The following is a 56,203-nucleotide window of genomic DNA, read 5'->3' as shown; positions in this document are numbered from 1 at the left end:
GCTCCGCCAGGCGGATCTGGTGGCGGCCGGCGGCTGCCAGCGAGAGGTCCTTGACCTTGTAATCGAACGTCACAGTAATGCTCCTAAGCGTGGTCAGCGGGGCCGTCGTTGGGGGAGGCAGCGGCGCCGTCGTTGGTTGAATCAAGGGCGCCCCCGGCGGGGGCGGTCTGCGGCAGCAGCACCGGGATGCCGTCTTCGATCCGGTAGTGCAGCCGGTCTCCGGCGGCGGTGCGGCCGGTCGAGAGCAGTTCGTCGCCCTCCTGGACCAGTGATGAACCGGTAGCCGGGCAGCGCAAAACCGCCAGCAGTTCGGGGGTCAGATGTGCCATGCGATGGTGTCCTTTGATCTCCAGCAGCTTCGGCTGCGTCCGCTTCCGGCGGCCGGCGGCGCGGGGCTTCGCCGCGGACGGCAGGTTGCCGGCACGGCGCGCTGCCCGTCTCCCAGCGTATCGCCCTAGGGTTGTCCGCGCAGAATGCGCAGGTGCCCGCGCCGGGTGCCCGCGGCGCCCGCGGGCGGTTCCAACGGCTCGCGCTGGCCGCGCGGCCGGGGCGCCTCGTCGGGCACCTCGGGAGTGCGGGCCGCCTCCCGCACGGCGTCGGCCAGGGCCAACAGGTCGTCGGGGTTGGGGACCGGCGCCTGCTCGGGCAGGGCCAGCCGCATGACTTCCCAGCCGCGGGGCACGGTCAGCCGTTCGGCGTGCTCGGCACACAGGTCGTAGCAGTGGGGCTCGGCATAGGTTGCCAGCGGGCCCAGCACGGCGGTGGAATCGGCATACACGTACGTCAAAGTAGCGATGGCCGACCGCTGACAGGCCGAGCGTGAACATTGACGAATGGATCCCACGAGAATGCATCCTACTCCGGGCCTCCCTCCTTCCCGACCACCGGCGCGGGCCGGTGGTCGAAGATTAGGTCACAATCGGGTCGCGCGGACGCGGCCCGCCGGACGCCGCCCGCCGGACGTCGCCCGCTGCCGGGTGCTCCGGAGCGACGCTGCCGGGGCCGGGTCGCGTTGACGCCGCGGGACGCTTCGGCGCACCGCCGCGGGGCCCGGGTGCCTTATTCCGGTCCCCGGGCTTAAAGTCGGTATATGGAAAACGGACCATCACTGACCCTCTCGCTGGACAGCGACGGCGGTGGCTGGCGCCGTCCGTTTGCCGCACGACGCCGGAACCGCCGCGGCCGCGGGCTGCGCGGCGACCTGCTGCCCGCCAACCTGCCCGGGCATCTGACCAGGTCCGAACAGTTCGAGGCGTGGGTCGCGGAGTCCGCCGAGCGGCTGGCGTACTTCTGGGGGGAGCGGGTCGAAGCAGCCCAATTCGTGGTCGAGGACATTCCGCCCCGACTCGAAGAGTTGCTTGCCCGCGGTCAGGCCGCGCCCCTGGGCAGCTTCACGCCGGCCGCGCCGGGCCGCCCGGCCGTGGTGACCGTCTTCCGGCAGCCGGTCCAGGCGGCCGCCCGGCTGCGGGCCGAACTGCCGGAGCTCATCCACGATGTGGTAGTGGAGCAGACCGCGCAGCTGCTGAACATGGCCCCGGAAGCGGTTGACCCCGGCTACGGCCGGACCCGCCCCTGACCGGCGTTCCGGTCCCGGCGCCGCTTCTTCCCTAGTACCCGATATCGACCGGCACCGCGGTCTGCGCCTGGGTGCCGGCGGGCACCGGCAGGACCGCAACGTCGGGAGCACCGCCGTCGGTCAGGACCTGGGCGCCGTAGACGGCTTCGCCGGACCCGCTGATCAACAGGGCCGCAGCGTCGGCGCCGTCTGCCCGGGGATCAAGGGTCACGGTGGTTCCGGCGGGCACGGTCACCGCCTGCTTCTCCCCCAGTCTGCCCTTCGGATCCACCGGCGTGATTTCCACCCGGGCGTCCCCCGACGGCGCGCTGAAGGCCATGCGGGAGCTGACACCGCCCGGCACGACCGCCAGATGATTGCTGCCGAGGCGGCCGGTCGCGGGTGACCATCCGAAGTCCACCGGTTCGCCCGCCTCGGTTCCCCTGCTGACCCGCGCGGCGGCAGCGATGGACACGTCGGCGCTGATTTCGACGGAATACGTGCCGGCCGGCAACGACTCCAGCGGCACCCTGGTGACGCTCTCGGCCGCCGCGGTGACGACGCCGCCGCCCGGGAGGCTGACCGGGCCGTCGGAACCGAAGACGCGCACTTCCAAGACCGCGTCGGTCACGCCGGGCACCGCCACGTCCAGCGCCGGCGCCGCGTCCTCATAACCGTCCTGGTCCCGGATGGCCCGTGCCGGTTTCTGGTCCTGGACGGTAATTCCCGTGACCACCTGCCGCGTGCCGGCCGGGGCCGACGCCTGCAGCAACTCGACGCCGCCGGGGGTCAGCTGGCGCAGGACGCTTTGCTGGATGAAGCCGGTCACCGGGCCGCCGGAGGACTGTACGCGCACGGCCAGGGATTCCTGGTTTGCGGCCACTCCCGCCAGCACGATGGAGCGTGACTCCCCGGGAGCGACCAGCAGCCCGCGGGTGCCGGCAGCCTGGATCTGCCCCTCGGACGAGACCAGTTCGAGGTCGACCGAGGAGGGTGTCTGGGAACTGTTGTGCAGTTTCAGCACGGACGTGGTTCCCACGGTGGTGGACGCCCCGAGCAACCAGAAGTCATTGTCCGGTGCCATGCAGTTGGAAGCGGCCAGTCCGCGCAGGTCGCCGTCCGAGGCTCGGTAGGTCATCGCCGCGCCGGCCAGCGCGGTGGTCTCCCCCATCGGGGCGGCCCGCAGCACGGTGGGAGCGGACAGGTCCTGTCCGGACACCACGGACGCCACCATCTTGGTCTCGCCGGACGACTTTTCCGTCGGTTCCGCGATGCGCGCGAGCGGAGTGCCCGCGCCCAGTTCCGTCAACTCGCTGCCGGGGACGTTGCCGCCGAGGTCGCTGAGCACCAGGGCCCGCGCCCTGGTCTGCGCCGTAGTGGAGACCGGGCTGAACTGCGGATCGGTGTCTTCGGCGGCGCTGTCCAGCAGCCGCAGGGGCTCCGGGCAGACAGCGGTGTAGTCTCCGGCCGGAACGGCAGCGGACACGGGCGGCCGCTCGGCGGCCGCACCCGGCACGTCCGCCAGGCTGCCGGCGGCTACCGCCGCTCCGGTCAGCAGCAGGAGGCCCGCCCCGGAGACGGCGCCCAGCGTCCGCCGGCCGCGCTTCGGCGTGGCGCCGGCGGTGGAACTGCCGGAGCGTGCGGCAGGCTTGCCCGCGGCGGCATCGCGTGCCCGGTCCCGCCGCGCAGCACGCTTGGCGGCCTTGCGGTCGATCGGCTGCACGGGCTCGGCCGCGCTGTCCCGCTCCGGCTGCACGGGCCCGGCCGCGCTGTCCCGGTCCGGCTGCACGCCATCAGGTGCGGATGCGGCAGCGGCCGTTGGCCCAATCGCCGCCTCTGTCGCCCGCGGCTCCTCGCCGCGGCCACCCTTCTCGGTCATCGTTGCTGTCCTTTTCCGGCCAGGGCAACTGCGCCGCCGTCGGCCGGGTCTTCGAATGCCGCCCTGCGCAGTTCCGCGGGGCCGGCATCCGCCCCGGTGGTCTTGATGTGGTCGATGCGGCGCGGCGCGAACCGCCGCCGGGCCGGGATCGGTATGGCGAGCAGGACGGTCAGTCCGATGGCGAGCACCTGGAGGATGCCGATCCACGGCGACCACGGGCTCGAATAGCCGATCTTTACGGTACCCGCTGCTGCCGGCACTTCAAACGCCTGGGCCCAGCCGTCCTGCGAGGATTCCAGCGGCCGGCCGTTCAGGGTGGCGGTCCAGCCCGGGTCCGTCCGCTCGGCCAGGATCAGCCGACGTCCGGGCTCGCCGGCGGGAATCTCCCCGGCCGCCGCGGTCCAGCCGGACGGCACGGTTTGCAGCAGGTCGCCGTTGGCATCGACCAGGCGCACCCGGGCGGTCAGTTGGCCTGCCGCGGTGCCGTCCTTACCGGTCGCTCCGACCACCCGCCAGAGCCATCCGGAGTCGGTGCGTCCCACGGAGGTCAGTCCGGGCACGGCGTCGATCCGGCCGGCAAGCAGTTCGGCCGCCGTATCGGACTCCTGCAGCACCACGAAGTCCACGCCGAGCCTCACCAGAGACGGCCGCGGATCCACGCCGGTGCCCGCAACGATGACAGCCACGGTGTTCCGCAATTCTGCGTCGGCGTCGTCGTCGGAGCGCACCTGGGCTTCGGTGAGCGGACCGGCCAGGGCCCGCGCCGAGTAAATGGCCGAGAGTTGGTCCAGGGTGGTGCCGCTGCCATGCATCACGGCAGCGGTCACCGCGCCGCCGGTTCCCGCCGTCAACACGAGCGCACGGGCCTGTTCCGGCCCGGTCCCGCTGTCCGCAGAGGTGGCCGGCAGCGTGCGGCCGGCCCCGGGCGTTACCTTCAGCTGCGTACCGAAGTCCGTCAGGGTCCGCGCCTCGCTGGACGGTGTGTAGCCGGTGAACTGGGGCACCAGCCAGTGCGCCAGGCTCGCTGCCGGGCCCAGCGCCATCAGGACGGCGGCGGCCACGGCCACGGTGCGCCGCAGGCCCGAGGACGGGCGCCCGGCTGCGGCAAGGTCGTGCCGCAGCCGGTCCCCGGCGATCAGTGCCGCGCCCAAAAGCAGGAACAGGGCCAGCGAGACAAAGGGACCCGTGAACGGTGTCACCACCGCTCCCGGTGCGACGGCGGTGGCCAGCAGGGATGAACCAAAGGAGGCCGCGAGGGTCAGGAACACGCCGAGCCAGAGCAACCGTGCGCGGCCGGCACCCTTGCCCGTGACCGCCCCGGCCACGGCCAGCGCCAGCACCGGCACGGCGACGACGAGCGCGTAGGCGAGCGCCCACGGACCCTGGGCCAGTTTCTCCAGCATCCCGGCCCCGGCCAGCCCGTCGGCGGGGCCGAAGGCGAGCGGGAAGCCCATCAGCTGCTGCCACAGCGGGGCGGCGTGGAAGGCCAGCGGCAGGCCGGGATCGCCCAGCAGCGCGCGCGGCTGGTCCAGCCCGGCGACGAGCATCGGCAGGGCGAGTGCCAGCGGCGGGATAAGCGCCCACCAGACGGTCTTGGCCCGGCGGCGCAAGGCCAGCATCAGGACGGCGATGAAGACGACGACCACCGGCAGCAGCGCCGGTGCCGACGCCGTGATGCCGGCCAGGCAGAGTCCCGCCGCTGCCGCCGCCGTCCAGGAGGGATTTCCGTTGATCCCGGGCTTGTGCACGGCTTCGTGCGGCAGCAGGGGCCGGTTGGCGTCGGCGCGTTGGACGGCGGAGCCGGTGGCGCGCAGCAGGCCGAGCACGGCCCACGGGATCAGCAGGTGGGCGATCAGCGCGCCCAGGCGGCCCGTGCCCAACGCGACCTGGAACGCGGGAACGCTCGCCCAGAACATCGCGGCCCAGAAGCGCAGGCCGCGCCGCTGTGTGAAGGCCCCGGCAGCGAACCATGCGCCGGCGGCGGCCAACGGCATGGCCAGCAGCACCAGCGTCAGGACGGCGGCGGAACCGTTCCCCAAACCCAGCACGGCCAGGACCGCCAGCACGTAGCCAAAGGGGTCGCCGTGCCCGGGGACGCCGGAGCCAAGCGAGATCCACCAACTCGAAGCGTTGTGCCAGATTTCGGCGACGGTGGCCGAGACCGGCAGCAGTCCGCCGCCCACCAGCGCCGGCGCCCCGAAGAAGTCAAACATGCCCACCGTGGAGACGAGGGCCAGCACGACGGCGGCGGCCACCAGTCCCGTACCCACCCAGGTCCGGGCGGGCGCGGCGAGGGCGGCGAAGTCGTCGGATCCGCCGGTGGGCTGGTCGCTGCCGCCGGCATCCGATCCGGAGCCGTCGCCCACGACGCCGACGGCGAGCTCGGGCCGCAGCGACTCGGCCAGTGACCGCCGGTAGGCCCAGACCTCGCGCCGCGGGACCATCAGCGGGCGCACTATGGCCCGCGAGGTCCTGCGCGTCTTGGCGGCCTGCCGCCGGGACGCGAAAAAGCCCGCGGGTCGGAACAAGGCGGCAAGGGTGGCACCCAGCTGCCGCAGCCCGTGCATGGGGTCCTTGGCGACCACCGAGGCCAGGAAGCTGTACAGCCCGCCGAGCAGGGCCCCGATCCACAGGAACGGCACCTGCCACCAGGCCGCATGCTTGAGCCGGAGGTGGATCTGAGCCTTGCGGGCTGCCCTTGCGGTGCCGTGGTCGCCGGTCCGGGCGGCGTGGCGAACCCTCGCGGTGGGGACAACCACCACGCGGTGGCCGGCCAGCCGGTTCCGCCAGCACAGGTCCACGTCGTCACCGGTCCCGGGCAGGGCCGGATCGAACCCGCCCAGCTGGTCGAAGATGTCGCGGCGCACCAGCATGCCGGCGGAGTTGACGGCAAAGAAGTCGCTGCGGCCGTTGTACTGGCCCTGGTCCATCTCGTCGACGTCGATCATGGTCAGCCGTTCGGCCCAGCGGCTCACGGTCAGACCCACGTCGACCAGCCGGCGCGGGTCGTCCCAGTCCACCTGTTTGCAGCCGGCGATGGTTACCGACGGTGCCGTTTCCACGGCGAGCAGCAGTTCCTCGAGCGCATCAGGCTCCGGGGCGGAATCATCGTGGAGCAGCCACAGCCATTCCTGGGCCGGACCGTCGTCCGGGGCGTGCTTGGGCAGCTCGGCCAGCCCCACCCGGACCGCGGCGCCGAACCCGGCGCGGTGGGAAGCCGCGGCCACCGGGCTGCCGGCGGGCAGTTGCGCGCGCAGCAGGTCAGCGGACCCGTCGGACGATCCGGTGTCCACCCCGACGTGGGCATCGGCGGGTCTCGTCTGCCGGGCCAGGGCTGCCAGGGTTTGGGGCAGGCAGGAAGCGCCGTCGTGGGCTACCACAACGGCGGTGACGCGAACTTGCTGCTGAATCAGAGCGCTCTTTTCCGCAGCCGGCGGCGCTCGCGCTCCGACAGGCCTCCCCAAATGCCGAAACGCTCGTCATTGGCCAGCGCGTACTCCAGGCACTGCGAGCGCACCGTGCACGCGCCGCACACCTTCTTCGCGTCGCGGGTGGATCCGCCCTTCTCGGGGAAGAACGCTTCCGGGTCCGTCTGGGCGCACAGGGCATCGGCCTGCCAGCCGAGTTCTCCCTCGTCCTCATAGCCGGCGCCGAAGCCCGGCAGCCCGATCCACTGCGGTTTCGGCGCCGGGTCGGCCTCGGCCGGTTCCCGGAGCAGGCGCGGAGCAGTCAGCTCCAATACCTCGGCCCCGGGCCCCTCCGCCAACGCTTCGTGCGCGGCGAGGAAGGCGGTGGCCGCGTCCTCGAGTGTCTGCTGGCTGGATTCGCGGAAGCGTTCTGCCGCCGTCGGATCTGCCGGATCCACATACCAGTCTGCCGGTACGCCGCGCGATCCGTGCGATGCCGAAGCCTGCGCTTCGAGCTCCCGCCGGTGCGCACTACGTTCTGCCTGCCCCATCAGCCCTCCCGGAGTTCCTGTACCAGCATGGTGTTAGATTCGTGTGCAGCGCTGGATCTCAGCGCCGGACACAAGCATGCTGTTACACGTTTAATAACTAATTACATGGGTGTAATACGTTCAAGTCAAGCGCCGGCGGGAATCTTAGAGACCCGGCAGCGAAATCCGCGTACGCCACGCGAGGGCCCGCCCCCGTGATGTGCGTCACAAATACCGCGTGCAGGCGTCAGCCGGCCTCCGGCTGGGCCACGAACCCGACCTTAAGGAGCACCGTGAGCACCCCCGCCACGATCACCGACCTGCTGGCCCGAATGCGCCCGGGCTCGTCCCCCTGCCTGGTCTGGTACGGCCCGGAGGGCGAACGCATCGAGCTGTCCGGGCGCGTGCTGGACAACTGGGTGGCCAAGACGGCGAACCTGCTGGCCGAGGAACTGGACGCCGCCGAGGGTACGAGCGTGGGTCTTCTGATGGACCCGCACTGGCGGTCGTTGGTCTGGGCGCTGGCCGCGTGGCAGGCCGGCGCCACCGTCCGGCTGGGCGAGGCCGCCCGGAGCGCCGACGTGGTGGTGGCCGCGGATCCGGCCCTTTTGGTGCGGGAAGGCAGCGGACACCAGGTCCTGGTCGCCCTGGGCGCGCTCCAGTTGCGCTGGCCCGGGGAACTGCCCGACGGCGTCCTCGACTACGCGGCCGAGGTCCGCTCCTACGCGGATGAATACCTGGGAATCGATTCCCTGGCGGCAAACGGTCTGGCACTGGAGGACGACGGCGGAGCGCTGACCTTCGCCCGGCTTTTGGACCGGCCGACAGCGGCCAGGAACCTGCTGGTGCCGGCGCACACCCCCTGGCCGGACGTGCTTCGCGAAGCCCTGGCAACCTGGCAGGGCGGCGGCACGGTCGTGCTGGTGCACCCGGAGGTAGGGGTGACCCAGCGGTTGCTGGACAGCGAACGGGTCACCGTACAACTGTGAACCGGCGATCCGGCCCGGACCCCGCCTAGCCGCGCGCCGTGCCCGATGCCTGGGGGCCGTCGACCTCCGGCGCCGCGTCCGCGGGAGGCTGGTCGGCATCGTCCTCGGGGTGGCGCTCGAAGATCTTGCGGTCCTCGGCAAACTCCGGCTCGGCGTCCAGCTCAACGTTAAACACCAGGAACCGGTAGGCGAAGAAGCGCATCACGGTGGCCAGCACCGTGCCGACGATGCCCGCGAACAGCAGCATGGTCCGGTCCGTCACCTCCAGCGGGTAGCGGGCTATCCAGACGCAGCCTGCGGAGACCACCATGCCGATGACGTTGATGACGATGAACAGCACCAGTTCGCGCAACACGTTCGCCTGGCGGCGATGACGGAACGTCCAATAGCGGTTGGCTACCCAGGAGAACAGTGTTGCCACGGAGGCGGACACGAACCGCGCCTTCACCACGCTGTCGTCCATGGGCCCGTTGATCAGCCACCAGTACACGCCGTTGTCCACGATGAAGGCGATCCCGCCGACCGTGCCGAACTTCGCCACTTCCCGCCAAAAAAGGGAAACAATGGCGCGCAGGCGCTCGGAAATAGTTCGGTTCATGATCGAAGGTGGATCCCTTTCGCTCGGATGCCGGAGCAGAGCCGGCCGACGCACTATTGTATTGCGCCAGTCTGGGCGTTACCTAGGACGTACCCGCCGCGCGAAGTGCAATGCGACTCGTCCGGAACCTGTTCGGTACCCTGACTAGGTGAGTTTTCCAGTGATCGGCGTAGTGGGCGGCGGCCAGCTTGCCCGAATGATGGCACCCTGTGCGGTAGAGCTCGGCTTTGAACTGCGTGTTCTGGCCGAGGCCGCCGATGTTTCCGCGGTCCCCGCCGTGGCTACGGCTCCCGTGGGCGACTACCGCGACCTGGAGGCGCTGCGGGGGTTCGCGAAGGGCCTGGACGTGATGACCTTCGATCACGAGCACGTCCCTACCGAACATCTGCAGGCCCTGATTGCCGAGGGCGTCAACGTGCAGCCGCATCCTGACGCGTTGATCCATGCGCAGGACAAGCTGGTCATGCGCGCGGTGGTGGACAGGCTGGGGCTGCCAAACCCGGTGTGGGCACCCGTCTCGGGCGTCGACGAGCTGGTTGCCTTCGGCGGCAGGATTGGCTGGCCGGTGGTGCTGAAGACGCCGCGGGGAGGCTACGACGGCAAGGGAGTGCGGATCATCCGCGATGCGGATGCTGCCGCCGAGGCGGCCGACTGGTTCACCGGCGGCGCGCTGCTGGTCGAAGAAAAAGTCGATTTCAGCCGGGAGCTCTCCGCGCTGGTAGCCAGGACTCCGTCCGGCGAAGCACGGGCCTGGCCGGTGGTGCACACCATCCAGGTGGACGGCGTCTGCGACGAAGTGATCGCGCCGGCACAGGACCTGCCGGCGGACGTCGCCGAGGCGGCCCAGCAGGCGGCGCTCCGGTTGGCCGACGAGCTGGGCGTCACCGGCGTGATGGCCGCCGAGTTGTTCGCCACCCCGGGACGCGGAGCAGGCTTCGTGATCAACGAACTGGCCATGCGCCCGCACAACACCGGCCACTGGACCCAGGACGGGTCGGTCACCAGCCAGTTCGAGCAGCACCTGCGGGCCATCCTGGATCTGCCGCTGGGCGATACGTCCCTGCTCGGCGGCGCCGTCGTCATGAAGAACTACCTGGGCGGCGCAAATACCGACCTGTTCTCGGCCTATCCGCGCGCGCTGGCCGCCGAACCGTCCGTCAAGCTGCATGGCTACGGCAAGTCTGTCCGTCCCGGCCGGAAGATCGGCCACGTCAATGTGGTGGGCCGCGATGCGTCCCAGGTGGAGGAACTGCGCCGGCGCGCGGACCGCGTCGCGGCGATTGTCCGCGACGGCGTGGACCCCCAGGAAGGCAAACCATGAGCAACAAGCCGATAGTCGGCGTGGTGATGGGCTCGGATTCCGACTGGCCCGTCATGGAGGCCGCCGCCCGGGCGCTGGAGGAATTCGGCGTCCCCTACGAGGCCGACGTCGTCTCCGCGCACCGCATGCCCGAGGACATGATCGGTTATGGCCGCGACGCTCACTCCCGGGGACTGCGGATCATTATCGCCGGCGCCGGCGGTGCCGCGCACCTGCCCGGCATGCTCGCCTCCGTAACCCCGCTGCCGGTGATCGGGGTGCCGGTGCCCCTGAAGTACCTGGACGGCATGGACTCCCTGCTCTCCATCGTGCAGATGCCCGCCGGGGTGCCGGTGGCCACGGTGTCCATCGGCGGAGCCCGCAATGCCGGGCTGCTGGCCGTGCGGATGCTGGCAGCCGGTGGTGACGAATTGGCCGGGCGGCTGCAGCCGGCCCTGCTGGAGTTCGCGTCCGGCCTGCGCCGGTCCGCCTACGACAAGGGAGCCGCGCTGCGTGAACGCGCCGCAGGCTCCGGCGAGGCCTAGGACGGTGAGTCCCCAGCCGCCGAGGAAGCCGTCGGGGTCTTCGGCGCGCGGGGTGACCGATCCGGTCCGCTACCCCCAGCACGCTCCGGCGCCGGTGCGCACCAAGCGCGCCTTCGTCCTGCTGCTGCTGACCCTGCTCGTCCCGGGCAGCGCCCAGATCGTGGCAGGGGACCGCCGGTTGGGCCGGCGCGGCCTGGCCGTGACGCTGCTGGCCTGGGCGGCCGTTGTGGCCGCTGCCGTCATGGCCCTGGTGAACTGGCCGCTGCTGGTGAACCTGGCCACCGACCGCTGGGGTTCGCTGGCCCTCGTTGTGGTGCTGGCGGCACTGGCGCTGTTCTGGGCCTTCCTGTTCCTGAACACGCTGCGCATCATCAGGCCCAACCTGCTGGCCCCGGGCGCCAAGCCGGCGGTGGCGGTGACGCTGGTTGCCCTGATGGTGCTCACCAGCGGCAGCCTGGGCTACGCCGCCTACCTGCTCAACGTGAGCCGCAACGCCTTCAGCTCCATCTTCGAAACCCGGCCCGCGTTCGACCCGGTGGACGGCCGCTACAATTTCCTGCTCATGGGCGGCGACGCCGGTGCCGGGCGGGTGGGGCTGCGCCCGGACAGCATCCAGGTGGTCAGCGTCGACGCGAAGACCGGCCAGACCGTCATGTTCGGCATCCCGCGCAACTTCCAAAACGCCCCGTTCCCGGCGGACTCGCCGATGCACGAGGTGTATCCGGAAGGCTTCAGCTGCGGTGACGAGTGCATCATCAACGCCCTCTACGTCGACGTGGAGCAAAATCACGCCGACCGCTACCCTGATGCCAAGAACCCTGGTGCGGAAGCCATGAAGGACGCCGTGAGCGGGATCCTGGGCATCGAGATCCAGGCGTATGCCCTCGTGGACATGGACGGCTTCGAAGCCCTGGTGGACGCGATGGGCGGCATCACGGTCAACGCCGGCGGCTGGGTGCCTATCTCCAACAGGACCATCCCCGGCACCAACCAGCACTACCCGCCGAAGGGCTGGATCGCCCCGGGCGTCCAGGAGCTCGACGGCTACCACGCCCTCTGGTACGCCCGCTCCCGCGAATTCGCCACCGACTATGACCGCGTCCAGCGCCAGCAGTGCGTGATGTCGGCGATGGTCAAGCAGCTGGACCCGGCAACGGTGCTGACCCGCTTCCAGCAGTTGGCCGAGGCCGGCGAACAGGTCGTCGAGACGGACATTCCCAGTGCGCAGCTGGGCAGCTTCGTCTCGCTGGCGCTGAAGGCCAAAGACCAGAAGGTGAAGCGCCTAACCATCGGACCGCCGGACTTCGGCACCGCCGCGGAGAATTTTGTCACCTACCCCGACTTCTCGGTGATCCATCCCCGCGTTCAGGAGATGTTCACCCAGGAAGAGCAGACTCGGCAGAAAGATCCCAAGGACGACGGCGGCGGCGCCGGTGGCGACCCCGGCTCCGGTGGCGGAGAGACCACCGCCGGTGAGGGCGGGGCCGGCCCCGCGGACGAGGCGGCACCGGATGCGGCCGACGCCCCGGAGGCGCCGGCGGAGCCCCAGGTCACCGCGGAGTATCTCCAGCAGCTGGCCGAGATCGGCGATACCGCCACGCTCGGCGCCCTGGTGGCCAACAACGGCAAGTGCTCGGTCCCCTGATTCCGGCCCGCTGCCACGCAGGTCCGGCGGCGTCCCCCCGTGCGGGGCGCGTGCTGCCGGAATGCTGCAACGGCGCGGGGTCTGAGAGGATCGTGGGAACAAGGACGAGGAAGAGGCTTCACATGTATCGGTTGATGAATGTAGTGCGTCCCTATGCCTGGGGCTCGACGACGGCGATTGCCGAGCTGTTCGGGCGGGAACCGTCCGGCGGGCCGGAAGCCGAACTCTGGATCGGCGCCCACCCCGACTCCCCGTCACGGGTGCAGCTGGCCGGAGGCGAACGGCCGCTCGACGAGTTCATCAAGGAGAACCCCGGCGCCGCCCTGGGCGAGACGGTTCTGGGCCTGTTCGGCGCCACGCTGCCGTTCCTGACCAAGGTCCTGGCCGCCGACTCCGCGTTGTCGCTCCAGGTCCATCCCACGCTCGAGCAGGCCCGCGCAGGGTTCGCCGCGGAGAACGCGGCCGGCATCTCCTTCAACGACCCGCAGCGCAGCTACCGGGACGACAACCACAAGCCGGAGATGATCTTCGCGCTCAGCGACTTCCAGGCGCTGTGCGGTTTCCGTCCCCCGCGCGACGCGGCGCGGCTGCTGGCCGGGCTGAAACCACGGCTGGCAGACGCCGGCGCGGCCCTGGATCTCCTGGACGAGGTGCTGGAACTGTTGGGTGGCGGCGACGAGGAAGCGGCCCTCCGCGGTGCCTTCGTGGCGCTGCTGGACGGCGGGGAGCGCTCCACCCGGCTCGCGGCCGACACGGCCCGCCTGCTGGCGGCCACACCGGCCGGCAGCCTGGGCACCGAATATGCAGCGGTCGCCCGCCTGGGCGAACTGTATCCGGGCGACCCCGGCGCGTTGATCTCGCTGCTGCTGAACCTGGTCGAACTCTCCCCCGGCCAGGCACTGTGCCTGCCCGCCGGAAACATCCACGCCTACCTGCAAGGCCTCGGGGTGGAGGTCATGGCGGCCTCGGACAACGTGCTGCGCGGCGGCCTCACCCCGAAGTTCGTCAACATGCCCGAACTGCTGAAGATTACGAACTTCCGGCCGATCGCCCCGCCCATGGTGGAACCGACCATCACCGATGCCGGCCAGGAACTGTACTGCCCGCCCTTTGCCGAGTTCCAGCTCCAGCGCATCGAACTGGCCGACGGCGGCAGCCCGGTGCCGCTGGCCCAGCACGGTCCCGCGATCGTGCTGGCCGTGTCCGGCAGCGTGCTGCTGGACTCCCCGAAGTCCGACCTGATGCTTGGCCGCGGCGAGGCCGCGTTCATCCCCGACACGGAACAACCGGTGAACGTGCACCCGGCCGGAGACACCGGAACCGGCGCGGTGCTGTTCGCGGTGACCACTTCGGGCGGCACACATGAATTCGATCAACAACGAACGGGAGCAACACTTTGACCGCTTCGATCCTGCAGTCTGCGCCCTGGGCCGACTTTCAACGCAGCCTGGGCAAACAGGTCTTCGAACGCAGCGGTGACGGCTGGAACTTCCTGGCCATCGCGGAAAAGACGCCCCTGGGCCGGTTCCTGTACGTCCCGTACGGCCCGGCCGCGGCAGACAACGCCGCCCTGATCCGCGCGCTGGCCGCCCTGCAGTCCCTGGCCGCGGAACAACGCGCCCATTACGTGCGGATCGAACCGGTCGGCACCGACCTCGGCCAGCGGCCGCAGGCGGCGCTGCAGTCGCTGGGCCTGGTCAAGGCACCGGTGGACGTCCAGCCGAAACTGACCTGGATGCTGGACCTGAGCCAGCCGGAAGAGGATCTGCTGGCCGCCATGCGCAGCACCAGCCGCAACCTGTACCGCAATATCCACAAGAAGGGCGTCACGTTCGATGTCTCCACCGACCCGGCGGACATCGAAATCCTGCTGGGTTTCCTGCACGACGTCTCCGAGCGCGCGGAGTTCAAGGCCCAGTCCGACGATTACCTGCGGAACGCAGCCCGGACCCTGGTCCCGGCCGGCGCGGCCAAACTGTTCATCGCCCGGTTGGACGGGCAGCCGATCGCGGCCGCGCTGTCCTACGACACGGAGGCCACGCGGGTGTATGCGCACGCCGCGGCGGACGACGCCCACCGCAAGCTCAACGCCGGGATTCCGCTGGTGGTGACCATGATGATGGACGCCCGCGCCGCCGGCATCCGCCACTTCGATATGTGGGGCGTCAGTCCCGAGGACGAGCCCGACCACCCGTGGGCCGGTTTCTCCCGGTTCAAGCGCTCCTTCGGCGGCTACGAGGTCAGCTATCCGGGCAGCTGGGACCTGCCCGTCAACCAGCTCATGTACCGGGCCTACCTGCTCTCGCGCACGGCCCGGGAGGCCGTAACCCCCGCCGTGCACAAGGTCCGCGCCGCGGTGCTGCCGGCCGCCCGCAAGGCGCGCACCGCCGTCGTGCCGGCCGTGCACAAGCTGCGCGGCACGCTCCCCCGCTGACCGCCCGCGGATCCGTCCCGGAACGACAAGAGGAAAACCCCGCACCGGCTCGGGCCGGTGCGGGGTTTTCCTTCGCTGCGGGTCGCTAGAGCTTGCGCTCGAAGCGGTCCCACTTGTATTCCTGGTGCTCGCCCTCGACGAAACGGATGGTGCCGGACTTGGAGCGCATCACGATCGACTGCGTGAGGACCTTGTGGTTCTTGTAGCGGACGCCGCGCAGCAGGTCGCCGTCGGTGATGCCGGTGGCCACGAAGAAGCAGTTGTCGCTGGTGACCAGGTCATCGGTGGTCAGCACCCGGTCCAGGTCGTGGCCGGCGTCGATGGCCTTCTGCTTTTCATCGTCGGTGGTGGGCCAGAGCCGGCCCTGGATCACGCCGCCCAAGGACTTGATGGCGCAGGCCGTCACGATGCCCTCCGGGGTGCCGCCGATGCCCATCAGGACGTCGACGTCGGTGCCCTCGCGGGCGGCCGCGATGCCGCCGGCGACGTCGCCGTCCATGATGAACTTGGTGCGTGCGCCGGCGGCGCGGATCTCCTCGACATACGGCTTGTGCCGGTCGCGGTCCAGGATCATCACGTTGATCTGGTTGATCTTCTTGTTCTTGGCCTTCGCGATCAGGTGCAGGTTCTGCTTGATGGGCAGCCGCAGGTCCACCAAATCCGCCGCTTCGGGGCCGGTGACCAGCTTCTCCATGTAGAACACGGCCGAGGGGTCGAACATGGTGCCGCGCTCGGAGACCGCGAGCACGGAGAGCGCGTTGTTGATGCCCAGCGCCGTCAGCCGGGTGCCGTCGATCGGATCCACGGCGACGTCGCACTCGGCGCCGGTGCCGTCGCCGACCTTTTCGCCGTTGAACAGCATCGGGGCCTCGTCCTTTTCGCCCTCACCGATGACGACCACCCCGTTGAAGCTGACGGTGGACAGGAACGCGCGCATGGCGTCCACGGCGGCGCCGTCGGCACCGTTCTTGTCCCCGTAGCCGACCCAGTGGCCGCCGGCGATCGCCGCGGCTTCGGTGACGCGCACCAGTTCCAGCGCCAGGTTTCGGTCCGGCTCGTTGTCGCCGACGCGCATGGATGGCGGAAAGTTGGAAAAGGGGTCAGCCTGGGCTTCGTGGGACACTTCGACCTCATCTTCGAGTAGCTCTTCAGACAGCACCGGCTGCGGTGCCGTGATGGATGCATCTGCGGTGCGGACATCTTCCATTGCTTTCGATCATAGTCGTCGCCGCCCCGGGGGCCAGCGCGCGGACCGGCCGACCCGCCCTTCGTTCCGGCGTCGCGGGCGTGTGCGCGCAGGGGCGGGCATCTGAGATCATGGAACCGTGAGTGAAGCGCGTCCCGAAGAATCGACCGAGTTGCCCGTCAAGCCAGTGCTGACGGCCAAGCAGGCCAACCGCGCGAAGGCTCCGGTGGTCGGCATGCTGATGGCCGTGGGGCTCTCCCTCGCCGTGCTGCTGCCGGTGATGTTCCTGAATCCGGGCAGCAAGCCCGGAGTCTACGAACGTAATATTGACGTCCCGGGGGTCGCCCTGCAGGCGGAGTCCACGGCCGGTTACCTGCCGCTCGCCGTCGACCTCCCGGCGGGCTGGACATCCAACTACGCCCGGTGGAATACCGGGGGAACCGCGCAGGTGGCGGCGTGGGAGGTCGGCTATATCACGCCGGGCGAAGAGTACATCGGACTGATCCAGACCGACAAAGCCAACCCCACCTGGGTCGGCCAGGCAACCGACAACGCGCCGGTCACCGGCGACCGCAAAGCGGGTGCCACCTGGGAACTGCGCGACGCAGGCGCGGGCGAGCGCAGCCTCGTGCTGGAGCACGGCGGATTCACCGTCATCCTGACCGGCACCGCGGAGCTGGACGAATTCGATGTCCTGGCCACCGCGATCGCGGAAGACCTGGACAGCGAGTAATCCCGCCCCGACACGGAAACCGGTGCACGGGCAGGGACGCACGAAGCAGTAAGGTTGCTTCGTGCCCACCTCATTGACTCCCGCCCAGGCCTGGCAAAAACTCATCGACGGCAACGCCCGCTTTGTGGCAGGCACGTCAGTCCACCCGAACCAGGACGCCGCCCGGCGCAGTTCGCTGGTCAACGAGCAGCATCCGTTCGCCATCATCTTCGGCTGTTCCGACTCCCGGCTGGCCGCCGAGATCATTTTCGACCTGGGACTCGGCGATGCCTTCGTGGTCCGCACCGCCGGCCACGTCCTCGGTGACGCGGTGATCGGATCGCTCGAGTACGGCGTGGATGTGCTCAACGTTCCGTTGATTGTCATCCTGGGCCACGACAGCTGCGGCGCGGTGACGGCGGCAAAGAACACGATTGACACCGGCGAAATGCCGCGCGGCGGCCTGCGGGACCTCGTGGAGCGGATCACGCCGTCGGTGCTGGCCGCCCGGCGTGCCGGCCTCGAGGACCTCAACGACATGGTGATCGAAAACGTCCGGCAGTCCTCCGAACGCCTGCTGGACAGTTCGCGGGCCATTTCCGAGGCGGTCGAGGCCGGCCGCACGGCCGTCGTCGGCGTGGCCTACCGGCTCGCGGACGGCCGCGCCGAGCTCGTCGCAGGGCACGGGGCCCTCTAGCCGCGCACCGGGGGCGGGACGCCCCGCCCCGGGGGCCGCAGGCCCGCTCGGCGCCGCCTCAACCAAGCCGCCGCCGTGCCGCAACACAATTCGGAACCGGTGCGCCGCAGGCATAAGCTTGGAGCCATGACTTCTGCTGATTCTGCTGAATACCGCATCGAACACGACACCATGGGCGAGGTCCGCGTTCCGGTCAACGCCCTCTACCGTGCGCAGACCCAGCGCGCCGTCGAGAACTTCCCGATCTCCGGCAAGACGCTGGAGCGCGCCCACATCGAGGCCCTGGCCCGGATCAAGAAGGCTGCGGCCACCGCGAACGCCGAACTGGGCGTGCTGGACGGCGAGCTGGCCAAGGCCATCGCCGCGGCGGCGGACGAAGTAGCCACGGGCAAGTACGACGGCGACTTCCCGATCGACGTTTTCCAGACCGGTTCCGGCACCTCGTCGAACATGAACACGAACGAGGTCCTGGCCGAACTGGCCACCCGTGCGCTGCGCGACGCCGGCAGCGACAAGACGGTTCACCCGAATGACCACGTCAACGCCTCGCAGTCCTCCAACGACGTCTTCCCGACCTCGGTGCACGTGGCCGCCACCTCGGCCTTGATCAACGAGCTGATCCCCGCGCTGGACTACCTGGCCGCGTCCCTGGAGCGCAAGGCCGAGGAGTTCAAGGATGTGGTGAAGTCCGGCCGCACCCACCTGATGGACGCGACGCCGGTCACCCTCGGGCAGGAATTCGGTGGCTACGCCGCCCAGGTGCGCTACGGCATCGAACGCATCGAGGCATCACTGCCGCGCGTGGCCGAGGTTCCGCTGGGCGGCACCGCCGTCGGCACCGGCATCAACACCCCGGCCGGCTTCCCGCAGCGCGTAATCGAACTGCTGGCCGCCGACACCGGCCTGCCGCTGACGGAGGCCCGCAACCACTTCGAGGCCCAGGCCAACCGCGACGGCCTGATCGAGGCCTCCGGGCAGCTGCGCAACATCGCCTACGCGTTCATGAAGATCAACAACGACCTGCGCTGGATGGGTTCGGGCCCGAACACCGGCCTGGGCGAAATCGCCATCCCCGACCTGCAGCCGGGTTCTTCGATCATGCCCGGCAAGGTCAACCCGGTGATCTGTGAGGCGGCGATCATGGTTGCCGCCCAGGTCGTCGGCAACGACACCACCATCGCCCTGTCCTCCACCAACGGCGCCTTTGAGCTGAACGTGGGCATCCCGGTGATGGCCGCCAACCTGCTCGAGTCCATCCGCCTGCTGGCGAACACCTCGCGCGTCATGGCGGACAAGATGATCGACGGGCTGACCGCCAACGTGGAGCGCGCCCGCTTCCTGGCCGAGGCCTCCCCCTCGATCGTGACCCCGCTGAACAAGTTCATCGGCTACGAAAACGCCGCCAAGATCGCCAAGCACTCGGTCCAGGAAGGCCTGACCGTGCGCGAGTCGGTTGTGGCCCTTGGCTTCCTGGAGCGCGGCGAACTGACCGAAGAGCAGCTGGATTCTGCGCTGGACGTGCTCTCGATGACCGTCCCGCCGCAGGCCAAATAGCAGGCCGGTCCATCGCGGATCCTGAAGGGCGCTCTTGCTTCGGCGGGGGCGCCCTTCAGCGTGCACGGCGCCGCCGGCCGCCGCTCACCCGGGCCGGATCGGCGTCAGGACGGGGCCCTGCTGCCTTTTTTGGCCCCGACCGGCTGAAACGATTGCCTGAACCTTGAACCGTCGGCCTCCGGGACTAGGATGAGGCGCACACGTCCCCGTGGACGGCGGGTGAACGGCCCATCCCGGGCCGCCGGCCGGCCCGTCGGGGACCCGGTGGAAGAGTGTCCAGGAGGTCTCCGTGATTGGCGATTCGCAGCCCCCGTCCCTGGCGACGGCCGACTATTCCGTGCCCGGGCAGCCGAAGACCACCGGACGCTTTATCGTCGTCTTTTACGGCCCATCCGACGAGTGTGCCGGTCTCCTGGCCGACGCCGCCGGCCTGTCGAATGTCGCGGACAGCCGCGATTTCGGCACCCGCGGGGTGGACCCGGACGCGGCCTCCGGCGCCGACGCAACGGTCTTCGCAAACCTGGGCATCGCCGTCGTCGCCGCCGGCCCGGACCAAATCAGCTCGCTCCAAGTCAGTACCGCTGCCCGGCACCGTGTCCTTTCGGTCTCGCCGGAACTCATCCACGACGTGCTCGGTCCGGCCGATGACTACGCCGTTGGCTACCGCGACGGCGTGACCGACCTGTCCGGCAGGCTCACCGCGCGACGGCACGAACGCTACGAAGCGGGCCCCGCACCGGCGGGCTTCGCCGACAACAACAATTTCACCTGGGGACAGCAGGCCACCAGGGCCGTCTCGTCGCCCTATTCGGGGCAAGGCGTGCGCGTAGCCGTGCTGGACACCGGGTTCGACGAGACGCATCCGGATTTCGCCGGACGCAGCATCACCAGCGCCTCCTTCATCCCGGGCGAGCCGCCGCAGGACGGACACGGCCACGGCACGCACTGCATCGGGACCGCGTGCGGCCCCAAGTCCCCCGGCACCGGCCCGCGCTACGGCGTGGCCCACGAAGCGGAGATCTTCGCCGGCAAGGTCCTCAGCAACGCCGGTTCGGGGACCGACGCCGGCATCCTTGCCGGGATCGACTGGGCCGTGGGCAACGGCTGTGCCGTCATCTCCATGTCCCTGGGAGCCGACGTCGCACAAATCCACCCGCCCTACACGGCCGCCGGGAGCCGGGCGCTGGAGCAGGGTTCCCTGATCATCGCCGCCGCGGGAAACAATGCCGACCGCCGGAAGGGCGAGTTCGGGTTCGTCGGCGCCCCGGCGAACAGCCCGTTCATCATGGGGGTGGCCGCGCTGGACCAGGCCCTGGAGGTCGCGTTCTTTTCCGCCCGCAGCCTCCCCCTGCGCGGCGGGCAGGTGGACTGCGCCGGTCCCGGGTTCCAGGTGTACTCGTCCTGGCCCATGCCGAAGCGTTACAACACCATCAGCGGCACCAGCATGGCGACGCCCCACGCCGCCGGCGTGGCGGCCCTGTGGTCAGAGGCTACCGGCCGGCGCGGCCTGGAACTGTGGGCCACGCTGGTGCAGGAAGCGGAGCGGCTGCCCGTGCCCTCCGTCGACGTCGGGGCAGGGCTGGTTCTTGCCCCGCAGTGACCCGCTTCCCCCGGGAGGGGCCGCCGGACCTATCATGGGGGTATGCAGATCACCGTGACGGTGCGCCACGACTACCTCTCCGATACCGGGCGGATTGCCGAGCAGTTGGCAGCCGGCGGCATGCGGGTGGAAAACGTGTTGTCATCCCTGGGCATGATTACGGGTTCATTGCCGGAGGGACAGCGTGCCGCTGTTGCCGGAATCGAGGGCGTCGAGTCCGTGGACGAAGACCGGCAGTTCGTCCTGCCCCCTCCCGACTCCGATATCCAATAGGCTCGGCAGACAAATTCCGGGACGCCGCGCGTCGTTGGCCCGCGCTTCGCGGCTACGTCGGCAGCAGCAGCGCCGCCCACGTGCCGGCGATCATGAACGGCCCGAATGGAATGTCGCTGTGCAGCGTTCCGCGCCGCAGCACCACCAGCAACACCCCGTACGCGCCGCCCAGCAGGAAGGCCGCGAACGTGCCCAGCAGCAGGTGTTCAAACCCCAGGTAGCCCAGGTACATCCCCAGCACCCCGGCCAGTTTGACGTCGCCGAATCCCATGCCGGCCGGATAAATAAGCCGGACGGCGAAATAGAAGACCCAGAGCAGTGCGCCGCCGGCCGGCACCCGCCAGAACATGCCGGCTTCGTAGCCTGCGAGGGAGGCCGCGAGCAGCAGCACTCCGGACACCGCGTAGGCCGGGAAAATGATGCGGTTCGGCAGCCGGTGCGTCCTCAGGTCGATCCAGCTGAGCCGGGTTCCGATTACCAGCAGATAGCCGCCGGCGGCCAACAGCATCCAAAACGCGAATGCATGGCCGGGCCACAGCAGCGCCAGTTGCTCGACCATGGACCCAACCTACTGCACTCGCCTGATCCGGAGGAGCCGGCGGCTACACTGTGCATATGAACGGCGGGAGCGTGCTCAAGGCCGGCGACGCCGCCGGCAACGCGGAGACCTTCAGGTGTCTCTGCCGTTCTTCCCCGTGGAAGTGGGAATCGCTGCGGTTCGAGCTCCGGGCCGTCCACCCGGATGCGCCGGAGCCGGACGCTTCCGGCGGCATGCTGCGTGCGTGGACCCGGCGCCCCGGAGCTCTTCGGGTCGAGTCGGCCGACGGCAGGCTGCTGTACAGCACCACCGGCATCAACGACTCCCGGGACGGTTTCTACGTCAGCGCGACACGCAAGTCATGGCTGTTGCCTCCGCATCTGGTCACTCCGGTATTCAACGACATCCATCTGGTGCGCCGCCGGCCCGAGGCCGCCTACGGTGAGCCGGTCTTCGGCAACGGGCGCTGGTCCGCGATGCTGGATCCGGTTGAGCTGGCCGGCAGCGCGCCGGTGGCCTATGAGGCGCCCTTCGCCAACCCCGTGGAGATCCATGAACTGCGGGAGGTCGAGCACCAGGGCCGGAAGGCGCTGGAGGCGGTCGTCTCGCCCAACCAAACGTATGTACCGTACGACGCCGGCCATCCGCTGCTTCCCGAGGGCCGCACCGAGGTGCGGGTCGACTGGCGGACCGGCGTCTGTGTTTCCGCGGTTGCCATGGACGGGCCTCAACAGGGCGGCGGTCATTCGTTGACCATCCTCGGAGTGAACGAATACATGCTCGACGACCTGTTCCTCGAGGTCAGCATGAACCTCACCGACGTGCGGGAGCACATACCCTGGCCGGTGCGCCCGCATCCCGCCTGAGGGCGCGGCGGAGCGCGCCCGGTGGCTCTCCGGTCGTCCGGACGGTGCAGGGCGCGCGGCCGGGCCCTGGCGTTGAGGGGTGGGGCCAGGGCCCGGCGGCGTGCGCCCGGCCGGCCGTGAGGTGCAGCGCCGAAGCCACCGGGGTCACGAGTCCAGAGTCCCCATTCATCCTTGGAAAAAGCCGGTGCCGTCCCGGTCCCCCTCACATTAGGGGTATCGGCACCCCTCAGGCGAGGCTGTCCCGCCGTCGGGGAGTCAGCGCACGATGGTAGTGCACTCATTGGGGGGTGCGTGCTGCGAGGGGGAATCGTGGAGCAATTGAGTGGATGGGCCATGCCCATGGCCGTGCAAATGATCGGAAATTTACGGATCCGTCGCGGCGAAACCGTGTTGACCGCCGACAAACTGGGCGGCCCGAAGCCGCGTCAGGTGCTGGAAATCTTGCTGTTGCACATCGGTTCGCCGATGTCGAAGGACCGGCTGGTGCACCTCTTGTGGGGCGGCCGCGCCCCGGGTGAAGCGCTGGCCACGTTGGAGAGCTATGTCAGCATCCTGCGGCGCAACCTGCAGCCTGGCTGCGCAAAGACGGGGCCGCTGCGCACAGCCAACGGCGGTTACATGATCGACCGGGACATGGTCGACGTCGACCTGCACCGCTTCCAGGCCCTGGTGCGGGCCGCCGAGTTTGCCGAACCGCCGACGGCCTACCCCTTGTTGGCCGAGGCGTTGTCACTCGCGTCGGAGCCGCTGCTGGGCGACGAGCTGACTCCCGATTGGGCGGAAGAGGCCCGTTCGGGCCATGCGGAAACGGTGCAGCACGCCCAACAATTGGCTGCGGAGGCCGCGTTGGCCTTGCATCGGCCCGACGACGCCGTGCTCTGGGCCCAGCGGTGCGTTGCTGCTTCTCCGCTGAATGAAGCGGCGTGGACAGTCCTGATCCGCGGCCTGGAGCTTTGCGGACGGCATGCCGACGGGTTGCAGGCCTACGATCGGTGCCGGCGGTTGTTCGGCCGCGACCTCGGTTGTGCCCCCGGCCCGGCCCTTCAGGAGATCCACGTGCGGCTGCTGAAGGCCACCGCTGACGCCCAGTCGGGCCTTTCGGAAGTCCTGGCGGCGCTGCTGCTGCTCAACGAACGGCTGACCCCGCCGGCAGCAAAGCACCGGAAGGCACAGTTAACAGTCGACGCCACGGCCGGACCCCAGTACATGGCGGCGGGAGACATCGTGAGCTCGTTCCTGCGCAAGGCGCTCGCAGCCAGCTGAGGCCGGGAGACCCGCCGGCCCCGATATGTACTTCCCGGCGCGCGCCGTGCATACTCGAGGTGGGGTCAAGTCCTTTGTGTCTTGAGTTGGGGAACTGGAGTGAGCTCTTTGGGGGAGCAAAAACTACGCATCGCCGTCGTGGATGATCACACGACCTTCGCGGAGTTGCTGTCTGATGCGCTGGACCGGGAAGCGGATCTGGCCAATGTGGGCAGCGCCGCCGGTGTGAGCGAGGCGGTTGCCTTGTGCCGCCGGGCCCGGCCCGACGTGGTCATCATGGACTACCACCTGCCCGACGGTGACGGGGTCAGCGCGGCCGAGCAGATCCTGCAGTCTGCCCCGGAGACACGGATCATCTTGTTGACCGGCAACCCGTCGCTGAATGTACTGGCGCGCGCCGCCGCCTCGGGTCTTTGCGGTTTCCTGCCCAAAGACGGTTCCCTGTCGACGCTGCTCGAGACGGTCCGGAACGCCAGGAGCGGCAGCATGTCGGTCTACCCGTCCGCGCTCACTCGATACGTCACCGCTCCACCGGCCACGGCAGCAGACAGGCCTGCCCTGACCAAACGCGAGCACCAGGTATTGGCCCTCATGGCAGCAGGCAACGATGTCCGCACGAATTCCCGGAGGCTGGGGATATCCCCGCACACGTGCCGGGGATACGTGAAGTCGATCCTGGCCAAGCTCGGCGCACATTCACAGCTGGAAGCCGTGGCCACCGCCCAGCGGCTGGAACTGCTGGACGGCGGGCATGGTCGTTGACTCAACTGCGCAGCTCCGGCGCAACATCCTCGCTGAAACACCCTCTGGGTCCCGCCGCCGGAAGCCCTCGGAAATGCAGGCGGCCCTGCGCCGCTTCGCACTGTCGGGGCTTGCGGCACTGATCATCGTCACGGTGCCGGTGATCATGGTCGCCCGCTCGCTGGCTGCCGACCATGCCCTCCTCCACGCCGCGGAACGCACCACACAAATCGTCGACCACCAATTCGCCCAGGACGTCACGGAGGCGGCGCTGGCCGGGGTTCCGGAGGCCTTGGCCGAATTGGACAGCGAAGTGGACCCGATGATCGACGACGGCCACATTCTGCGGGTCACTGTCCGGGATCTCGACGGCTCGATTGTCTATTCCGACGTCGATGCACTGATCGGACAGCAGATCGACCTGCCGGCCCAACTCCTGGCCCGGTTGCAGGAGGATGCCCCCGTCAGCGTCGTCGAAGATCCCCCCGGCGACAACATCTTCGGGCTGGGCCGCGCCGAGCTGGTCAACGTGTATGTGCGGGCACAGGCCGGAGATGGAAATGACTACATCTTCGAACTGTCTCACCCGGCGAACGAAATCAACCGCATGCAGGACGAGATGCTGGGCATCCTGCCCGTCATCCTCGTCGCGTTGGCCGTGCTGCAGTTGCTCCAGCTTGGACCGGCCCTTCGAATGGCGCGCCGCATGCGGAAGGCCAGTGAAATCCGGCGTGGACTGCTGCAGAAATCGATCGCGGCCTCGGAAGAGGAACGCCGGCGTTTGGCCCGGACCCTCCACGACGGCGTCATCCAGGAGCTGGCGGGGCTGGCCTACAGCCTGGAAGCGCGGGAACAGCAGCAGACCGCTTCGGACAGCGACTTCCATGCGCTGGCACGGGATATTGTGAAGGGCAGCATCGACGACTTGCGCCGGATCACGCTGACGTTGTACCCGCCCGACCTGTCGGCCGAGGGCCTCCCGGCCGCGCTCGACGGATTGGGTGTGCTGGTCCGCCAACGGGGAGCGGGCTGGCAACTGGAGATCGACTTCCCCGAGCCCGCCGCCCTCGCCTGCCCCGATTTGCTCTACCGGGCGGCACGTGAAGCCGTGACCAATGCTTCCAAGCATGCGTCCGCCCGGCTGGTCAAGGTTTCGCTGAGGCAGTCCGACAAGGCAGTGGTGCTGGAGGTCGTCGACGACGGCGTCGGCTTCACTCCAGACGCCGCCCGGCGGGCCGGACACATCGGCCTCCGGATCATGCGCGACACCGTCCGCGAGGCCGACGGTACGCTGCACGTTGAATCCGCCCCCGGCGCCGGTACCCGGATCGTCATGGCCTTTCCTGCCGGGCAATAGTTGCATGGCGCCTGCCGGGGCGCAGCCAGCGGCAACCCCCGGTGCGGTGAGGCGACGACCGGCCGGCTGCCTTCGGCGGAAAGCGGGCCACGCTGCGGCAGCCCGCTTCCCGTCCCTGGACGCGAAGGCCGCCGGCTAGATTTCGGCGCCCTCCAGCAGCTCCGTGACCAGGGCCGCGATGGGCGAGCGCTCGGACCGTGTCAGTGTCACGTGACCGAAGAGCGGGTGTCCTTTGAGCGTTTCCACGACGGCGGCGATGCCATCGTGGCGCCCGACCCGCAGGTTGTCACGCTGCGCCACGTCGTGGGTGAGGACGATCTTGGAGTTCTGGCCGATCCGGCTCATCACCGTCAGCAGCACGTTCTTCTCCAGCGATTGCGCCTCATCCACCACCACGAACGAGTCGTGCAGCGATCGGCCGCGGATGTGGGTCAGCGGCAGCACTTCCAGCATGCCGCGGTCCATGACTTCCTCGACCACCTCGGTCGAAACCAGGGCGCCGAGCGTGTCGAACACCGCCTGGGCCCACGGATTCATTTTTTCGGCTTCCGAGCCCGGCAGGTACCCGAGTTCCTGGCCGCCGACGGCGTACAGCGGCCGGAAAACCACCACCTTCCGGTGCTCGCGCCGCTCCAGCACCGCTTCCAGCCCGGCGCACAGCGCCAGGGCGGACTTGCCGGTACCGGCCCGTCCGCCGAGGGAGACTATTCCCACCTCCGGGTCCATCAGCAGGTCGATGGCCAGCCGCTGTTCCGCGGAGCGTCCGTGCAAACCGAACACGTCGCGGTCGCCCTTGACCAGGCGCACCTGTTTGTCGGCCCCCACCCGGCCGAGGGCCGACCCGCGGGTGGACAGCAGCACCAGGCCCGTGTTGGCGGGCAACTCCGCCGCCTCCGGGATGAACACCGGCTCGTGTCCATACAGCGCGGTCACGTCGTCGTCGGCCACATCCAGCTCGGCCACGCCGGTCCAGCCGGAGTCTTTGACCAGTTCGTTGCGGTACTCGTCCGCGCGAAGCCCCAGCGCCGACGCTTTCACCCGCAGGGGCAGGTCCTTGGAGACCACGGTGACGTTGCGGCCCTCGACGGCCAGGTTCTTGGCCACGGCCAGGATTCTGCTGTCGTTGTCGCCGCCGCGGAATCCGGCCGGCAGCACGTCGGACGAAACATGGTTGAGCTCCACCCGCAGGGTGCCGCCCTCCGCCCCCAGCGGGATGGCCTGGTCCAGACCGCCGTGCTGTACGCGCAGGTCGTCCAGCAGGCGCAGTGCCTGGCGGGCGAAGTAGCCCAGCTCCGGGTCGTGCCGCTTGCCTTCCAACTCGGTGATCACCACCACCGGCAGGATCACCTCGTGCTCGGCGAAGCGCAGCAGTGCCCGCGGATCGGACAGCAGCACGGAAGTGTCCAGGACATACGACGCCCGGGTTGTTTCCGCTTCCCCGGCGGAAACAGAACGACCGGACGAGGTGGCAGCGGCGGGCTGCTTCCCGGGTCCGGTCGTGGCGGCTGGGTGCGGATTTTTGGTGGCGGTCATGCTTGCTCCCGTCCGGAGCGCGACGGCTCCGACTGTGTGAAGCGGGGCGTGGACGGTAGGGCCACCAGGCCGGAACCGGCCTCCCCCGATGCGGCTTTCGCTGTGCGCATCAAACTGGTGGCCTCCCGATCAATCTGCGGTTTTGCCGACTGATAGTCCTAAATTACGCGGATGTAATTCACTAAGACAAGGGCGCGGAAGAAATCGTTTCAATGAATTTTGCGTAACAGCAACGACGCCGGCCCGCCGCCCGCTCCGCCGGCCGCGTCAGGCGCCGAAACGGCGCTGCCGGCTGGCGTAGTCGCGTAGCGCGCGCAGGAAGTCCAAACGCCGGAAATCCGGCCACAGGGCCTCGCAGAAGTAGTATTCGCTGTAGGCGCTTTGCCACATCAGGAAGCCGGAGAGCCGCTGTTCACCCGAGGTCCTGATGACCAGGTCCGGGTCCGGCTGGCCGCTGGTGTAGAGATAGCCGGAGATGTCCTCGACCGCCAGCGTATCCGCGACGTCTGCCAGGCTCTTGCCTTCGGCGTCGGCATGGCGGAGCAGGCCTTTGACCGCGTCAACGATTTCCCGGCGGCCGCCGTAGCCCACGGCCACGTTCACGTGGACGCCGTTAACCCCCGCGGTCTGCTCCCCCAGATCGCTGAGTTTGGCCGCGAGGTCGGCCGGGAGCGTCTCCAGCGCGCCGACGGGATGGACGCGCACGTTCTTGCCTTCGCCCAACCGGTCCAAGGTGTTGCCGATGACACCCAGCAGTTCGCGCAACTCGTCTTCCGAACGGCCCATGTTGTCCGTGGACAGCATGTAGAGCGTGACCACCTTGATGCCCAGGTCGCCGCACCAGCCCAGGAACTCCAGGATCTTGTCGGCTCCGGCCTGGTGCCCTTCCCGGGTGGGCGCCCCGGCCAGCCTGGCCCAGCGCCGATTACCGTCGACCACCACACCGATGTGGCCCGGGATACGGTCGGGCGCCAGCGAACGCTGCAGCCGCCGCTCATACAGGCGGTACAGGACGCCGGGAAGAGACACCGCACCCCGCCTTCCTGATCGCCCGTTCACGACTTAGAATTCTATCCCCCCGCCCGGCCGGTTCCGCGCCACTCCTTGTTACCGGCCGGTAACAAGGAGTGGCGGCGGCCGCTAGAATTACCGCATGAGTGAACACGGCGCCGCCTCCGGGCCCTCCGGTTACCGGGGCGGCTACGAGGATTCCCCCGCCCGGCGGGAGGCGACGGACGGCCCCATCGAGCGGGCCGTGGAGCAGGTAGCCGACGCGCTCAACATCAAGCCGAAGTTCCGCGGCTGGCTGCATGCAGGGGCCACCCCGCTGGCCCTGGTGTCCGGGATCGTCCTCGTGGCGCTGGCACCAACGGCAGCGGCCAAATGGGCCTGCGCGGTCTACGCCGTCACGGGCGTGCTGCTCTTCGGGGTCAGCGCCGTGTACCACCGCGGCAACTGGAGCCCGCACGTCAAGCTGGTGCTCAAGCGCCTGGACCACACCAACATCATGCTGGTCATCGCCGGAACGTACACGCCGCTGGCCTGGTCACTGTTGGAGCCGGCGAAGGCCACGTTGCTGCTGTGGCTGATCTGGGCCGGCGCCATCGCCGGCGTCGGGTTCCGGGTGTTGTGGCCCCACGCCCCGCGCTGGCTCTACGTCCCGGTTTATTGCGCACTCGGGCTGGCCGCGCTGTTCTACCTGCCCGACTTTTTCGCTGCCAGCGTGCCCGCGGCGGTCCTGATCTGCGCGGGAGGAGTCCTCTACATCGGCGGTGCAGTGGTGTACGGGATCAAGCGGCCGGATTTCTCTCCCACCTGGTTCGGCTTCCACGAGCTGTTCCATGCCTGCACCGTGGTGGCTTTCGCCTGCCATTACCTCGCCATCATGATCGCGGTGCTCGGCAACTCCGGTTGACTCTCACCACGGGCGTCCGGAAAAAGTGCCGGACTCAGCCTGCTCCCGCGCCCAGCTCGGCGAGCAGGCCGTCGACGGTTGCCACCGGCCGCCGGCACACCATCCCGCGGCACACGTAAGCCAGCGCACCTTCAGCCGGGGCGGGCTTATCAGCCAGCAGCGGCGGCGCCCCCTCCGGCGGCCGGGCCTCTCCGGAACGCGCGACAACCAGGCCCGGGCTGCCGGTTGCGCGCGCCGCGGCTATGAGTTCGGCGGCCGCGCCCGGAGCCCCCGTGACCGCCAGCTCTACCGGCCCCGCCGCCAGTGCCTGCGCAGCGGCCAGGCCCCACCCGGCGGCACGCGGGGCGCGCACGGCAATCCGCTCCAGGTAACCCAGCAGCCGGCCCGCCAACTCCCGGTGCCGGGCGGAGCCGCTGTAGGCGGCATAGGTGGCCAACGCGCCGGCCAACAGGCCGGTGCCGCTGGGAGTGGCGCTCTCCAGCGGATCCGCGGGCGGAACGGATCCGGCGGCGGCAGCCACCTGGGCGGCGGGGGCCGCCTGGTCGCTCAGCTGTCCCGCCTCCAGGAACAGCTCCTCCGCGCGCAGCACCAGCGCTTCCGCGGCGGCATACCAGCGGGGCTCCCCGGTGGCCGCATACAGCGAGAACAGCCCCTCCGCGCAGCCGGCGTAGTCCTCCAGCAAGCCTTCGAAGTGCTGGGCAGTGCCGTTGTGCGACACCCGGGCAAGCCGGCCGGAGCCGTCCAGGTGCACGGCCAGCAGGTAGTCCGCGGCGGCCACCGCGGCGGCGGTCAGCTCGGGCCGCCCCAGCAGCTCGCCGGCTTCGGCCAGCCCGGCCACGGCCAGGCCGTTCCACCCGGCGACGACTTTTTCATCCCGCTCCGGCTGCGGCCGTTCCTGCCGGGCGGCCAGCAGCACCGGACGCAGCCCTTCCCACCGCTGCCGCTCGTCCGGTTCCAGCAGTCGTCCCGGGTGCAAGGTCGAGCCGGTGGCGGTGACGTTGCCCCGCTCGCGCACGCCCATCACGGAGGCAACCCAGCCGCCGTCGTCGGCGCCGAGCAGCTCCCGCAGCTCTGCCGGAGACCACAGGTAGGTTGCGCCTTCGTGGTGGACACCGTCGACGACGGTGTCGGCGTCGAGCGAGGACGCAAACCCGCCGTGCGCCAACCGCAGCCGGCCCACCATCCAGTCCGCCGTGCCGGCCGTGACCGCGCGCCCCAGGTCCCTCTCGGCCCCGACCGAAGACTGGAAGGCCCATTGCGCATACACGCGCAGCAGCTGGACATTGTCGTAGAGCATTTTTTCGAAGTGCGGCACGGACCACTGACGGTCCACCGCGTAGCGGGCAAAGCCGCCCTCCACCTGGTCGTACAACGCGGACCCGGCCATAACCTGCAACGTCCGGGACGATAGCGCGGCGGCCTGGCCAGCCGTGTCGGACCGCGAGGCCGCGGCATGCCGGAGCAGGAAGTGCAGCACGGCCGACGGCGGAAATTTGGGTGCCGCGCCAAACCCGCCGAAGACGGTGTCCTCCTGCCGCGCCAGGACCTCGACGGCCTGCTCGAGGACCGGGCGGCCCGCACCCCAGCCGCCCGTGGACACCTGCACGGGTCCCTGCCCGGGATCGCGGGACCGATCGGCGGCGTCGTCGGACCCCTGAGTGAGGTCCCCGAGGAGCTCACGGTTGGCTTCCCCCGCCTGCGCGAGGGCCTCGGCCAGCGAGGCGGCAGTGGTTTCAACGGCGTCCCGGCGCTGCTCCCAGGCTTCATGGACCGCCTGGAGCACCTGGCGGAAGGATGGCTGGCCCGGCAGCGGCCGCGGCGGGAAGTAGGTGCCGGCGTAGAAGGCCCGGCCGTCGGGCAGGGTAAAGACGCTCATCGGCCAGCCGCCCTGGCCGGTCATCAGCTGCGTGGCCGCCATGTAGACGTTGTCCACGTCCGGGCGTTCCTCCCGGTCCACCTTGACCGGAATGAAATGCTCGTTCAGGTACCGGGCCGTAGCCTCGTCCTCGAAGGACTCACCGGCCATCACATGGCACCAGTGGCACGCCGCATAGCCGACCGAAACGAAAACAGGCACGTCGCGCAGACGGGCCTGTTCAAAGGCCTGGTCACCGAACGGCCACCAGTCCACCGGGTTCCCGGCATGCTGGCGCAAGTAGGCCGAAGCCTCCGAGCGCAGTCTGCCGGCCATGGTTACTCCCGGCGGTCCGGGCGGCCCGAGCGGCCGCTGCGTTCGTTCGTGCTCCCGGTTTCGGTGCCGCCGCCGTCGGCGTACCCGCCCCCGCCGGCGGGGCCCGCCTGCCCGGACGCTTCAGGCCCGGCCGCGGGCGAATCCTGGCCGCCGCTCTCCTCCACCTGGGCGCGGTAGCGCACCCGCCGGATGCGCCGGCTCATGTCCCAGATCAGGAAAACCACCACGGCCGCGAGGCCAAAGGTGAAGAAAAAGCCCCAGGGGCCGGGCGAAACCTGGTCAGCGTCCAGGCCGGGCCGGAGACTGGGTTCGCCGGCACCGGCGGCGACGGCGGCAAGGATCTGGATCAGGGGCAAGTTTCAGTCTCTTTCTGGCTGCGTCCCGGAAAATTCGGCTCCGGTGCTGGTTGGCTGCAAGGTCTATCTTATGCCCGCAAAAAAATCCGTTTCCGGCACGCTGGTCTCCACCCGGGCGTGGATCAGCGAGAAATCCTCCCACGGCCAGACGGTCCGCTGCATCTCCTCGGAGACCGCGAAGAAGAACCCGGTGGGCTCCACCTGGGTTCGATGCGCCAGCAGCGCGCGGTCGCGGTGGCGGAAAAAGTCGCCGCAGTCGATCTGCGTGGTGGTGCGGTGGTTCGGCATCGGCGGCTGATGCCCCTCGGCGTCGGCCTCCAGCCACGCCGCGAGGCGTGCGGCGTAGGGCGACTGCAGCCCGGCTTCCTCCAGTGCGTAGTGCAGTGCCCGGAACCGTTCCGGGTTGAACGCGCGGTCATAGTAAAGCTTGAGCGGCTCCCAGGGACTGCCCGCGTCCGGGTAGCGCTCCGGATCACCGGCAGCGTGGTAGGCCTCCACCGCCACCTTGTGGGCCATGATGTGGTCCGGGTGCGGGTAGCCGCCGTTCTCGTCGTAGCTGATCACCACATGCGGGCGGAACTCGCGGACCAGCCTCACCAGCGGAGCCGCCGCCCGCTCGAGGGGCAGGGTGGCGAAGCTGCCGAACGGCAGCGGCGGCAGCGGATCCCCTTCCGGCAGGCCCGAATCTGCGAACCCCAGCCAGCGATGCTGCACGCCCAGCTCCGCCGCCGCCCGGGCCATCTCCACCCGCCGCAAACCGGCCAGGTCCCGGTGCGCCTGCGGATCGGACGCGGCCTCCGCGTTGAGGATGTCTCCGCGTTCGCCGCCGGTGCAGGTGGCGACGAGCACCTGGACGCCTTCGGCGGCATAACGCGCCATGGACGCGGCGCCCTTGCTGGATTCGTCGTCCGGATGGGCGTGGACCGCCAGCAGGCGCAGTCCCTCACTCTGCGCCGGCTGGGCTGCATCGAAGCTCACGTGGCTGCTCCTGGGAAATCTTGCGTGGGTGGGTGGGAAGCTAAACTTGAGGGCGTGAGCACCTCCGGCCCCCGAACCCCTCAGACTCCCCCCAGCTTAACGGTTTCCGAACGTTACGGCACACCGCGGCGGACGCTGTCCCGCCGCAGCAAACTGGCACTGGCCGGCGGGGCTTTGGGCGTGGCCATCATCGGCGCCGGTTTCTTTGCCCTGGGCCAGGACGGGCCGCAGATCGAGAGCAAGGACGTTGGCTTTGCCGTGGCCGACGCCGGCCACATCACCGTGGACTTCCAAGTCACCAAGGATCCCGAGGCCACCGTCCATTGCGCCGTTCAGGCCCTCAGTGAGAACTACGCCGTCGTCGGCTGGAAGGTCGCCACGATCGGGCCCGCCGCCGAAGGGGCTACCGCCCAGACCACGGCGCACCGCGTCCAGCTCCGGACCGAATCCCTGGCCGTTTCCGGCGGCGTGGACAGCTGCTGGCCCGCCGGCACCGGCGGCTGACCCTCCCGCCGGGCGCACCCGCGGCGTGCCTTTCCAGGCTGCCGCGGTTCTTTTGCCATCGAGTTATTGGGAAAACCGGCGGCGGCTGACTACAATTGAGCAAATACACTGCCCCGCCCCCCGGTGAACTGGGAACTCCCAGAACGAATGATTCACCTTCACGGCGGGGTCTTTGCATGGAGTGGCCGCCACCTTGGCGGCCTTTTGTGCAAAGAGCCACCGTGCCGGCCCGCCTCCAGCGGTACCGGCAGCAATTAAGGAGAACTACGTGTCCACTTCCAGCGCACCCGTCGCCTGGCTCACTCAGGAAGCCTACGACCGCCTGAAGGCTGAACTGGATCACCTTTCGGGCCCCGGCCGGGCAGAGATTGTCGACCGCATCGAACAGGCCCGCTCGGAGGGGGATCTCAAGGAAAACGGCGGTTACCACGCCGCCAAGGAAGAACAGGGCAAGGCCGAGGCCCGGATCCGTCAGCTCACCGACTTGCTGCGCAACGCCCACGTGGGCGAGGCACCCGCCGACGACGGCATCGTGGAGCCGGGCATGGTCATCGAAGCGAAGATCGCAGGCGACACCGAGCGCTTCCTGTTGGGCAGCCGCGAGGTCGCCGGCGAATCCGAACTGGACGTGTACAGCGAAAAGTCTCCGCTGGGTGCGGCCATCCACGGCCTGCGGGCGGGAGAATCCACCACCTATGCCGCGCCTAACGGCAAGCAGATCAGTGTGGAGATCATTTCCGCCAAGCCTTACGCCGGCTGATTACGCACCATCATCGTCGAAGGCGGGCTCCTGCGGGAGCCCGCCTTCGGCGTATGCGGCAGCAGGCGTCGGCCGGCGCACGCCGGGAACGGGTTCAGCGCAGGCCCCGCCTGCGGCGCAGCAGCACGGCGGCGGCGACTCCCCCGGCCGCCCCGAACAGGTGCGCCTGCCAGGAGATCCCGGGCAGCGCCGTCGGCAGGACTCCCCACAACACCGAACCGTAGAAAAGAAAGATGACCGCGGCCAGCAGGATCTGGCGCCAGCTGTGATTGTAGAAGCCACGTACCAACAAGTAGGCCAACAGCCCGAAGACCAGGCCCGAGGCGCCGATGGTCAGGCCAGCACCCGTCAGCCAGACCCCTAGCCCGGAGGCCAGCCAGCTGCAGGCGAGCACCACGCAAAACCGCCGGATTCCTTCCAGCAGCGTCAGGAACGCGAGTACCAGCAGCGGGACCGTGTTGCTCAACAGGTGGCCGGTGTCGGCGTGCAGCAGCGGCGCGAACACCACACCGTCAAGCCCGTCGAGCCGCCGTGGCGCGATGCCCAGCAGCAGGCTGAAGTACCCGCCGGCGAAGATGTTGACCAGGAAGACCACCCAGAGCAGTGCCGCCAGTGCCACGGCACCGGCCAGCGCCGGTGCGGGGCGCAGTCCACGGCTTCCGGCGGCCACGGTCAGTGCACGACGATGGGCTGGAAGCCAGCGGCGCGGAGGCTGCCGAGCACCAGTTCGCAGTGCTCGTGGCCCTTTGTCTCGATGTCGATGGTGATGGCAACATCGCCCATGCTGATGGACCCGCCGATGCGGGTATGGTCCACGCGCGTGACGTTGGCGTCCGATTCGGCGATGATGCGCGAGATCGTGGCCAGCGAGCCGGGTCGGTCGTCGAGCATGATCCGCACGGACATGAACCGGCCGGAAGCGTACAGTCCCCGCTGGATCACCTTCAGCATCAGCATGGGATCTATGTTTCCGCCGGAGAGGATCACCGCCGTGGTGCCCGGGTCCGGGATGACACCCTCCATGAGCGCGGCGACGCCGACGGCACCGGCAGGTTCGACCACCAGCTTGGACCGTTCCACCAGGAAGATCAGTGCGCGGGCCAGGGCGTCCTCGCTGACCGTGACCACGTCGTCGACCAGTTCACGGATGATGGAGAACGGCAACTGCCCGGGGCGGCCGACGGCGATGCCGTCGGCCATGGTGGAGACCTTCTGCAGCGGCACCAGCGCATCGGCGGCCAGGGAGGGAGGGTAGGCGGCCGCATTCTCCGCCTGCACGCCGATCACCCTGATCTCGCGGCCCAGCTCTTTCGCCCTGGCCTTGACGGCCGTGGCGACGCCTGCCAGCAGTCCCCCGCCGCCGACGCCCATGACGATGGTCTCGACGTTGGGGACCTGCTCCAGGATCTCGAGCCCCAGCGTGCCCTGCCCGGCGATGATGTCCGGGTTGTCGAACGGATGCACGAAGACCGCTCCGGTCTCGTCCGCGTAGCGCTGCGCCTCGGCGAGTGCCTCGTCCACATTGTGGCCGTGCAACACGACTTCGGCGCCGTGGCCCCGGGTGGCCGCCAGCTTCGGCAGGGCGACGCCGAGCGGCATGAAAATGCGGGCCTTGATGCCCAGGCGGGCCGCCGCCACCGCCACGCCTTGCGCGTGGTTGCCGGCGGAGGCAGCCACGACGCCGCGTGCCTTCTCCGCATCGGACAGCCCGGCCATCCGCACGTAGGCACCCCGGACCTTGAACGACCCGGCCCGCTGCAGGTTCTCGCATTTGAAGAACACGTCGGAGCCGACCGTCCGGCCCAGGGCGCGGGATTGTTCGATCGGCGTCTTGGCGATGATGCCGTCGAGGGTTTTCCGGGCGGCCTGGATATCGTCGAGCGTGACGGGAAGCTGGGCGGTGACTGTCACTTGTCGGTCTCTTTTCTGTGCAGCAGGACGCGGCGTCGGCGGGAGGGTTCCCGGTCTGAGGGCTCGGGCGGATTTCCGGGACCCGGCGAAGCCAGTGCCGGTTCCGGTGCCCGGTAGGGTTCTTCCACCGGTGGCGGCGCGCCCAGGGCCGGGTCGGTTTCCCATCCGCGGGCGGCGATGTATTTCACGACCGCGTTGAGGATCGCCAGCAGGGGGACGGCAAAGAGTGCGCCGGCGACGCCCGCGACCATCGAGCCGCCAGCCACGGCCAGCACGACGGCCAGGGGATGCAGCGAGACTGCCTTGCCCATGATCAGCGGCTGGAGCACGTGGCCCTCCAGCTGCTGAACCCCCAGCACGATGGCGAGCATGATCAGCGCGTTGACCCAGCCGTTGGCCACCAGTGCCAGGAGGACGGCGACGAACCCGGTGAGCAGGGCGCCGACGATCGGGACGAAGGAGCCAAGGAATACCAGGACGCCCAGCGGAAGTGCCAGTGGCACGCCGATGATGGCCGCGCCCGCGCCGATGCCGACGGCGTCGACGAAAGCGACGAACATCTGGACCCGGATGTAGTGGACCATGGAGGTCCACCCCTGGCGGCCGGCGCCATAGCCGGCCGCCCTCGCCTTCTTGGGCAGCAGGCCGACCATGAAACGCCAGATCCGGTCGCCGTCGTAGAGGAAGAAAATCAGCGCGAAGATGGTCAGCAGCAGTCCGGTGACCAGGTGCCCGGCGGTGGACCCGACGCTCAGGGCGCTGGAGAAGATCGCGCTGCTGTTGTTCTGCAGCTGGTCCAGGCCTTCGTTCAGGTAGTCGTTGAGTTGTTCGTTGGTCAGGCGGAGCGGCCCGTCCGTCAGCCAGCCCTGGACCTGGCCGATGCCTTGCATCACCTGGTCCCACAGCTCGCTGAAGCCGATGTAGAGCTGCCGGCCGACCAGGGAGAGCGCCCCGCCAATCAGCCCCAGGAAGCCCAGGATGGTGATGACGACGGCCAGGCTCTTGGGAACCTTGGCCTTGAGCAGGAACCGGACGACGGGGGAAATCAAGGCGGCGATCAGGGCCGCGACCATCAACGGGATGATCAGCAGCGAGACGAAACTGAGCAGCCAGACCAGCAGTCCGCCCACCACCAAGATCAACCCCACCCGCCACGCCCAGGCCGCACTGATCCGCAGCGCATAGGGAACGTCCTCGCGGACGTGGTGTTGGCCGTCAACTCCGGCCAAACGTCCGGCCGGCAGCGGACGGTTTTCGGGGAAGGACCGGTTCATACACCCAATAGTTTCATACTGTGACCCAGCCGTGCGTTCAGTGAAGCTGCGCCGTAATGCCCCAGCTCCCGCCGACCGTTGCACCGGGCTCCAGCCATTGAAGCCCCAGGCCGGAATTGAAGCTGTTGGCGGGTGCCGTCATCGGTTCCACCGCGACGGCGCGGTCCCGGCCCGGATATTTTGTGGTCACCAGGACATGGACGTAGGGGAAGGTTTCGTCCTGCCACAGCGCGACCGCCGACCCGCTCTCCGAGGCGAGCGTGGTCACCGCGCGGCCACCCGGGCCGGCGGACAGGGCGGTGTAGCCGTGATCGATGTCCAGCTCCGCCAGCCGGCTTCCGCCGCGCAGGTCGCACTGGCCGGTGACCGGCACATCCGCCGTCGGAATCATGGTGTGCCGGTCCGTCGGAAAGTACCGCGCCGCCGGCACGGTCAAGGTCAGCCGGTCGGCGGGTTCGTCTCCGAGCCGGATGAAGGGATGCGCGCCCAGTGCGACAGGTGCGGCGGCCGCGGACAGGTTTTGCAGTTCCTGCCGGACGGTCAGGTCGCCGGCCTGGTCCAGGGAGTATTCGGCAACGTGGCTGAGCCGGAAGGGGTAGCCGTGCTGGGGGAAGATCTCTGCCTGCAGCACTACCGCTGACCCGCTGCGGTCGACCAGCCGGTAGCCGGTGTTGCGGAGCAGCCCGTGGATGGCGTGGCCGCGGCTCGGTTCGGTGATGTCCAGTTGCTGTACGGCGCCGTCGAGTTCCCAACGGCCTCCGTCCACCCGGTTGGGCCAGGGCGCCAGCAGGATGCCCGAGGCCGAGGGTGGGATGCGGTCGTCGCCGAAGGTCTCGGTCAGCTGCACGCCCTGTTTTTCGAAGAGCCGGAGGCAGCCCGCCAGTTCGGTAACCACGGCCCGCGACCCGGCGCGCCGCAGTTCAAACTGCTCGCCGGTCGCTGCCCGGCTGCGCTGGCCCGTCATGGTTCCACCGTAGCGGGTCGCCGCTTAAACAGCCGACCCCGGCGCACTGGCCGGGGTCGGTGGGTGAGGATGGGCCGCTTACTCGTCGCCGCGGAGGATGGCGAGCAGGCGCAGGATCTCCACGTAGAGCCAGACCAGGGTCACGGTCAGGCCGAAGGCGGCGGTCCAGGAGTACTTGCGGTCCACGCCCTGCCGGACGCCCTGCTCGATCGAAGTGAAGTCGACGATCAGGGAGAACGCGGCCAGGCCGATGGCCAGCAGGCCGATGATGACACCCAGCGGGATGCCCATGATCTCAGCGCCGCGCATGCCCCACTGGTTGTCCAGCACGCCGAACCACATCAGGCCCAGGTTGACCAGCGAGAAGAGCGCGTAGCCGATCAGCGCGATCATGAAGAAGCGCATGGCCTTGGGGGTGGCGCGGACCTTGCCGCTCTTGAACAGGGCCAGCGTGACGGCGAAGACGCACACGGTGCCCAGCACGGCCTGCGGGGCCACGCCGGCGTACATCGAGTCGATGACCATGGACAGGGCGCCGACGAACAGGCCTTCGGCGGCGGCATAGGCCAGGATGAGGCCCTTGGACGGCTCCCGCTTGAAGGCGTTGACCAGCCCGAGCACCAGGCCGGCGATCATGCCCGGAATCAGCAGGATCGGGAACATCCAGCCGATCGCACCGCCGACGACTACCAGGGACAGGCATGCCAGGGTCTTGAGGATGACGTCGTCATAGGTCATCCGGCCGGTCTGGGCGGGGCCCGCCGACGGCTGGTTGTATAGATCCTGCAGCTGCTGGCTGGAAAGCTGGGTCTGGCCGGCGAGCACGGCGGAGCCGGCTCCGGCAGGGCCCGCGGGCGAGCCGCGGAACGCCTTCGGGTTGTTGAAAACCGGATTTCCTCCGATTGCCATCTTGTTGTCCTCCATCGTCAGGGGGCGAGCTATTGCTTAGACTACCAATCCCAACGAACAACACGGCAGAAAATTCCTTGACCGGCCGGTTAACCCGGGTCGGGCCCCGGCGCCGCCCTCCGGCGGCCTTCCTGGGCAGTAAACCTGCGTCGGCAGCAGCGCCGCCCTGCGGCAGCATCGCGGCCGACGCGCCTGCAGCCCCGCGGCCGGGCCCGCCTGCCCGGGTAGAATGCTGGAGTGACGTCCCGCAGTCCTTCCAATGCGCCCCGCTCCTCCGCCCGCGCCAAGCTGCCCCTGCGCATGCTCCATGACCGCATCCTCGTGGCTCCGGACCAGGACAGCAGCGAGCGCCGTTCGTCCTCGGGAATCGTCATTCCGGCCACCGCCGTCATGGGCAAGCGCCTCGCGTGGGCCGAGGTAGTCGCCGCCGGCCCGCACGTGCGTCAGGTAGCGGTCGGCGATCGCGTGCTCTTCGACCCCGAGGACCGCGCGGAAGTCGAAGTCAACGCCGCCGACTACACCCTGCTCCGCGAGCGCGACGTCCATGCCGTCTCCCAGCCCGAGGAAGCGGACAGCGGCACGGGGCTCTACCTGTAGATCTCTACCTGTAAATTCGGGGCCCTTCCTGCCGTTCCCGGGCGCCTGCCTGAAGCTTCCCGCAGGGACCCCTCTGGTTTTCCGCGGGGTTGCCGGCATCCGGTAGCCCGCCTGTTCCCAGAGGCCGATACGTTTCATCGATGCTAAACGACGGCTTCACAGTTGTTACCTGATCGCGACAGAACGCACCTTCCCGCCGCCCGTGACGCAGGTAACATAAACGACACGTCCGTGATTTCCGTCACAGACGCTGTCAGCGCCTGCCGGTGATCCGGCGGACCACACCCCCCACTGTGGAGGTTCATATCTTGATCGCGATGCCGAAGCTCGTTCGGCCATTGGGGACATTGCTCGCCTTACTGGCGATCATCGCGGGCATTATCTTGTCCGCGCCACCCTCACTGGCTTCGACCACCTCACCTGAGCCCACCCCCGGCGCGACGACGACGGGGACCGCGCCGGCGGAACCCTTCCGCGACACGATCAGCGGCGTCCTGCGCAATGCCGACGGCCCCGTCGTGGGGGTGCGGATCACGGCGACGGGCGAAGGATTCACCGGCGAGGCGACCACCGGCGAAAACGGGTCTTGGTCGATCGGTGTCCCGAAACGTGGAACGTACCAAGTCGAAGTGGACGTCTCGACCTTCCCGGAGGGAGTGGAGCTCGCCGAAGGCACGCCGAATCCGCGGGAAGTCACCTTCACGAACACTTCCAACGCCGCGGCCATCTTTCCGCTCGGTGAAGGCATTGTGCTCCAGGGCGCCGGTTTCGGGGAGATCTTCGTCGAGCGTCTCATTGCGGGCCTGAGCTTCGGCCTGCTGCTGGCCCTGGCCTCGGTGGGGTTGTCCCTTATCTACGGCACCACCGGACTCACCAACTTCGCGCACGGCGAGATGGTCACCGCCGGCGCGGTGCTGATGTTCGGCTTCGCGCTTGTCGGCCTTCCGGTGTGGCTGGCCATGCTGTTGGCCATTGTCCTGGGCGGCGCGTTCGGCTGGGCACAGGATGCCTGGCTTTGGAAGCCGCTGCGTCATCGGGGTACCGGGCTGATCCCCATGATGATCATCAGCATCGGCCTGGCCCTGGCTGCCCGCTATGTCATCCAGTTCAACTTCGGCGGCGCCACGCAGCAGCTGCCGCAGGCCCGAAGCCCCATCCTGGAATTTGGCGAGATTTCGATCAGCCGCAACACGCTGCTCTCGTTGATCGTCAGCCTGATAGTGATCATCCTGATTGCCATGCTGTTGCTGAAGACCCGGCTGGGCAAGGCCACCCGGGCGGTCGCGGACAACCCCGCGCTGGCGGCGGCCTCCGGTATCGATGTTGACGGCGTCATCCGCATCGTCTGGACGGTCGGCGGAGTGCTGGCCGCGCTGGGCGGCATCCTCTGGGCGTATTACCGCCCCGGCGTCACGTTCAACATGGGCCAGCAGATTCTGCTGCTCGTCTTTGCCGGCGTCATCCTCGGCGGCCTGGGCACCGTGTTCGGCGCCCTGGTCGGCTCGGTGATCGTCGGCATGTTCGTCGAACTGTCGACGCTCTGGCTGGAAGCGGACCTGAAATACGTGGGCGCCCTGCTGATCATGATCGTCGTCCTGCTGTTCCGGCCACAGGGCATCCTGGGCCGTCGAGAGCGCGTGGGTTAGGAGGCAACACCATGGATTTCCTGAATATATTCACCAACGCCCTGGGCGAAATCATCAGCCCGACGACGGCCGCCTACGCCCTGGCGGCACTCGGGCTGGCCGTCCACTTCGGCTATTCCGGCCTGCTGAACTTCGGTCAAGCCGGTTTCATGGCTATCGGTGCCTACGGCTTCGCCATCCCCACGCTCGAATGGGGCGTGCCGTTCTTTGTCGGCGTCCTGATAGCCCTGATCGGCTCGGTGATCTTTGCGCTCCTGCTGGGCATCCCCACGCTGCGCCTCCGGGCGGATTATCTGGCCATCGTCACGATCGCCGCGGCGGAGATCATCCGGTACGTGGTCACCACCAACGACCTGACGGACATCACCGGTTCGGCCAACGGCCTGGCTGCCTTCGAAGGCGGGTTCTTCGCCCTGAACCCGTTCCCGCAGGGCGCCTACAATTTCGGCCTGGTGACCCTGAACGAACGCGGCCTCTGGATCCGCGTCGTCGGCTGGGGCCTGGTGGTCATCTGCTGCCTGCTGGTGTTCCTGCTGATGCGCAGCCCGTGGGGCCGGATCCTGAAAGGCATCCGCGAGGACGAGAACGCGGTGCGGGCCTTGGGCAAGAACGTGTACTCGTACAAGATGCAGGCCCTCATCATCGGAGGCCTGTTCGGAACAATGGCCGGCATGGTGTTCACGCTTCCCCGCGGAGCGGTGCAACCAGCCAACTACCAGACGGAGCTGACGTTCTTCCTCTGGACCTGCGTGCTGCTGGGCGGCATGGCCACCGTCCTCGGCCCGGTTATCGGCGCCATGCTCTTCTGGGTAGTCCTCTCGCTGACCCAGGGACTGCTCTACGGTGCCATCGAGGCGGACTACATCACCTTCCTGACAACCACGCAGGCAGGACAGCTCCGCTACATCCTTGTTGGCATCGCCTTGATGCTGCTGATGATCTTCAGGCCCCAAGGCGTGCTGGGCAATAAGAAAGAACTGGCATTCACATGAGCGAACAAGACCGCACCACCGCTGCCGGGGCCACCGCCGTCCCGGAACAGGCAGACCAGCCGGGCACGGACTACATGACGGACACCCGTCCCATTGCTGCCGACGAACCGGGCCCGGGCTGCCGGAAACGGGATCCCATCCTCGTCGCCAAAAACGTGACCCGGCAATTCGGCGGCGTCAACGCCGTGGACGTGGAATATCTCGAGATCCCGCGGCACCAAATTACGGCGTTGATCGGACCCAACGGGGCGGGCAAGACCACCCTGTTCAATTTGCTCACCGGGTTCGATATCCCCCAGAGCGGCGAGTGGTCCTTCGAGGGGCATTCCCTCGCCGGTGTGCCGTCCTACAAGGTGGCCCGCATGGGCATGGTGCGCACATTCCAGTTGACCAAGGTTATGGGAAAGCTCTCCGTCATGGAGAACATGCGCCTGGGTGCCACCGGGCAGTCCGGCGAGAACCTCTTCAAGGCCCTCTTCAAGAACATCTGGGGGCCCAAGGAACGGGAGATCACGGATCAGGCCGACGTCTTGCTGGCCAAGTTCAAGCTCGACACCAAACGGGACGACTACGCAGCATCGCTCTCGGGTGGCCAGCGCAAGCTGCTGGAAATGGCCCGCGCCCTGATGGTCCGGCCCAAGCTGGTCATGCTCGACGAGCCGATGGCCGGCGTCAATCCCGCCCTGACGCAGTCGCTGCTGGAGCATGTCAGAAACCTGAAGGCCGAGGGCATGACCGTGCTGTTCGTCGAACACGACATGCACATGGTCCGCCACATTGCCGACTGGGTGGTGGTCATGGCCGAAGGCCGGATCGTGGCAGAAGGTCCGCCCGGCGTCGTCATGAAGGATCCCGCTGTCATCGACGCGTACCTGGGCGCCCATCACGACGTCGACCTGGGCGACGCCGAAGGTGTCGAAGCGCTGGAGGAAGAGCTGGCGCAGGACGCGGAGTCGGTCGTGGGCACGGATGCCGAGGGCGTCCTGGGCCGCCACATCAGCGAGCAGGATTCCAGCGCGGAAGAAGCAGGCAACGCCGACCGCGGAACCAGAAGGAAGGACCGGCCATGAATGCGCGCCGCATGGAAACGACCCCGAAAGCCGTGGCGCCGGGGGAACCGGTGGTCACCGTGACGGATTTGGTGGCCGGCTATCTGCCCGGCGTCAATATCCTCAACGGCTGCAGCATCGAAGCCCGCCAGGGCGAATTGATCGGCATCATCGGCCCGAACGGTGCCGGCAAGTCAACCCTGCTCAAGGCGATGTTCGGCCTGGTCAAGGTCCATTCCGGCACCGTAGTGGTGCGCGGCCAGGACCTGACCGGGCTGAAAGCGAACAAGCTCGTCAGCCGCGGCATCGGGTTCGTCCCGCAGAACAACAACGTCTTCTCGACGCTGACCATCGAAGAAAACATGGAAATGGGCATGTTCCAACGGCCCAAAGACTTCAGGAAACGCTTCGATTTCGTGGCGGGTATCTTCCCGGAACTGGCCAAGCGCCGTGCGCAGCGGGCGGGCTCGCTCTCCGGCGGTGAACGCCAAATGGTGGCGATGGGACGGGCCCTAATGATGGACCCGGCGGTGCTGCTCCTGGACGAGCCTTCCGCCGGCCTCTCTCCGGTCAAGCAGGACGAGACGTTCCTGCGGGTGCACGAAATTAACCGGGCCGGTGTTTCCGTGATCATGGTGGAACAGAACGCGCGCCGCTGCCTGCAGATCTGCGACCGCGGTTACGTCCTGGACCAGGGCAAGGACGCCTACACCGGAACCGGCCGCGAACTGCTGAAGGATCCGAAGGTCATCCAGCTCTACCTGGGCACGCTCGCGGACACCGCCTGAGACCCAACCTCACCGCGACGGCGGCGCCTGTCCCCAGGGGCGGGCGCCGCCTTCGTGTTTGCCCACTGGCCTCAGGGCGCCGCCCGCTGCGCCCAAGCCGGGTGTCCCCGCTGCGTGTGCTGCCCCCTGGCGGGCCCAGGCGGCATGCTCGTCCCCAACGCCCCGCCCGGCCCGGTCCCAGAGGACCTCTCATGCCGGCACCGCCTTCGCATCCCGCTCCGGAACGTCCGGCCCGGGAGCACGGCAGAGGGCCCCGACCGGCGGCCGGGACCCTCTGCCGTGTTACCCGTCGTGCTGGATCAGCCTTACAGCTGGCCGAACTCCTCGCGCTTCGGCTGCGGTACGTTGGTGTCGTCGTACTCGTAGATGCCGATGTAGGCCTCGGTCGGATCACCGTTCTCGTCGAACGAGATCGGGCCGGAAATGCCGTCGTAATCGATGTCCTTGCCGTCGCGCAGCAGCGTGACACAGCCGGCGAAGTCGAAGCACTTTTCGCCGTCCGCGGACACGCCCTGCATTTCCTTGGCGATGTCCTCGCCCTTGGTGCTTCCGGCAGCCTCGGCTGCCAGGGCCACCAGGTTCACCGCATCGTAGGACTCACCTGCGTAGGAGTAGGAATTGAGGTTGTCGTCCATTTTCGCCAGCGCCGCCTGGAAATCTTCCTTGGCGAACGTTCCGGGGATCGTGCCCTGGGCCCCGGCCATGGCACCCGGATCGAGGTCCGCGCTCAGGTCCGAGGTGTTGCCGTCCACCAGGAACATCTGGTCGGGGGTGACTCCCTTGGACAGCAGCAGCGGTGCGATCGACTTGATCTGGTCGAAGGTGATCAACGCGATCGCGTCGGGCTTGGCGTTGACCACGGCGTCCACCTGCGAGCTGAACTGGGAGTCGCCCTCGTTAAACATCTCGGTGGCCACAACCTGGCCGCCGGCGCCTTCAAACGCCTGCTTGACGTTCTCCGCCAGGCCGGTGCCATACGCGTCGTTCAGCACGATCATGCCCAGCGTCTGGGCGCCGCAGGACACCATGTAGCTGCCCAGCGTGCGGCCCTGCAGCACATCCGACGGCGCGGTGCGCCAGTAGAGGTTGTTGTCGTCCCAGGTGGTGAAATCCGGCGAGGTGTTCGCAGGGGAAATCTGGACCACCCCTGCGCCCGTAATCTGGTTGATCACGGTCTTGGATACGCCCGAGGACGCTGCGCCAACGACGGCGCTGACATCCTCGCTCAGCAGTTCGGTCACGGACTGGGTAGCGATGTCGGTGGTGGTATCGCCGGAGTCTCGCTGGATGGTTTCCACGTCCTTGCCCAGGACGCCGCCGGCCTCGTTGATCCGCTCAACGGCCAGCTCGACGCCCGCAACTTCCGGCGGGCCCAGGAAGGCCAGCGAGCCGGTGGCGGGCAGCAGCGTACCGATTTTCAGCGGGGTATCAGTGGAGCCCTTCGTCTCCGGAACGGCGGAGGGGTCACCCGTCGCGCCTGCCGTGGGACCCCCGCCCTCCCCCGCGTCGGGACACACCAAACCGGATGCCCCCGCCGGTGCCGATGTCCCGGCTCCCCCGCCGGTCTCCGAGGGCGTTGACGTGCCCCCGCCGCAAGCCGAGGCAAACAAAGCGATCCCCAAACCGAGCGCGGCCACCCTTCCCGCGCGTGCGGAGTTGCCGCCGGTGCCGAAAAGCACTGCATTGCGTGTTGCAGTCATGTATGTTTTCTCCTCGATCGAAAGGTCCGCGAACCTTTGATGCGATCACCAGGTATTCCTGATTACAGAGAAAACTAGTCCAATTCGTTGTTGAAAATAAGCGTTTTGGGTTACATCCTTGTAACGCTCGTCACACTTAATCCGTACCCCCGGTGGGACTCGAACCCACACTGGACCGATTTTAAGTCGGTTGTCTCTGCCATTGGACTACGGGGGCCAGCACTCCGGCACCTACCTAGGGTACTTGATGGGCCTGTACCCGGTTCACAATCTCCCGAAGGGTTCGGCGTAGCGGAAAACACCCGCCGGCACCGGCCGGCCGGCCAGCGGGAGGGCCATGAAGTTGGCGCCCCACGATGGATCCGGGGCACCGATGCCCAGTTCGCTGGCTGGCCGATAACCAAACCGCGGATAGTAGCCGGTGCTTCCCAGCAGCACGATCACGCTCTCCCCGGCCGCCTCGGCGCGATGCCGCGTTTCCTGCAGCAGGGCCGCCCCGATCCCTGCACGCTGATGGTTCGGCTCCACGGCAAGGGGCCCCAACCCCAGCGCGGGCTCATCGCCAATCCAGCCGCGGGTGCTGATGACATGGCCAACGACGGCGCCCCCTTCTTCGGCGACGAGCGAAAACTCCGGCAGGAAGCCGTCGCAGCCGTACAACTCGGCCAGCAGCCGGGCTTCCACCGGCTCATCGCCGTCGTCGGTGGCGAAGGCGCGTGCCACCAGTCGGAGCACGGCCGACCGGTCGTCCCGCTGTTCCGTCCTGATCCTCACCGCAGCATTCTATGCGGCCCCGCCCCGCCGGGAGCTCCTTAAATGCAGTGAGGCCCGGGCACCGCCACAGCGGTACCCGGGCCTGATGCTGGTGCGCCTAGCGGCCGGTGGAGGCGAGTTCCTTATCCGCCTCGGTGCCCTTGGCAGCCCCTGCCGGCTTGGGGGCGTCGGCGGCCTGCGGGCGCGGTTTGGGGGAAGCCGCCTCGCGGAACTGGCGGTACGGAGTCTGCAGGTCGGCAAGGCGCGTGGTGTCGCGGCCCAGGAAGATCGTCCAGAACCAGTTCGAGACCACGCGGATCTTGCGCTCCACCGTCGGCATGGCCATCCCGTGATAGCCGCGGTGGGCCATCCATGCCGGCCAGCCCTTGAGCTTGATGCCCATAATCTTGGCGACGCCCTTGTTCAAGCCGAAGCCGGCGACTGCGCCCAGATTCTTGTGCTTGTACTCGGTGATGGTGCCCACGCCCCAGCGGGCGGCGTAGATGTTCTTGGCGAGACGCTTCGCCTGGCGGATGGCGTGCTGGGCGTTGGGAACGCAGAACCCTCCCACTCCGCCGCCGGTCAGGTCCGGCACGGCGGCGACGTCGCCGGCGGTCCAGGCCCCGTCGATCGGGCCGTTCTCGTCGATGATCTGGAGCGTGGCGTCGGCCTTGATCCGGCCGCGCTCGTCCTGCGGGAAGCCGAAGTTGCGCGCCACCGGGTTCGCCTGGACTCCGGCGGTCCACAGCAGGGTATCGGCCTCGAAGGTTTCGGCGGGAGTCTTGTCCGGCATGTTGATCAACTCCAGCACGCCGCCTTCTGCCTTGGCCAGTGAGGTGTTGAGCATGACCTCGATGCCGCGCGAGCGCATGTGCTCCACGACCCATTCGGCCTGGTCTTCGGTGACCTCGGGCATGATCCGGCCCATCGCCTCGACCAGGACGAAGCGCAGGTCTTCCTGGCGCAGCCGCCCGTTCTTCTTGACGGCGGCGCGGGCCAGGTCCTCGATCTCGGTCATGGCTTCAATGCCGGCGAAGCCTCCGCCGACCCCGACGAAGGTCAGCGCGCGGGTCCGCTCCGGCCCCTCCGGGAGCAACGAACCGGATTCGATCCGCTCGAGGACCTTGTTGCGCAGTTCCACGGCTTCTTCGACCGTCTTCAGGCCGATGCCGGCTTCGGCCAGTCCCGGGATCGGGAAGGTGCGGGTAATGGCACCGGCGGCAACGACGACGTCGCGGTAGTCCAGTTCGAAGGCCTCGCCGACGGCGGGGGTGATCACGGCCTTCTTCGCGGCATGGTCGATCGACGTTACCTTGCCGGTGATGAGTTCGGTGTCCCGCAGGTGCTGCCGGTGGTTGACCACCACATGGCGGGCTTCGATGCTGCCGGAGGCGACCTCGGGCAGGAACGGCTGGTAGGTCATGTACGGCAGCGGGTCCACCAGGGTAACGATGCCGCCGTGCCGCTTGACCTTCTTCTGGAGGTTAAGCGCGACGTAAAGACCAACATAACCGCCGCCGACCACCAGGACGCGCGGACGATCGGACAGAGCAGGAGTGAGTGCCATGCTCCCAGTATAGCCGCTTTTGTGAAACTTTTCACGAAGTACTGGGCGCGCGCGTGACGGTCCCAAGGAACCCCCACCGACGGCGGGTGTGCCGGACCGAACGGCCCGAAGGGTCCGGGGAATCAGCGCTTGGCGGGCTTCCGGATCTCATCCCGGATCGGCGGGATGAAGTCCGTGTTTGCTTCCTCGACCGCCGACGTGCCCTGCCGCACGGCCTTGCGCGTGCGCAGGGTCTGGACGGCGCCCAATACCAGGACGGCGGCGATCAGTCCGCCGAACGAAAACACGAGGACGGCCGGCAGCACCGAGTCTTCGCTGTTCGGGGGCACCGCCACGGGCGTAGTGGGTTCCGGAATATCCGGCGCCTCGGCCTTGGACTGCACCGGAGCCTCCGACTGGGGGGCGGCGGCTTCACCGCGGCGGTGCACCGTAATCCAATGCGCGATGGAGCCGAGCGGGTTGCCGGCGACCTCCGGCACGTCCGCGTTCAAGGCTGCCTCCGCGTCGAGTACGCCGTAGCCGTAGATCGGATCATGGCCCGGAACACCTGCGTCCTTGGCCGTGCTGACGATTCGGTTGATCACCTGGGCCGCGCTCATGTCCGGGTATTTGGAGCGGATCAGTGCGGCCACACCCGAGACCAGCGGCGTGGCACCGGAGGTGCCGGACCAGTCGGCATAGAGGCCGCCGGGCAGTCCGCCGACCAGGTTTTCGGCCGGTGCCGCAACACCGATGACGATGCTCTGGGCCGAGGCCTCCTGGCTCGCCTCGCCGTCGCGGTTCAATCCCGCCACGGTCAGCACGCCGGGGATGGTAGCCGGGGCGCCGGACTGTTCCGTGCCGCCCGCGCGGTTGCCCGCGGCGGCGACGACCACCACGTCATGCTGTTCGGCGTAGAGGAACGCCGCGTCCCAGCTCTCCGGCCAGGAGGTACTGGAGCTGGTCAGTGACATGTTGATGACCTGCGCGCCATTGTCCACGGCCCAGCGGACGGCCGCCGGAATTTGCTCGTCGACGCCTATGCCCGAGGGGTTGGGCGTGCCGAGCCAGGTAGACGCCGTCAGGATCTGTGCCTTCGGTGCCACCCCGATCACGCCGTCCGTGCCGGCGCCGATCCCCTCGTCCTTGTGCTTGGACTTGGACTCTTTGTCGTTCTTCTTTTTGGCGTCCTTTTTGTCTTTCTCCGGTGCATGGCCGCGTCCGGCCAGCAGGGTGGCAACCAAGGTGCCGTGCTCCGGCGTTTGCCCGATGCCCCGCTGGCCATCGGGATCACCGGAGCCGGATACGTCGGTACCGCCCACCACGGCACCCTTGAGGTCCGGGTGCGTCGCGTCAACGCCGCTGTCGATCACCGCTACCTTGACGCCTTCGCCCTGCGATTCGTCCCAGGCGGCGCGAATCCCATAGGCGTCCAGCCAGTATTCCTTGTCGCGGGTGTCGTCCGCCTGGGCCGGGCCGGCAAGCACCAACGAGGCGAGCACCGCGATCGCCGTTCCCAGCGAGAAGGCCTTCGACGCGGCTGCGCGTCTGGCCGGCCGTTCACTGTCGCGCTGGCGCATGGATGTCCCTTCGTTGGCAAAGCGGTTTGGTCCCCGGAACCCGGGAAGCTCAGTGCGGCAGCCGGGTGGCCGCACTCAGGGCGATTCCGTCAAGAATATCGTGTTCGCTGGCGGTCGCACCGTCCACGCGGCCGCCGGTCAGTGCGGCCAGCCGTCGGGAAACGGTCCGCCAGATGAGCGCGCCGGCGCCGATGACATCGACCCGTCCAGGATGCATGTAGGGCAACGCGGCCCGCTGTTGCCGCGTCATCTTCAGGAGGGAGGTGCACGCAGCATCCAGCCGGGCACCGTCCAGATGCGCCCCGTGGATGCTTTCCGGACGATAATCGGCCAGCTGCAAGGCGTGGGCGGTGACCGTGGTGACGGACCCCGCCACTCCGACCAAGCGGTCGACGTCGGCCAGCGGCACCTCGTCGAGCACGTGCGCCAGGTGTTCTTCGGCGCCCGCCACGGCGTGGGCGATCTCGGCGGCGGTTGGCGGATCCGAGAGCAGGTGCCGCTCGGTAAAGCGGACGCACCCCATGTCGGTGCTGAGCGCGGCCAGCACCCCGTCGGCGGTTCCCAGCACGAACTCGGTGCTGCCGCCGCCCAGGTCCACCACCAGCACCTTCTCCCCCGGTTGCGGTGCCAGGACGTTGGCGGCGCCCGTGAAGGACAGCTCAGCCTCTTCCCGGCCACTGATCACTTCTGGTTCCACGCCGAGGCGCTGGCGGATGCCGTCGACGAAGACCTGGCGGTTGGCGGCGTCGCGGGTGGCGGAGGTGGCGACAAAGCGCAGGGTTTCGGCACCGTGGCTGCGCAGCTGGCCGGCATAGTCCTCCGCCGCCGCGAAGGTCCGCTCCAACGCTTCCGGCGCGAGCGCCCCGGTGGCGTCGACGCCCTGCCCCAGCCGCACGACTCTCATCTCGCGGACCACGTCGGTGAGCCCGCCGTCCTGGACATCGGCGATCAGCAGGCGGATCGAGTTGGTTCCGCAATCGATCGCTCCGACGCGTGCCACTAGGACTCGCCTCCGTCTGCCTGGCCGGACGTGGGGCCATCGACGGTGCCGCCGTCGTCGTCCGCCGCCTCCCTGCCGCCGGCTCGCCGGGCCTTCTTCGCGGCCAGCTCTTCGGCCGTCAGTCCCTGCGTCCGGGTGTGCCGGCTTAGATCCCGGGCCGGAGCGATGCCGTCCACATCCCAGGCTCCGGGGCAGTAGCAGCGGTCCGCGGTCCACCATTCCGCGATACGTTCGATCGCTTCGTCGCCCAGCGGATTCACGCCGGGACCTGCGGCCAGCGAATGACCCACCAGGACGTGCAGGCATTTGACCCGCGTGGGCATGCCGCCGGCGGAGACTCCCGCGATTTCGGGCACGTCGCCGATGCCGGCCCGGCGGCCGACCTCGTCGCGGGCCGCCAGGTACTCCTCGTGCGCGCGGCGGTAGGCCGCGGCCAATTCCGGATCCTGCTCCAGCCGGTCGGTCATCTCCGTCATGACCCCTGCGGCCTCCAGCCGGGATACCGCCGACGTGATGACCGGGTGGGTCAGGTAGTACGTGGTCGGGAAAGGGATCCCGTTCCCGAGCCGCGGCGCCGTCGTGGCGACCAGCGGGTTTCCGCAGACGCACCGTGCGCCGATCTCCACGACGTCGCGCACGGGCCTGCCGAGCTGGCGGCTCAGGGTGTCGAGATCGTCGGGGGTGGGGGTGCGCTGAGCGTCGTTCATGGCTCAGTCCTTTCCTGGCGCGGCCCGTGGGGCAGGGCCGTGTGATCCGGCAGGCTCTGCCGGGAGGTCAGTCTGCTGCGGGCGTGTCTGTGGCCGCGCGGGTCACCGAGTTCCACAGGGCGTCGACCCACGGCAGGTCCTCGGGTGCGGTGGCGGAGGCATGTTTGTTGGACTCGCGCAGTCCCTCCGCGCCGGTGACCATGTACCGCTTCTCCCCCGGCATTACATAGAATATGCGATCCCGGGCCTGCTGCTTGATGTAGGCGGGATCGTCCCAGCGGGCCAGTTCCTTGGTCAACTGTTCATTGGAGTCTTTCTTGGCGGCGATATCCGCCTGCAGCGCGGAGAGTTCCGCCCGCTGTTCAATGAAGATCCGCACCGACGGGGCCAGCAGCACGGTGATCGATACCAGCACCAGGGCCAGCGCCAGCAGGCGCCCGGAGAACGCTTTCGCCGGGACCGGCACGGCGTCGGCCGGGATCTCCTTGGCCGGTGGCCGGGGCTTTTGGCCGGCAGCCGGTGCGGCGGGCTGCCGGATGGCCTCGGACAGCTGCCGGCGTTCGGCCGCGCGGGCTTCCGACGGCGAGGGTTTGGGTTTCGCCGGCGGCTTCGGCTTTCGCTGCTGGCCGGCGTCCGGCGCGCGGGGGGTGCGGGCATCCGGCTGCGGAGCGGAGCCGGTCGGGGGCCGGCCGAAGTCGGCCCGGATCACCTGTCCGGACTCCGGTTCCCGCGCGTCGGTGTCCTTGCCGTCCACGCCGCCCGAGGCAGGCCCGCTGCCGGCCGGGCGGCCGGCCCGGGGCATGTTGGGGCGTCGGGTGGACATTCGCGGCTCCTCACCGTGGTCGTCGTGCGGGGCCCGGCTCCGGTTTTGCCGCCGGGCCCCGCTTAAGACATTACCGAGGGTCGGGCCGAACTACGCCGTGAAACGCGGGAAGGCGCCGCGACCGGCGTAGCGGGCTGCGTCGTCGAGCTCCTCTTCGATGCGCAGCAGCTGGTTGTACTTGGCCACGCGCTCCGAACGGGCCGGGGCTCCGGTCTTGATCTGGCCGGCGTTGGTGGCCACGGCGATGTCCGCGATCGTGGTGTCCTCGGTCTCGCCGGAGCGGTGCGAGGTGATCGTGGTGTAGCCGTTGCGCTGGGCCAGGGCCACGGCCTCCAGGGTTTCGGTCAGCGAACCGATCTGGTTGACCTTGACCAACAGGGAGTTGGCGGTCTTGGCATCGATGCCCTGCTGCAGTCGCTCGGGATTGGTGACGAACAGGTCGTCGCCGACCAGCTGCACCTTGTCGCCCAACTCGGCCGTCAGGGCGGCCCAGCCCTCCCAGTCGGATTCGTCCAGCGGATCCTCGATGGAGACCAGCGGGAAGTCGGCCACCAGCTGGGCATAGTAGGCGCTCATTTCCGCCGCCGTCAGGGACTTGCCCTCGAACTGGTAGGCGCCGTCCTGGTAAAACTCGGAGGACGCCACGTCCAGGGCCAGGGCGATGTCCTTGCCCGGGGCGTAACCGGCACGGGTGATCGCCTCGGTGATCAGATCCAGCGCGGCCCGGTTGCTGGGCAGGTTCGGGGCGAAGCCGCCCTCGTCGCCCAGCCCCGTGGACAGGCCCTTCTCCTTCAGCACGGTCTTGAGGCTGTGGTAGACCTCCACGCCCCAGCGCAGCCCCTCGGAGAACGTGGCGGCGCCCAGCGGCACCACCATGAATTCCTGGATGTCCACGTCGGAGTCGGCGTGCGATCCGCCGTTGAGGATATTCATCAGCGGGACCGGCAGCACGTGCGCGTTGGGGCCGCCCAGGTACTTGTACAGCGGGAGGTTGGCGGATTCGGCGGCGGCCGAGGCCACGGCCAGCGACACACCGAGGATGGCGTTGGCGCCAAGATCGGATTTGTTGGAGGTGCCGTCCAGATCCAGCATGGTCTGGTCGATCAGCCGCTGGTCGGTGGCGTCGAGGCCCGCCAGCGCCGGCTGGATGGTGTCCACCACGGCGGCCACGGCCTGGCCGACGCCCTTGCCCAGGTAGCGGTCCTTCTCGCCGTCGCGGCGTTCCACCGCCTCGAACGCCCCGGTGGAGGCGCCGGACGGAACCGCGGCCCGGCCCATCGAGCCGTCGGAGAGCAGCACCTCAACTTCTACGGTGGGGTTGCCGCGGGAATCAAGGATTTCGCGCGCGTGGATGGCATCGATCAGCGCCATGGAGTAGCTCCTGTTCGTTGGAACGAAAGATGGAATGTCTGCAGGCGAGGCCGGGGCCGGCTGCAAGGTCCGGCTTAAGACTAATCGAGATCACCCGCCGCGGTTTTCTTCCGTTACGCGCTGCTGGAATCTGCGGACGGCGCCCCGCAGGGCCTGCTCGGGATCCACGCCCGCCTCGACTGCCCGGCGGACGACGGCGAACAGCTCCTCGCCGACGTCGCGTTCTGCCCGGGCAGCACCGGCCGCGCCGGTGCCCCCGGCCGCGCTGGCCTGCTCCGGCCCGGCCGCCGACGCGCTGGCTTGCTCCGGCTCCGCCGCCGCCGCGCTGCCCGCCCGGGCCGCGCGGTCCAGCGATTTCGCTGCCAACGCCAGCGCCGGCAGCGAGTGCGGAAGCCCGTCGAACGGCGTGGTCCGCTCCGGCTTTTCCGCCGCCTTGACCGCGTCGTAGCCGGCCACGATCTCGGCGATGGTCTCCGGAAACTTGTCCTGCAGGGACCCGTCCGGCCGGAAGACATGCCGGTTCCGCCGGATGAGTTTGGCTGTCAGTTCCGCGGCCACGGCGTCGAAATCAAAGTGTCCCCGCTCTTCCTGCAGACGGGCATGCAGCACTACCTGGTAGAGCACATCGGCCAGTTCGCCCTTGAGTTCGGCAACGTCGGCCCGGCCGGTGTGGCCGGTGTGGCCGGTTTCGATGGCTTCGGCCAGTTCGTGGGCTTCCTCCACGAGGTACTCGACCAGCGACTCGTGGGTCAGCGCCGCGGTCCACAGGCAGTGTTCGCGCAGTTGTGCCACGACGTCCAGCAGCCTGGCGAGCGCCTCCCCCCGGCCGGGCTCAGCGGCGGCGTCCGGGAGCTCCCCCCCGCCGGACTGAGCGGGGGCGTCCGGGAGCGGCCCCCGCTCATACGAGTGTCCGGCGTGCGGCATCGCGGCGTCAGCCCAACTGGCTGTTGAAGCCCTCGCCGATGAACTCGATGAGCGCCTCACGCTCTTCCAGCGGCAGGAAAGCGGCCTCGGCCGCGTTAAGGGTGATCTCCAGCAGGTCGTCCAGGTCGTAGTCGAAGGTTTCCACCAGCAACTCGTATTCGTCGGAGAGCGTGACTCCGCTCATCAGCCGGTTGTCGGTGTTGATCGTGACCTTGAACCCGGTCTGGTAGAGCAGGTCGAACGGGTGGGACTGGATACCCTCGCCGAAGACGGCGATCGCGCCCGTCTGCAGGTTCGATGACGGGCTGCACTCGAGCGGGATGCCGCGGTCGCGGACCCACGAGGCGACCCGGCCCAGCGTGACCATGCCAACCTCTTCGCCGTCCTCGTCGTCGGGCCCGAAGTCCACCTGGATGTCCTCGGCGATCCGGACGCCGTGGCCCAGCCGCAGCGCGCGGCCGCTGACCAGCGCGTCCACGATGCTGTCCACTCCGGCCGCCTCGCCGGCGTGGATCGTCACCGGGAACTGCTGTTCGGCCAGGTAGGTGAAGGCGTCCTTGAAGCGCGAGGGCGGGAAGCCGTCCTCGGCTCCGGCGATGTCGAATCCGACGACGCCCCGGTCACGGTGGCGAACGGCGAGTTCTGCGATCTCCTGCGAGCGGTCGGCATGCCGCATGGCGGTGACCAGCTGGCCCACCTGGATGGGGCGGCCGCTGGCTTCCACGGCGTCCACGCCGGCTTCCAGGCCTGCCTGGACGGCCTCTACCGCCTCGTCCAGGGTCAGGCCCTTGGTTAGGTGCTGTTCGGGCGCCCAGCGGACCTCGCCGTAGACCACGCCGTCGTCGGCCAGGTCCTCCACGAATTCGCGGGCCACGCGGAACAAGCCTTCCTTGGTCTGCATCACGGCGATGGTGTGGTCAAAGGTTTCCAAGTAGCGGACCAGCGAGCCGGAATCCGCCGACGCGCGGAACCACTCCCCGAGCGCCACCGGGTCGGTGGAGGGCAACTCGTGGCCCTCGGCGGCGGCAAGTTCAATGATGGTGGCCGGGCGCAGCCCGCCGTCCAGGTGGTCGTGCAGCGAAACCTTCGGCAGGCTGCGGATGTCGACGTCGAGGTCGGCTGCGGTGTCTTCGGAGTATTCAGGCTCAGTCACAGGCACCACCTTACGCGAGCACCGGGCACGCCAGAACCGGCGCGGATCCCCTCGCCGGGTTCAGTCGTCGAGTCCGGCGGCGGAACGGTTGCGGGAGGGCACGGCCAGGGGAACGTACGGTTCGAAGCGGACGGTCCGCGAACCCGTTGCCGGCAGCTGGTCGGCGGGATCGCGCCGTGCCGCCACTGCTGCGTCCCGGCGCTCGGCGGCCGCGCCGGCATCGCCTGCCGCCACCGAGAGGCCGGCTTCTGCCGTCGGCCCGGCTTCCGCCGTCGACCCGGCATCCGCTGCCGTCCCCGCTTCGGCTGCCGGCTCCGCTCCGCGGTATCCGGCCGGGGCAGCCGCGCGCAGCCGCGCGGCACGGCGCCGGTTGGCCAATTTCATGCCGTGGTCCAGTGCCAGGCCCAGCAGCAGCGCCAGGATGATCGCCAGGCCCGCGGCCAGGAGGCTGTTGTCGTGGAACCATCGCCCGGCCAGCGCCCCGATGGCTACCGAGTACAAGGACCAGGAGATGCCGGCGGCCACGGAAAACAGGACGAACTTGCGGTGGTTGTATCCGGTGGCGCCGGCGGTCATGTTGACGGCCACCCGGCCCACCGGGATGTAGCGT

General features: G+C 68.8%; 54 protein-coding genes and 1 tRNA gene (2 of these 55 cut by a window edge). 24 read left to right on the top strand and 31 right to left on the bottom strand.

Annotated features, from left to right (window positions below; translation table 11 throughout):
- From ahcY to AC5RW2_RS02090, 3 genes are all read right to left on the bottom strand, one after another.
- Positions 1-73, bottom strand: partial view of an adenosylhomocysteinase gene (gene ahcY, locus AC5RW2_RS02100; protein ID WP_494073589.1) — the beginning only. 1,421 nt of this gene lie to the left of the window's left edge; the window shows 73 of its 1,494 coding nt (coding positions 1-73); it begins with the start codon at positions 71-73; the stop codon falls past the left edge of the window.
- Positions 74-83: 10 nt separating this feature from the next.
- On the bottom strand, positions 84-329 hold the full coding sequence (locus AC5RW2_RS02095) for a Trm112 family protein (RefSeq protein WP_494001440.1): 246 nt from the start codon (positions 327-329) through the stop codon (positions 84-86).
- Positions 330-454: 125 nt separating this feature from the next.
- On the bottom strand, positions 455-844 hold the full coding sequence (locus AC5RW2_RS02090; RefSeq protein ID WP_494073588.1) for a DUF3499 domain-containing protein: 390 nt from the start codon (positions 842-844) through the stop codon (positions 455-457).
- Positions 845-1,090: 246 nt separating this feature from the next.
- Between AC5RW2_RS02090 and AC5RW2_RS02085 the strand changes: the two genes are divergently transcribed.
- Entirely contained in the window at positions 1,091-1,576 is a 486-nt protein-coding gene (locus tag AC5RW2_RS02085; protein ID WP_494014355.1) for a metallopeptidase family protein, read from the top strand.
- A gap of 31 nt (positions 1,577-1,607) precedes the next feature.
- On the opposite strand, the gene AC5RW2_RS02080 is transcribed toward AC5RW2_RS02085, so the two are convergent.
- The 3 genes from AC5RW2_RS02080 to AC5RW2_RS02070 are packed head-to-tail and all read right to left on the bottom strand — an operon-like array spanning position 1,608 to position 7,392.
- The gene (locus AC5RW2_RS02080; RefSeq protein ID WP_494073587.1) at positions 1,608-3,434 is read right to left on the bottom strand and encodes a DUF5719 family protein; all 1,827 of its coding nucleotides are present in this window, start codon (positions 3,432-3,434) and stop codon (positions 1,608-1,610) included.
- On the bottom strand, positions 3,431-6,814 hold the full coding sequence (locus AC5RW2_RS02075) for a glycosyltransferase (protein WP_494073586.1): 3,384 nt from the start codon (positions 6,812-6,814) through the stop codon (positions 3,431-3,433). The genes AC5RW2_RS02080 and AC5RW2_RS02075 overlap by 4 nt, the downstream gene beginning before the upstream one ends.
- 29 nt (positions 6,815-6,843) lie before the next feature.
- Positions 6,844-7,392 (bottom strand): WhiB family transcriptional regulator, encoded by a 549-nt coding sequence (locus AC5RW2_RS02070; protein WP_494001445.1) that lies wholly within the window; start codon positions 7,390-7,392, stop codon positions 6,844-6,846.
- Between the two features lie 272 nt (positions 7,393-7,664).
- On the opposite strand from AC5RW2_RS02070, the gene AC5RW2_RS02065 reads away from it, so the two are divergent.
- The gene (locus tag AC5RW2_RS02065) at positions 7,665-8,360 is read left to right on the top strand and encodes a TIGR03089 family protein (RefSeq protein WP_494001446.1); all 696 of its coding nucleotides are present in this window, start codon (positions 7,665-7,667) and stop codon (positions 8,358-8,360) included.
- A gap of 25 nt (positions 8,361-8,385) precedes the next feature.
- Here AC5RW2_RS02065 and AC5RW2_RS02060 read toward each other — a convergent pair whose 3' ends face one another.
- Positions 8,386-8,958, bottom strand: coding sequence for a GtrA family protein (locus tag AC5RW2_RS02060; RefSeq protein WP_494014358.1), 573 nt, complete (start codon positions 8,956-8,958; stop codon positions 8,386-8,388).
- A 148-nt stretch (positions 8,959-9,106) separates the two neighbouring features.
- On the opposite strand from AC5RW2_RS02060, the gene AC5RW2_RS02055 reads away from it, so the two are divergent.
- From AC5RW2_RS02055 to AC5RW2_RS02035, 5 genes are all read left to right on the top strand, one after another.
- On the top strand, positions 9,107-10,279 hold the full coding sequence (locus AC5RW2_RS02055; protein WP_494014359.1) for a 5-(carboxyamino)imidazole ribonucleotide synthase: 1,173 nt from the start codon (positions 9,107-9,109) through the stop codon (positions 10,277-10,279).
- Positions 10,276-10,803 (top strand): 5-(carboxyamino)imidazole ribonucleotide mutase, encoded by a 528-nt coding sequence (gene purE / locus AC5RW2_RS02050; protein ID WP_494001448.1) that lies wholly within the window; start codon positions 10,276-10,278, stop codon positions 10,801-10,803. Before AC5RW2_RS02055 ends, purE begins: the two co-directional genes overlap by 4 nt.
- Before the next feature lie 52 nt (positions 10,804-10,855).
- Positions 10,856-12,448 (top strand): LCP family protein, encoded by a 1,593-nt coding sequence (locus AC5RW2_RS02045; RefSeq protein ID WP_494073585.1) that lies wholly within the window; start codon positions 10,856-10,858, stop codon positions 12,446-12,448.
- A gap of 122 nt (positions 12,449-12,570) precedes the next feature.
- Complete coding sequence (manA, locus tag AC5RW2_RS02040) at positions 12,571-13,848, top strand: mannose-6-phosphate isomerase, class I (protein WP_494073584.1); 1,278 nt, start codon at positions 12,571-12,573, stop codon at positions 13,846-13,848.
- On the top strand, positions 13,845-14,882 hold the full coding sequence (locus AC5RW2_RS02035; protein WP_494073583.1) for a lipid II:glycine glycyltransferase FemX: 1,038 nt from the start codon (positions 13,845-13,847) through the stop codon (positions 14,880-14,882). The genes manA and AC5RW2_RS02035 overlap by 4 nt, the downstream gene beginning before the upstream one ends.
- A gap of 85 nt (positions 14,883-14,967) precedes the next feature.
- On the opposite strand, the gene glpX is transcribed toward AC5RW2_RS02035, so the two are convergent.
- On the bottom strand, positions 14,968-15,957 hold the full coding sequence (gene glpX / locus AC5RW2_RS02030) for a class II fructose-bisphosphatase (protein WP_494014393.1): 990 nt from the start codon (positions 15,955-15,957) through the stop codon (positions 14,968-14,970).
- A gap of 250 nt (positions 15,958-16,207) precedes the next feature.
- Here glpX and AC5RW2_RS02025 point away from each other — a divergent pair, with 250 nt between their 5' ends.
- The 5 genes from AC5RW2_RS02025 (at position 16,208) to AC5RW2_RS02005 (ending at position 20,904) form a co-directional block, all read left to right on the top strand.
- The gene (locus tag AC5RW2_RS02025) at positions 16,208-16,801 is read left to right on the top strand and encodes a DUF4245 domain-containing protein (protein ID WP_494073582.1); all 594 of its coding nucleotides are present in this window, start codon (positions 16,208-16,210) and stop codon (positions 16,799-16,801) included.
- Positions 16,802-16,862: 61 nt separating this feature from the next.
- The gene (locus AC5RW2_RS02020) at positions 16,863-17,477 is read left to right on the top strand and encodes a carbonic anhydrase (protein ID WP_493978642.1); all 615 of its coding nucleotides are present in this window, start codon (positions 16,863-16,865) and stop codon (positions 17,475-17,477) included.
- 126 nt (positions 17,478-17,603) lie between these two features.
- Positions 17,604-19,031 carry a class II fumarate hydratase gene (locus tag AC5RW2_RS02015; protein ID WP_494014364.1) on the top strand — a complete coding sequence of 476 codons (1,428 nt, stop codon included), beginning with the start codon at positions 17,604-17,606 and terminating at the stop codon, positions 19,029-19,031.
- A 289-nt stretch (positions 19,032-19,320) separates the two neighbouring features.
- Positions 19,321-20,631 (top strand): S8 family peptidase, encoded by a 1,311-nt coding sequence (locus AC5RW2_RS02010; protein ID WP_494073581.1) that lies wholly within the window; start codon positions 19,321-19,323, stop codon positions 20,629-20,631.
- A 42-nt stretch (positions 20,632-20,673) separates the two neighbouring features.
- Entirely contained in the window at positions 20,674-20,904 is a 231-nt protein-coding gene (locus AC5RW2_RS02005) for a hypothetical protein (protein WP_494001455.1), read from the top strand.
- Positions 20,905-20,956: 52 nt separating this feature from the next.
- Here AC5RW2_RS02005 and AC5RW2_RS02000 read toward each other — a convergent pair whose 3' ends face one another.
- Positions 20,957-21,463 carry a prepilin peptidase gene (locus AC5RW2_RS02000; protein ID WP_494023650.1) on the bottom strand — a complete coding sequence of 169 codons (507 nt, stop codon included), beginning with the start codon at positions 21,461-21,463 and terminating at the stop codon, positions 20,957-20,959.
- 56 nt (positions 21,464-21,519) lie between these two features.
- On the opposite strand from AC5RW2_RS02000, the gene AC5RW2_RS01995 reads away from it, so the two are divergent.
- From AC5RW2_RS01995 to AC5RW2_RS01980, 4 genes are all read left to right on the top strand, one after another.
- Positions 21,520-22,308, top strand: a complete 789-nt coding sequence (locus AC5RW2_RS01995; RefSeq protein ID WP_494073580.1) for a hypothetical protein — start codon at positions 21,520-21,522, stop codon at positions 22,306-22,308.
- 309 nt (positions 22,309-22,617) lie between these two features.
- A complete protein-coding gene (locus tag AC5RW2_RS01990) occupies positions 22,618-23,571 on the top strand; it encodes an AfsR/SARP family transcriptional regulator (protein WP_494073579.1) in 954 nt (317 codons plus the stop codon).
- 99 nt (positions 23,572-23,670) lie between these two features.
- The gene (locus AC5RW2_RS01985) at positions 23,671-24,333 is read left to right on the top strand and encodes a response regulator (RefSeq protein WP_494073578.1); all 663 of its coding nucleotides are present in this window, start codon (positions 23,671-23,673) and stop codon (positions 24,331-24,333) included.
- Positions 24,323-25,669 carry a sensor histidine kinase gene (locus tag AC5RW2_RS01980; RefSeq protein ID WP_494073577.1) on the top strand — a complete coding sequence of 449 codons (1,347 nt, stop codon included), beginning with the start codon at positions 24,323-24,325 and terminating at the stop codon, positions 25,667-25,669. The genes AC5RW2_RS01985 and AC5RW2_RS01980 overlap by 11 nt, the downstream gene beginning before the upstream one ends.
- Before the next feature lie 135 nt (positions 25,670-25,804).
- On the opposite strand, the gene phoH2 is transcribed toward AC5RW2_RS01980, so the two are convergent.
- Positions 25,805-27,202 carry an RNA 5'-3' helicase PhoH2 gene (gene phoH2 / locus AC5RW2_RS01975; protein WP_494050211.1) on the bottom strand — a complete coding sequence of 466 codons (1,398 nt, stop codon included), beginning with the start codon at positions 27,200-27,202 and terminating at the stop codon, positions 25,805-25,807.
- Between the two features lie 267 nt (positions 27,203-27,469).
- Entirely contained in the window at positions 27,470-28,231 is a 762-nt protein-coding gene (locus AC5RW2_RS01970; RefSeq protein ID WP_494001462.1) for an isoprenyl transferase, read from the bottom strand.
- Positions 28,232-28,355: 124 nt separating this feature from the next.
- On the opposite strand from AC5RW2_RS01970, the gene trhA reads away from it, so the two are divergent.
- Positions 28,356-29,117 carry a PAQR family membrane homeostasis protein TrhA gene (gene trhA / locus AC5RW2_RS01965; protein WP_494073576.1) on the top strand — a complete coding sequence of 254 codons (762 nt, stop codon included), beginning with the start codon at positions 28,356-28,358 and terminating at the stop codon, positions 29,115-29,117.
- A 34-nt stretch (positions 29,118-29,151) separates the two neighbouring features.
- Here trhA and AC5RW2_RS01960 read toward each other — a convergent pair whose 3' ends face one another.
- The 3 genes from AC5RW2_RS01960 to mca all read right to left on the bottom strand — a co-directional run bounded on the left by AC5RW2_RS01960 (position 29,152) and on the right by mca (position 32,642).
- Positions 29,152-31,308: a thioredoxin domain-containing protein gene (locus tag AC5RW2_RS01960; protein WP_494073575.1), complete on the bottom strand. Its 2,157-nt coding sequence runs from the start codon at positions 31,306-31,308 to the stop codon at positions 29,152-29,154.
- Positions 31,309-31,310: 2 nt separating this feature from the next.
- A complete protein-coding gene (locus tag AC5RW2_RS01955) occupies positions 31,311-31,664 on the bottom strand; it encodes a hypothetical protein (RefSeq protein ID WP_494026081.1) in 354 nt (117 codons plus the stop codon).
- 63 nt (positions 31,665-31,727) lie between these two features.
- Entirely contained in the window at positions 31,728-32,642 is a 915-nt protein-coding gene (mca, locus tag AC5RW2_RS01950; protein WP_494026082.1) for a mycothiol conjugate amidase Mca, read from the bottom strand.
- A 54-nt stretch (positions 32,643-32,696) separates the two neighbouring features.
- Between mca and AC5RW2_RS01945 the strand changes: the two genes are divergently transcribed.
- Both AC5RW2_RS01945 and greA read left to right on the top strand, forming a co-directional pair.
- A complete protein-coding gene (locus AC5RW2_RS01945; RefSeq protein WP_494014376.1) occupies positions 32,697-33,146 on the top strand; it encodes a DUF4307 domain-containing protein in 450 nt (149 codons plus the stop codon).
- Positions 33,147-33,414: 268 nt separating this feature from the next.
- Positions 33,415-33,906 carry a transcription elongation factor GreA gene (gene greA / locus AC5RW2_RS01940; protein ID WP_494001468.1) on the top strand — a complete coding sequence of 164 codons (492 nt, stop codon included), beginning with the start codon at positions 33,415-33,417 and terminating at the stop codon, positions 33,904-33,906.
- Positions 33,907-34,000: 94 nt separating this feature from the next.
- Here greA and AC5RW2_RS01935 read toward each other — a convergent pair whose 3' ends face one another.
- From AC5RW2_RS01935 to AC5RW2_RS01915, 5 genes are all read right to left on the bottom strand, one after another.
- Positions 34,001-34,576, bottom strand: a complete 576-nt coding sequence (locus AC5RW2_RS01935; RefSeq protein ID WP_494073574.1) for a rhomboid family intramembrane serine protease — start codon at positions 34,574-34,576, stop codon at positions 34,001-34,003.
- A 2-nt stretch (positions 34,577-34,578) separates the two neighbouring features.
- Positions 34,579-35,817 carry a threonine ammonia-lyase gene (ilvA, locus tag AC5RW2_RS01930; protein ID WP_494073573.1) on the bottom strand — a complete coding sequence of 413 codons (1,239 nt, stop codon included), beginning with the start codon at positions 35,815-35,817 and terminating at the stop codon, positions 34,579-34,581.
- Positions 35,814-37,091 carry an AI-2E family transporter gene (locus AC5RW2_RS01925; RefSeq protein ID WP_494001471.1) on the bottom strand — a complete coding sequence of 426 codons (1,278 nt, stop codon included), beginning with the start codon at positions 37,089-37,091 and terminating at the stop codon, positions 35,814-35,816. The genes ilvA and AC5RW2_RS01925 overlap by 4 nt, the downstream gene beginning before the upstream one ends.
- Before the next feature lie 37 nt (positions 37,092-37,128).
- Positions 37,129-38,055, bottom strand: coding sequence for an aldose 1-epimerase family protein (locus AC5RW2_RS01920; RefSeq protein ID WP_494073572.1), 927 nt, complete (start codon positions 38,053-38,055; stop codon positions 37,129-37,131).
- Between the two features lie 78 nt (positions 38,056-38,133).
- Complete coding sequence (locus AC5RW2_RS01915; protein WP_494073571.1) at positions 38,134-38,964, bottom strand: Bax inhibitor-1/YccA family protein; 831 nt, start codon at positions 38,962-38,964, stop codon at positions 38,134-38,136.
- Between the two features lie 300 nt (positions 38,965-39,264).
- Between AC5RW2_RS01915 and AC5RW2_RS01910 the strand changes: the two genes are divergently transcribed.
- From AC5RW2_RS01910 to AC5RW2_RS01890, 5 genes are all read left to right on the top strand, one after another.
- On the top strand, positions 39,265-39,561 hold the full coding sequence (locus AC5RW2_RS01910) for a GroES family chaperonin (protein ID WP_493978707.1): 297 nt from the start codon (positions 39,265-39,267) through the stop codon (positions 39,559-39,561).
- Between the two features lie 317 nt (positions 39,562-39,878).
- Positions 39,879-41,207, top strand: a complete 1,329-nt coding sequence (locus tag AC5RW2_RS01905) for a branched-chain amino acid ABC transporter permease (protein WP_494014380.1) — start codon at positions 39,879-39,881, stop codon at positions 41,205-41,207.
- An 11-nt stretch (positions 41,208-41,218) separates the two neighbouring features.
- A complete protein-coding gene (locus tag AC5RW2_RS01900; RefSeq protein ID WP_494001474.1) occupies positions 41,219-42,199 on the top strand; it encodes a branched-chain amino acid ABC transporter permease in 981 nt (326 codons plus the stop codon).
- A 74-nt stretch (positions 42,200-42,273) separates the two neighbouring features.
- Positions 42,274-43,269 (top strand): ABC transporter ATP-binding protein, encoded by a 996-nt coding sequence (locus AC5RW2_RS01895; protein WP_494001870.1) that lies wholly within the window; start codon positions 42,274-42,276, stop codon positions 43,267-43,269.
- Positions 43,266-44,036 (top strand): ABC transporter ATP-binding protein, encoded by a 771-nt coding sequence (locus AC5RW2_RS01890; protein ID WP_494026087.1) that lies wholly within the window; start codon positions 43,266-43,268, stop codon positions 44,034-44,036. Before AC5RW2_RS01895 ends, AC5RW2_RS01890 begins: the two co-directional genes overlap by 4 nt.
- Positions 44,037-44,341: 305 nt before the next feature.
- On the opposite strand, the gene AC5RW2_RS01885 is transcribed toward AC5RW2_RS01890, so the two are convergent.
- The 12 genes from AC5RW2_RS01885 to AC5RW2_RS01830 all read right to left on the bottom strand — a co-directional run.
- Positions 44,342-45,736, bottom strand: coding sequence for an ABC transporter substrate-binding protein (locus AC5RW2_RS01885; RefSeq protein WP_494073570.1), 1,395 nt, complete (start codon positions 45,734-45,736; stop codon positions 44,342-44,344).
- Between the two features lie 144 nt (positions 45,737-45,880).
- Positions 45,881-45,953: transfer RNA gene (locus AC5RW2_RS01880), tRNA-Leu, on the bottom strand.
- 47 nt (positions 45,954-46,000) lie between these two features.
- Positions 46,001-46,510 carry a GNAT family N-acetyltransferase gene (locus tag AC5RW2_RS01875; RefSeq protein WP_494001477.1) on the bottom strand — a complete coding sequence of 170 codons (510 nt, stop codon included), beginning with the start codon at positions 46,508-46,510 and terminating at the stop codon, positions 46,001-46,003.
- 97 nt (positions 46,511-46,607) lie between these two features.
- The gene (locus tag AC5RW2_RS01870; RefSeq protein WP_494073569.1) at positions 46,608-48,056 is read right to left on the bottom strand and encodes an NAD(P)/FAD-dependent oxidoreductase; all 1,449 of its coding nucleotides are present in this window, start codon (positions 48,054-48,056) and stop codon (positions 46,608-46,610) included.
- A gap of 122 nt (positions 48,057-48,178) precedes the next feature.
- Positions 48,179-49,615 (bottom strand): S8 family serine peptidase, encoded by a 1,437-nt coding sequence (locus tag AC5RW2_RS01865; protein WP_494073568.1) that lies wholly within the window; start codon positions 49,613-49,615, stop codon positions 48,179-48,181.
- Positions 49,616-49,664: 49 nt separating this feature from the next.
- Positions 49,665-50,615: a Ppx/GppA phosphatase family protein gene (locus AC5RW2_RS01860; RefSeq protein ID WP_494014398.1), complete on the bottom strand. Its 951-nt coding sequence runs from the start codon at positions 50,613-50,615 to the stop codon at positions 49,665-49,667.
- A complete protein-coding gene (locus AC5RW2_RS01855; RefSeq protein WP_494073567.1) occupies positions 50,615-51,322 on the bottom strand; it encodes a DUF501 domain-containing protein in 708 nt (235 codons plus the stop codon). Before AC5RW2_RS01855 ends, AC5RW2_RS01860 begins: the two co-directional genes overlap by 1 nt.
- Positions 51,323-51,389: 67 nt before the next feature.
- Positions 51,390-52,145: an FtsB family cell division protein gene (locus AC5RW2_RS01850; protein ID WP_494026093.1), complete on the bottom strand. Its 756-nt coding sequence runs from the start codon at positions 52,143-52,145 to the stop codon at positions 51,390-51,392.
- 90 nt (positions 52,146-52,235) lie between these two features.
- The gene (gene eno, locus AC5RW2_RS01845; protein ID WP_494001483.1) at positions 52,236-53,516 is read right to left on the bottom strand and encodes a phosphopyruvate hydratase; all 1,281 of its coding nucleotides are present in this window, start codon (positions 53,514-53,516) and stop codon (positions 52,236-52,238) included.
- A 90-nt stretch (positions 53,517-53,606) separates the two neighbouring features.
- Positions 53,607-54,440, bottom strand: a complete 834-nt coding sequence (locus AC5RW2_RS01840) for a MazG nucleotide pyrophosphohydrolase domain-containing protein (RefSeq protein WP_494073566.1) — start codon at positions 54,438-54,440, stop codon at positions 53,607-53,609.
- Between the two features lie 7 nt (positions 54,441-54,447).
- Positions 54,448-55,593, bottom strand: coding sequence for an adenosine deaminase (locus AC5RW2_RS01835; protein WP_494026095.1), 1,146 nt, complete (start codon positions 55,591-55,593; stop codon positions 54,448-54,450).
- A 60-nt stretch (positions 55,594-55,653) separates the two neighbouring features.
- Positions 55,654-56,203: the 3' portion of a DedA family protein gene (locus AC5RW2_RS01830; RefSeq protein ID WP_494073565.1), read on the bottom strand. The gene runs 356 nt beyond the window's last position; the window shows 550 of its 906 coding nt (coding positions 357-906); its start codon lies beyond the right edge, outside the window — the gene reads right to left on this strand; the stop codon is at positions 55,654-55,656.

The organism is Arthrobacter sp. B0316-1-20, from assembly GCF_059091865.1.
Note: the sequence above shows the minus strand (reverse complement) of the source record. Positions and strands in the feature narration are given on the sequence as shown.

What these genes read in the sequence shown, in the direction of transcription:
- eno (WP_494001483.1), bottom strand. Translation starts at nt 53,516, where the DNA reads ATGGCGCTGATCGATGCCATCCACGCGCGCGAAATCCTTGATTCCCGC.
- AC5RW2_RS02095 (WP_494001440.1), bottom strand. Translation starts at nt 329, where the DNA reads ATGGCACATCTGACCCCCGAACTGCTGGCGGTTTTGCGCTGCCCGGCT.
- AC5RW2_RS02005 (WP_494001455.1), top strand. Translation starts at nt 20,674, where the DNA reads ATGCAGATCACCGTGACGGTGCGCCACGACTACCTCTCCGATACCGGG.
- trhA (WP_494073576.1), top strand. Translation starts at nt 28,356, where the DNA reads ATGAGTGAACACGGCGCCGCCTCCGGGCCCTCCGGTTACCGGGGCGGC.
- AC5RW2_RS01915 (WP_494073571.1), bottom strand. Translation starts at nt 38,964, where the DNA reads ATGGCAATCGGAGGAAATCCGGTTTTCAACAACCCGAAGGCGTTCCGC.
- AC5RW2_RS02000 (WP_494023650.1), bottom strand. Translation starts at nt 21,463, where the DNA reads ATGGTCGAGCAACTGGCGCTGCTGTGGCCCGGCCATGCATTCGCGTTT.
- AC5RW2_RS01995 (WP_494073580.1), top strand. Translation starts at nt 21,520, where the DNA reads ATGAACGGCGGGAGCGTGCTCAAGGCCGGCGACGCCGCCGGCAACGCG.
- AC5RW2_RS01910 (WP_493978707.1), top strand. Translation starts at nt 39,265, where the DNA reads ATGCTCCATGACCGCATCCTCGTGGCTCCGGACCAGGACAGCAGCGAG.
- AC5RW2_RS01920 (WP_494073572.1), bottom strand. Translation starts at nt 38,055, where the DNA reads ATGACGGGCCAGCGCAGCCGGGCAGCGACCGGCGAGCAGTTTGAACTG.
- AC5RW2_RS01850 (WP_494026093.1), bottom strand. Translation starts at nt 52,145, where the DNA reads ATGTCCACCCGACGCCCCAACATGCCCCGGGCCGGCCGCCCGGCCGGC.
- AC5RW2_RS01865 (WP_494073568.1), bottom strand. Translation starts at nt 49,615, where the DNA reads ATGCGCCAGCGCGACAGTGAACGGCCGGCCAGACGCGCAGCCGCGTCG.
- AC5RW2_RS02085 (WP_494014355.1), top strand. Translation starts at nt 1,091, where the DNA reads ATGGAAAACGGACCATCACTGACCCTCTCGCTGGACAGCGACGGCGGT.
- AC5RW2_RS02080 (WP_494073587.1), bottom strand. Translation starts at nt 3,434, where the DNA reads ATGACCGAGAAGGGTGGCCGCGGCGAGGAGCCGCGGGCGACAGAGGCG.
- purE (WP_494001448.1), top strand. Translation starts at nt 10,276, where the DNA reads ATGAGCAACAAGCCGATAGTCGGCGTGGTGATGGGCTCGGATTCCGAC.
- AC5RW2_RS01925 (WP_494001471.1), bottom strand. Translation starts at nt 37,091, where the DNA reads ATGAACCGGTCCTTCCCCGAAAACCGTCCGCTGCCGGCCGGACGTTTG.
- AC5RW2_RS01980 (WP_494073577.1), top strand. Translation starts at nt 24,323, where the DNA reads ATGGTCGTTGACTCAACTGCGCAGCTCCGGCGCAACATCCTCGCTGAA.
- AC5RW2_RS01895 (WP_494001870.1), top strand. Translation starts at nt 42,274, where the DNA reads ATGACGGACACCCGTCCCATTGCTGCCGACGAACCGGGCCCGGGCTGC.
- AC5RW2_RS01890 (WP_494026087.1), top strand. Translation starts at nt 43,266, where the DNA reads ATGAATGCGCGCCGCATGGAAACGACCCCGAAAGCCGTGGCGCCGGGG.
- AC5RW2_RS01960 (WP_494073575.1), bottom strand. Translation starts at nt 31,308, where the DNA reads ATGGCCGGCAGACTGCGCTCGGAGGCTTCGGCCTACTTGCGCCAGCAT.
- AC5RW2_RS01905 (WP_494014380.1), top strand. Translation starts at nt 39,879, where the DNA reads ATGCCGAAGCTCGTTCGGCCATTGGGGACATTGCTCGCCTTACTGGCG.
- AC5RW2_RS01885 (WP_494073570.1), bottom strand. Translation starts at nt 45,736, where the DNA reads ATGACTGCAACACGCAATGCAGTGCTTTTCGGCACCGGCGGCAACTCC.
- manA (WP_494073584.1), top strand. Translation starts at nt 12,571, where the DNA reads ATGTATCGGTTGATGAATGTAGTGCGTCCCTATGCCTGGGGCTCGACG.
- AC5RW2_RS02015 (WP_494014364.1), top strand. Translation starts at nt 17,604, where the DNA reads ATGACTTCTGCTGATTCTGCTGAATACCGCATCGAACACGACACCATG.
- glpX (WP_494014393.1), bottom strand. Translation starts at nt 15,957, where the DNA reads ATGCGCGTCGGCGACAACGAGCCGGACCGAAACCTGGCGCTGGAACTG.
- AC5RW2_RS01855 (WP_494073567.1), bottom strand. Translation starts at nt 51,322, where the DNA reads ATGAACGACGCTCAGCGCACCCCCACCCCCGACGATCTCGACACCCTG.
- AC5RW2_RS02060 (WP_494014358.1), bottom strand. Translation starts at nt 8,958, where the DNA reads ATGAACCGAACTATTTCCGAGCGCCTGCGCGCCATTGTTTCCCTTTTT.
- AC5RW2_RS01900 (WP_494001474.1), top strand. Translation starts at nt 41,219, where the DNA reads ATGGATTTCCTGAATATATTCACCAACGCCCTGGGCGAAATCATCAGC.
- AC5RW2_RS01870 (WP_494073569.1), bottom strand. Translation starts at nt 48,056, where the DNA reads ATGGCACTCACTCCTGCTCTGTCCGATCGTCCGCGCGTCCTGGTGGTC.
- AC5RW2_RS01840 (WP_494073566.1), bottom strand. Translation starts at nt 54,440, where the DNA reads ATGCCGCACGCCGGACACTCGTATGAGCGGGGGCCGCTCCCGGACGCC.
- phoH2 (WP_494050211.1), bottom strand. Translation starts at nt 27,202, where the DNA reads ATGACCGCCACCAAAAATCCGCACCCAGCCGCCACGACCGGACCCGGG.
- AC5RW2_RS02070 (WP_494001445.1), bottom strand. Translation starts at nt 7,392, where the DNA reads ATGGGGCAGGCAGAACGTAGTGCGCACCGGCGGGAGCTCGAAGCGCAG.